The organism is Streptomyces sp. CA-106110 (assembly GCF_050936285.1).
GTDB lineage: Bacteria > Actinomycetota > Actinomycetes > Streptomycetales > Streptomycetaceae > Streptomyces.
Genome location: NZ_JBNJNB010000001.1, coordinates 8,435,038 through 8,490,838, shown reverse-complemented (window position 1 = coordinate 8,490,838; position 55,801 = coordinate 8,435,038). Strand labels below are relative to the sequence as shown.

53 protein-coding genes and 1 pseudogene (2 of these 54 running past the window's edge) are annotated in these 55,801 nt (G+C 69.8%); 34 read left to right on the top strand and 20 right to left on the bottom strand.

Annotation, left to right across the window (positions count from 1 at the left end; genetic code table 11):
• Positions 1-927 carry the 5' portion of an extracellular solute-binding protein gene (locus ACQEXA_RS39205; RefSeq protein WP_432926906.1) on the bottom strand. Its footprint begins 348 nt before the window's first position, so the window shows 927 of its 1,275 coding nt (coding positions 1-927); its start codon is at positions 925-927; its stop codon lies beyond the left edge, outside the window.
• A gap of 426 nt (positions 928-1,353) precedes the next feature.
• Here ACQEXA_RS39205 and ACQEXA_RS39200 point away from each other — a divergent pair, with 426 nt between their 5' ends.
• On the top strand, positions 1,354-2,388 hold the full coding sequence (locus ACQEXA_RS39200) for a LacI family DNA-binding transcriptional regulator (RefSeq protein ID WP_359406470.1): 1,035 nt from the start codon (positions 1,354-1,356) through the stop codon (positions 2,386-2,388).
• Positions 2,389-2,496: 108 nt separating this feature from the next.
• Positions 2,497-3,372: a phosphatase PAP2 family protein gene (locus ACQEXA_RS39195; RefSeq protein WP_432926909.1), complete on the top strand. Its 876-nt coding sequence runs from the start codon at positions 2,497-2,499 to the stop codon at positions 3,370-3,372.
• Here ACQEXA_RS39195 and ACQEXA_RS39190 read toward each other — a convergent pair.
• On the bottom strand, positions 3,360-6,359 hold the full coding sequence (locus tag ACQEXA_RS39190) for a bifunctional [glutamine synthetase] adenylyltransferase/[glutamine synthetase]-adenylyl-L-tyrosine phosphorylase (protein ID WP_432926911.1): 3,000 nt from the start codon (positions 6,357-6,359) through the stop codon (positions 3,360-3,362). The two genes, ACQEXA_RS39195 and ACQEXA_RS39190, sit on opposite strands and share 13 nt — an antisense overlap.
• A 399-nt stretch (positions 6,360-6,758) precedes the next feature.
• Here ACQEXA_RS39190 and ACQEXA_RS39185 point away from each other — a divergent pair, with 399 nt between their 5' ends.
• From ACQEXA_RS39185 to ACQEXA_RS39155, 7 genes are all read left to right on the top strand, one after another.
• Positions 6,759-7,649, top strand: coding sequence for an alkaline phosphatase family protein (locus tag ACQEXA_RS39185; RefSeq protein ID WP_432926913.1), 891 nt, complete (start codon positions 6,759-6,761; stop codon positions 7,647-7,649).
• Between the two features lies 1 nt (position 7,650).
• Positions 7,651-8,940, top strand: a complete 1,290-nt coding sequence (locus ACQEXA_RS39180) for an MFS transporter (protein ID WP_432926915.1) — start codon at positions 7,651-7,653, stop codon at positions 8,938-8,940.
• Positions 8,937-9,956: a TolB family protein gene (locus ACQEXA_RS39175; protein ID WP_433132387.1), complete on the top strand. Its 1,020-nt coding sequence runs from the start codon at positions 8,937-8,939 to the stop codon at positions 9,954-9,956. The genes ACQEXA_RS39180 and ACQEXA_RS39175 overlap by 4 nt, the downstream gene beginning before the upstream one ends.
• Positions 9,957-10,457: 501 nt before the next feature.
• A complete protein-coding gene (locus ACQEXA_RS39170; protein WP_433130486.1) occupies positions 10,458-11,462 on the top strand; it encodes a transposase in 1,005 nt (334 codons plus the stop codon).
• Positions 11,345-11,917 (top strand): transposase, encoded by a 573-nt coding sequence (locus ACQEXA_RS39165; RefSeq protein ID WP_433132385.1) that lies wholly within the window; start codon positions 11,345-11,347, stop codon positions 11,915-11,917. The genes ACQEXA_RS39170 and ACQEXA_RS39165 overlap by 118 nt, the downstream gene beginning before the upstream one ends.
• Positions 11,918-12,377: 460 nt before the next feature.
• Positions 12,378-13,055: an SGNH hydrolase domain-containing protein gene (locus tag ACQEXA_RS39160; RefSeq protein WP_432926919.1), complete on the top strand. Its 678-nt coding sequence runs from the start codon at positions 12,378-12,380 to the stop codon at positions 13,053-13,055.
• A gap of 24 nt (positions 13,056-13,079) precedes the next feature.
• Complete coding sequence (locus ACQEXA_RS39155; RefSeq protein WP_433132383.1) at positions 13,080-13,403, top strand: hypothetical protein; 324 nt, start codon at positions 13,080-13,082, stop codon at positions 13,401-13,403.
• Between the two features lie 89 nt (positions 13,404-13,492).
• On the opposite strand, the pseudogene ACQEXA_RS39150 reads toward ACQEXA_RS39155, so the two are convergent.
• Positions 13,493-13,579: pseudogene (locus ACQEXA_RS39150) on the bottom strand (glutamine synthetase); the annotation flags it as partial.
• A 513-nt stretch (positions 13,580-14,092) separates the two neighbouring features.
• Here ACQEXA_RS39150 and ACQEXA_RS39145 point away from each other — a divergent pair.
• The 3 genes from ACQEXA_RS39145 (at position 14,093) to ACQEXA_RS39135 (ending at position 15,401) form a co-directional block, all read left to right on the top strand.
• Positions 14,093-14,389 carry a GYD domain-containing protein gene (locus ACQEXA_RS39145; protein ID WP_432926923.1) on the top strand — a complete coding sequence of 99 codons (297 nt, stop codon included), beginning with the start codon at positions 14,093-14,095 and terminating at the stop codon, positions 14,387-14,389.
• Between the two features lie 420 nt (positions 14,390-14,809).
• A complete protein-coding gene (locus ACQEXA_RS39140) occupies positions 14,810-15,160 on the top strand; it encodes a hypothetical protein (protein WP_432926925.1) in 351 nt (116 codons plus the stop codon).
• 94 nt (positions 15,161-15,254) lie between these two features.
• On the top strand, positions 15,255-15,401 hold the full coding sequence (locus ACQEXA_RS39135; protein WP_432926927.1) for a hypothetical protein: 147 nt from the start codon (positions 15,255-15,257) through the stop codon (positions 15,399-15,401).
• Positions 15,402-15,587: 186 nt separating this feature from the next.
• On the opposite strand, the gene ACQEXA_RS39130 is transcribed toward ACQEXA_RS39135, so the two are convergent.
• The 4 genes from ACQEXA_RS39130 to ACQEXA_RS39115 are packed head-to-tail and all read right to left on the bottom strand — an operon-like array spanning position 15,588 to position 17,561.
• Entirely contained in the window at positions 15,588-15,854 is a 267-nt protein-coding gene (locus ACQEXA_RS39130) for a nucleotidyltransferase family protein (protein ID WP_432926929.1), read from the bottom strand.
• 59 nt (positions 15,855-15,913) lie between these two features.
• The gene (locus ACQEXA_RS39125; protein WP_432926931.1) at positions 15,914-16,888 is read right to left on the bottom strand and encodes an NAD(P)-dependent alcohol dehydrogenase; all 975 of its coding nucleotides are present in this window, start codon (positions 16,886-16,888) and stop codon (positions 15,914-15,916) included.
• Entirely contained in the window at positions 16,885-17,136 is a 252-nt protein-coding gene (locus ACQEXA_RS39120) for a helix-turn-helix transcriptional regulator (RefSeq protein WP_432926933.1), read from the bottom strand. The genes ACQEXA_RS39125 and ACQEXA_RS39120 overlap by 4 nt, the downstream gene beginning before the upstream one ends.
• Positions 17,130-17,561, bottom strand: a complete 432-nt coding sequence (locus ACQEXA_RS39115) for a hypothetical protein (RefSeq protein WP_433132381.1) — start codon at positions 17,559-17,561, stop codon at positions 17,130-17,132. Before ACQEXA_RS39115 ends, ACQEXA_RS39120 begins: the two co-directional genes overlap by 7 nt.
• Before the next feature lie 337 nt (positions 17,562-17,898).
• Between ACQEXA_RS39115 and ACQEXA_RS39110 the strand changes: the two genes are divergently transcribed.
• The 5 genes from ACQEXA_RS39110 (at position 17,899) to ACQEXA_RS39090 (ending at position 23,562) form a co-directional block, all read left to right on the top strand.
• Positions 17,899-18,759, top strand: a complete 861-nt coding sequence (locus tag ACQEXA_RS39110) for a transposase (protein WP_432926935.1) — start codon at positions 17,899-17,901, stop codon at positions 18,757-18,759.
• 302 nt (positions 18,760-19,061) lie between these two features.
• Positions 19,062-20,852: a recombinase family protein gene (locus ACQEXA_RS39105; protein ID WP_432926937.1), complete on the top strand. Its 1,791-nt coding sequence runs from the start codon at positions 19,062-19,064 to the stop codon at positions 20,850-20,852.
• 28 nt (positions 20,853-20,880) lie between these two features.
• Positions 20,881-21,453, top strand: a complete 573-nt coding sequence (locus ACQEXA_RS39100; protein WP_432939091.1) for a transposase — start codon at positions 20,881-20,883, stop codon at positions 21,451-21,453.
• 1,129 nt (positions 21,454-22,582) lie between these two features.
• Complete coding sequence (locus ACQEXA_RS39095; protein ID WP_432926939.1) at positions 22,583-22,891, top strand: hypothetical protein; 309 nt, start codon at positions 22,583-22,585, stop codon at positions 22,889-22,891.
• A gap of 293 nt (positions 22,892-23,184) precedes the next feature.
• Positions 23,185-23,562, top strand: a complete 378-nt coding sequence (locus ACQEXA_RS39090; protein WP_432926941.1) for a VOC family protein — start codon at positions 23,185-23,187, stop codon at positions 23,560-23,562.
• Positions 23,563-23,590: 28 nt separating this feature from the next.
• On the opposite strand, the gene ACQEXA_RS39085 is transcribed toward ACQEXA_RS39090, so the two are convergent.
• Together ACQEXA_RS39085 and ACQEXA_RS39080 are read right to left on the bottom strand one after the other, a co-directional pair.
• The gene (locus ACQEXA_RS39085; protein ID WP_433132379.1) at positions 23,591-24,823 is read right to left on the bottom strand and encodes an XRE family transcriptional regulator; all 1,233 of its coding nucleotides are present in this window, start codon (positions 24,821-24,823) and stop codon (positions 23,591-23,593) included.
• A 155-nt stretch (positions 24,824-24,978) separates the two neighbouring features.
• Positions 24,979-25,344, bottom strand: coding sequence for a GntR family transcriptional regulator (locus ACQEXA_RS39080; protein ID WP_432926945.1), 366 nt, complete (start codon positions 25,342-25,344; stop codon positions 24,979-24,981).
• A gap of 176 nt (positions 25,345-25,520) precedes the next feature.
• Here ACQEXA_RS39080 and ACQEXA_RS39075 point away from each other — a divergent pair, with 176 nt between their 5' ends.
• The 6 genes from ACQEXA_RS39075 to ACQEXA_RS39050 are packed head-to-tail and all read left to right on the top strand — an operon-like array spanning position 25,521 to position 29,265.
• Positions 25,521-25,796: a hypothetical protein gene (locus ACQEXA_RS39075; RefSeq protein WP_433132377.1), complete on the top strand. Its 276-nt coding sequence runs from the start codon at positions 25,521-25,523 to the stop codon at positions 25,794-25,796.
• Positions 25,797-25,804: 8 nt separating this feature from the next.
• The gene (locus tag ACQEXA_RS39070; protein WP_433132375.1) at positions 25,805-26,194 is read left to right on the top strand and encodes an XRE family transcriptional regulator; all 390 of its coding nucleotides are present in this window, start codon (positions 25,805-25,807) and stop codon (positions 26,192-26,194) included.
• Positions 26,191-26,400 (top strand): hypothetical protein, encoded by a 210-nt coding sequence (locus tag ACQEXA_RS39065; RefSeq protein ID WP_433132373.1) that lies wholly within the window; start codon positions 26,191-26,193, stop codon positions 26,398-26,400. Before ACQEXA_RS39070 ends, ACQEXA_RS39065 begins: the two co-directional genes overlap by 4 nt.
• Positions 26,401-26,426: 26 nt before the next feature.
• Entirely contained in the window at positions 26,427-27,827 is a 1,401-nt protein-coding gene (gene repSA / locus ACQEXA_RS39060; protein ID WP_433134723.1) for a replication initiator protein RepSA, read from the top strand.
• Positions 27,824-28,018, top strand: a complete 195-nt coding sequence (locus ACQEXA_RS39055) for a helix-turn-helix transcriptional regulator (RefSeq protein ID WP_432926953.1) — start codon at positions 27,824-27,826, stop codon at positions 28,016-28,018. The genes repSA and ACQEXA_RS39055 overlap by 4 nt, the downstream gene beginning before the upstream one ends.
• Positions 28,018-29,265: a tyrosine-type recombinase/integrase gene (locus ACQEXA_RS39050; protein WP_432926955.1), complete on the top strand. Its 1,248-nt coding sequence runs from the start codon at positions 28,018-28,020 to the stop codon at positions 29,263-29,265. The genes ACQEXA_RS39055 and ACQEXA_RS39050 overlap by 1 nt, the downstream gene beginning before the upstream one ends.
• A gap of 92 nt (positions 29,266-29,357) precedes the next feature.
• Here ACQEXA_RS39050 and ACQEXA_RS39045 read toward each other — a convergent pair whose 3' ends face one another.
• A complete protein-coding gene (locus tag ACQEXA_RS39045; protein ID WP_359393438.1) occupies positions 29,358-30,719 on the bottom strand; it encodes a glutamine synthetase family protein in 1,362 nt (453 codons plus the stop codon).
• Between the two features lie 312 nt (positions 30,720-31,031).
• Between ACQEXA_RS39045 and ACQEXA_RS39040 the strand changes: the two genes are divergently transcribed.
• On the top strand, positions 31,032-32,213 hold the full coding sequence (locus ACQEXA_RS39040; RefSeq protein WP_432926957.1) for a globin domain-containing protein: 1,182 nt from the start codon (positions 31,032-31,034) through the stop codon (positions 32,211-32,213).
• Positions 32,214-32,241: 28 nt separating this feature from the next.
• Here ACQEXA_RS39040 and ACQEXA_RS39035 read toward each other — a convergent pair whose 3' ends face one another.
• Entirely contained in the window at positions 32,242-32,682 is a 441-nt protein-coding gene (locus ACQEXA_RS39035) for an RrF2 family transcriptional regulator (protein WP_432926959.1), read from the bottom strand.
• A 150-nt stretch (positions 32,683-32,832) separates the two neighbouring features.
• On the opposite strand from ACQEXA_RS39035, the gene ACQEXA_RS39030 reads away from it, so the two are divergent.
• From ACQEXA_RS39030 to ACQEXA_RS39015, 4 genes are all read left to right on the top strand, one after another.
• Complete coding sequence (locus ACQEXA_RS39030; RefSeq protein WP_432926961.1) at positions 32,833-33,498, top strand: DUF3105 domain-containing protein; 666 nt, start codon at positions 32,833-32,835, stop codon at positions 33,496-33,498.
• Positions 33,495-34,118, top strand: a complete 624-nt coding sequence (locus ACQEXA_RS39025; RefSeq protein WP_432926963.1) for a DUF305 domain-containing protein — start codon at positions 33,495-33,497, stop codon at positions 34,116-34,118. Before ACQEXA_RS39030 ends, ACQEXA_RS39025 begins: the two co-directional genes overlap by 4 nt.
• Positions 34,119-34,442: 324 nt before the next feature.
• Positions 34,443-36,344, top strand: a complete 1,902-nt coding sequence (locus tag ACQEXA_RS39020) for a S53 family peptidase (protein WP_432926965.1) — start codon at positions 34,443-34,445, stop codon at positions 36,342-36,344.
• 251 nt (positions 36,345-36,595) lie between these two features.
• Positions 36,596-38,350, top strand: coding sequence for an NAD+ synthase (locus ACQEXA_RS39015; RefSeq protein WP_432926967.1), 1,755 nt, complete (start codon positions 36,596-36,598; stop codon positions 38,348-38,350).
• 212 nt (positions 38,351-38,562) lie between these two features.
• On the opposite strand, the gene ACQEXA_RS39010 is transcribed toward ACQEXA_RS39015, so the two are convergent.
• The 4 genes from ACQEXA_RS39010 to ACQEXA_RS38995 form a co-directional block, all read right to left on the bottom strand.
• Positions 38,563-39,783 carry an MFS transporter gene (locus ACQEXA_RS39010; protein ID WP_432926969.1) on the bottom strand — a complete coding sequence of 407 codons (1,221 nt, stop codon included), beginning with the start codon at positions 39,781-39,783 and terminating at the stop codon, positions 38,563-38,565.
• Positions 39,784-39,872: 89 nt separating this feature from the next.
• Complete coding sequence (locus tag ACQEXA_RS39005) at positions 39,873-40,895, bottom strand: endonuclease/exonuclease/phosphatase family protein (RefSeq protein WP_432926971.1); 1,023 nt, start codon at positions 40,893-40,895, stop codon at positions 39,873-39,875.
• A 176-nt stretch (positions 40,896-41,071) separates the two neighbouring features.
• Positions 41,072-41,698 (bottom strand): TetR/AcrR family transcriptional regulator, encoded by a 627-nt coding sequence (locus tag ACQEXA_RS39000; RefSeq protein WP_432926973.1) that lies wholly within the window; start codon positions 41,696-41,698, stop codon positions 41,072-41,074.
• Positions 41,699-41,792: 94 nt separating this feature from the next.
• A complete protein-coding gene (locus ACQEXA_RS38995) occupies positions 41,793-43,385 on the bottom strand; it encodes an MFS transporter (protein WP_432926975.1) in 1,593 nt (530 codons plus the stop codon).
• A gap of 220 nt (positions 43,386-43,605) precedes the next feature.
• Here ACQEXA_RS38995 and panB point away from each other — a divergent pair, with 220 nt between their 5' ends.
• The 3 genes from panB to ACQEXA_RS38980 all read left to right on the top strand — a co-directional run bounded on the left by panB (position 43,606) and on the right by ACQEXA_RS38980 (position 46,918).
• Positions 43,606-44,493: a 3-methyl-2-oxobutanoate hydroxymethyltransferase gene (gene panB / locus ACQEXA_RS38990; RefSeq protein ID WP_433132371.1), complete on the top strand. Its 888-nt coding sequence runs from the start codon at positions 43,606-43,608 to the stop codon at positions 44,491-44,493.
• A gap of 533 nt (positions 44,494-45,026) precedes the next feature.
• The gene (locus ACQEXA_RS38985; protein WP_432926979.1) at positions 45,027-46,052 is read left to right on the top strand and encodes an ATP-binding cassette domain-containing protein; all 1,026 of its coding nucleotides are present in this window, start codon (positions 45,027-45,029) and stop codon (positions 46,050-46,052) included.
• Positions 46,049-46,918, top strand: coding sequence for an ABC transporter permease (locus tag ACQEXA_RS38980; protein WP_432926981.1), 870 nt, complete (start codon positions 46,049-46,051; stop codon positions 46,916-46,918). Before ACQEXA_RS38985 ends, ACQEXA_RS38980 begins: the two co-directional genes overlap by 4 nt.
• Positions 46,919-46,956: 38 nt before the next feature.
• Here the strand turns inward: ACQEXA_RS38980 and ACQEXA_RS38975 are convergent, their stop codons facing one another.
• Positions 46,957-50,256: a BTAD domain-containing putative transcriptional regulator gene (locus ACQEXA_RS38975; protein ID WP_432939093.1), complete on the bottom strand. Its 3,300-nt coding sequence runs from the start codon at positions 50,254-50,256 to the stop codon at positions 46,957-46,959.
• Positions 50,257-50,553: 297 nt separating this feature from the next.
• Between ACQEXA_RS38975 and ACQEXA_RS38970 the strand changes: the two genes are divergently transcribed.
• The gene (locus ACQEXA_RS38970) at positions 50,554-51,354 is read left to right on the top strand and encodes a site-2 protease family protein (RefSeq protein ID WP_432926983.1); all 801 of its coding nucleotides are present in this window, start codon (positions 50,554-50,556) and stop codon (positions 51,352-51,354) included.
• Here ACQEXA_RS38970 and ACQEXA_RS38965 read toward each other — a convergent pair.
• The 3 genes from ACQEXA_RS38965 to ACQEXA_RS38955 all read right to left on the bottom strand — a co-directional run bounded on the left by ACQEXA_RS38965 (position 51,344) and on the right by ACQEXA_RS38955 (position 53,411).
• Positions 51,344-51,529, bottom strand: coding sequence for a hypothetical protein (locus ACQEXA_RS38965; protein ID WP_359393382.1), 186 nt, complete (start codon positions 51,527-51,529; stop codon positions 51,344-51,346). The two genes, ACQEXA_RS38970 and ACQEXA_RS38965, sit on opposite strands and share 11 nt — an antisense overlap.
• A 66-nt stretch (positions 51,530-51,595) precedes the next feature.
• Positions 51,596-52,300, bottom strand: coding sequence for an NADPH-dependent F420 reductase (gene npdG, locus ACQEXA_RS38960; protein ID WP_432926985.1), 705 nt, complete (start codon positions 52,298-52,300; stop codon positions 51,596-51,598).
• Positions 52,301-52,337: 37 nt separating this feature from the next.
• On the bottom strand, positions 52,338-53,411 hold the full coding sequence (locus ACQEXA_RS38955) for a sialidase family protein (RefSeq protein WP_432926987.1): 1,074 nt from the start codon (positions 53,409-53,411) through the stop codon (positions 52,338-52,340).
• Positions 53,412-53,545: 134 nt separating this feature from the next.
• On the opposite strand from ACQEXA_RS38955, the gene ACQEXA_RS38950 reads away from it, so the two are divergent.
• Together ACQEXA_RS38950 and ACQEXA_RS38945 are read left to right on the top strand one after the other, a co-directional pair.
• A complete protein-coding gene (locus ACQEXA_RS38950) occupies positions 53,546-54,148 on the top strand; it encodes a hypothetical protein (RefSeq protein ID WP_432926989.1) in 603 nt (200 codons plus the stop codon).
• Positions 54,149-54,201: 53 nt separating this feature from the next.
• Positions 54,202-55,578, top strand: coding sequence for an MFS transporter (locus tag ACQEXA_RS38945; protein ID WP_432926991.1), 1,377 nt, complete (start codon positions 54,202-54,204; stop codon positions 55,576-55,578).
• A gap of 51 nt (positions 55,579-55,629) precedes the next feature.
• On the opposite strand, the gene ACQEXA_RS38940 is transcribed toward ACQEXA_RS38945, so the two are convergent.
• Positions 55,630-55,801: the 3' portion of a hypothetical protein gene (locus ACQEXA_RS38940; RefSeq protein WP_432926993.1), read on the bottom strand. 59 nt of this gene lie beyond the right edge of the window; the window shows 172 of its 231 coding nt (coding positions 60-231); the start codon falls outside the window, past its right edge; it ends in the stop codon at positions 55,630-55,632.

Here is a 55,801-nt window from a genome sequence, read left to right as displayed (position 1 = left end):
GTTGTGGCCGCCGGTCGGGGCGCCCGCCTTGCCGGCCGAGCCGGCCGGGACGGTGGCGATGCCGAGGTTGGACTTGTCCGTGAAGGCCGAGCCCTTGTAGAAGTTCGTGATCTCCCAGGGGCCCTGGATGATCGCGGCGACCTTGCCGTTGACGAACGCGTCCTGGATGTGGGCGTAGGCGTCGGCGGTGGTGTCGGCCTTGTGCAGGCCCTTGCCGGAGAACAGGCTCAGCCAGGTGCCGTAGGCCTTCTTCGCGGCGTCCGAGTTGACGGTGATCTTCTTGGCGGAGGCGTCGACCGTGTCGGTGCCCTCGCCGTAGAGGAAGGACTGCGCGTAGTAGGCCTGGGTGGAGCCCCAGTAGCCGTCGACGCCGGCCTTGTCCTTGACCTTGGCGGCGTCGGACTTCAGCTCGTCCCAGGTCTTGGGGGCCTCGGTGATGCCGGCCTTCTGGAAGAGGGCCTTGTTGTAGACGAGCGCCAGGGTGTCGGTGACGATGGGCACACCGTAGGTCTTGCCCTCGTACTGGGCCTGCTGGATCAGGCTGGCCTGGAACTTGTCCTTGTCCGCGAGGGCCTCGGTGCCGTCCAGCGGCAGGAAGTAGCCCTTCTTCGCGAAGGCGGGGGTCCAGCCGACCTCGGAGCGCAGCACGTCGGGGGCGCCCTTGGAGCCGGCGGCGGTGTCGAACTTGTTCTGCGCCTGGTCGAAGGGGACGTCGACGTACTTGACCTTGATCTTCGGATTGGCCTTCTCGAAGTCCGCGACCAGTGCCTTGTACGTCGGCGCCTCATTGGTGGCGTTGGAGGTGTCCCACCACGTGATGGTCACCGGGCCGTCCGACTTGTCGCCGCCGCTGTCGCTCCCGCCGCACGCCGTCGCCGCGAGGGCGAGGGACGCCACCAGCGCGCTGGCCGCTATGCCACGCCGCATGAGTTCTCCTTGAGGGTGAAAGCCCGTGTGCTACAGGTGGCGGTCCCGTCCGCCGCCCCTGTCGACTTGCCGACTGCGCCGTTGCGGCCGCCGGGCGACGTGAACGTAACAGCGATGTAAGCCTTGCGAAAGGCCTTGCAGCAAAAAAGTGAAAGAGCCGACGATGGTTACCGGGCCGTGATCTGGTCGTGAGGGCCTGGTGTCTTGCCTTGTGCCTGATCGGCGGGGAAGCCGGCCACTTGTGCAAGACTCTGCAAGCTCTTGCCATACGTCACCGCCACGAGGGACGATCCTGTTGCGGACCGGACGCCGAGACGAACACGAGGGAGCGCGATGACGCAGCAGCCCGCAGCGGGCCGTTCTACCGCCCGGAGCCGGCGTCCCTTTGGTGGGCAACCGGACATACGGCCGGTACAGTCCCATCCCGTGACCACACGCCTTGCCGACATCGCGGCCCAGGCGGGCGTCAGCGAGGCGACGGTCAGCCGTGTCCTGAACGGCAAGCCGGGCGTCGCCGCGACCACCCGCCAATCCGTCCTCGCCGCCCTGGACGTACTCGGCTACGAGCGCCCCGTGCGGCTGCGGCAGCGCAGCGAGGGCCTGGTGGGCCTGATCACTCCGGAGCTGGAGAACCCGATATTCCCGGCCCTGGCGCAGGTCATCGGCCAGGCGCTGACCCGTCAGGGGTACACGCCGGTGCTGGCGACCCAGACGCCGGGCGGCTCCACGGAGGACGAGCTGACCGAGATGCTCGTGGACCGCGGGGTCGCGGGCATCATCTATGTCTCGGGGCTGCACGCCGACACCACCGCCGATGTCCAGCGCTATGAGCGGCTGCGCGCCCAGGGCGTGCCCTACGTGCTCGTGGACGGCTTCTCGCCCAAGGTCGAGGCGCCGTTCATCTCCCCCGATGACCGCGCCGCGATGTCCCTCGCGGTCACGCACCTGGTGTCGCTGGGGCACACGCGGATCGGGCTGGCCCTCGGGCCCAAGCGGTTCGTGCCGGTGCAGCGGAAGATAGAGGGCTTCGTCCGCACCGTGCAGGAACAGCTCGGGCTGTCCACCGACGACATCGAGTCACGGCTGATCCAGCACTCGCTGTACACGCTGGAGGGCGGACAGGCGGCGGCGTCCGCGCTGATCGACCGGGAGTGCACGGCGGTGGTGTGCGCGAGCGACATGATGGCGCTCGGCGCGATACGCGCGGCACGCCAGCGGGGGCTGGAAGTGCCCACGGACATCTCGGTGGTGGGTTTCGACGACTCCCCGCTGATCGCCTTCACGGACCCGCCGCTGACGACGATCCGCAAGCCGGTCCCGGCCATGGGTCAGGCGGCCGTGCGGACGTTGCTGGAGGAGATCGGTGGGACGCCCGCGCCGCACAGTGAATTCGTGTTCATGCCGGAGCTGGTGGTGCGAGGGTCGACGGCTTCTGCTCCTGGTGACCGAAGTCGTCCCTAGGCAGTAGTCCCCCGGGCCCCTTGGGGTCCGCGGGATGGAGAACATGCGGCCGGAACCCTTCCAGGGGATGATCGGTGGGGGAACGCTTATCTGGCAGACTCTGTGCCTATGGGTGACGAGACCGTGACTGCGGTGGACGGCCGGAGGCAGACCGCCGGCACTGTCACGGAGGAGACCGAGGATCGCGCGAGGCAGGGCCTGCTGCGACGGATCCGTACTCCCCGGCGCCCTCGATTCTGGTTCGAAATCCTCCTCATCGCGGTGAGTTACTGGACGTACTCGCTGATCCGCAACGCCGTGCCGGAGCAGAAGGCCGCGGCGCTGAACAACGCCGACTGGCTGTGGCGAGTCGAGCAGCACATGGGAATCGCCGTGGAGGACTCGGTCAACCACGCCGCCAATTCCGCGACATGGCTGATCGTGGGGATGAACTACTACTACGCCACACTGCACTTCGTGGTGACGCTGGGTGTCCTCGTATGGCTGTACCGCAGCCATCCGGGCCGGTACGCGGCGACGCGGCTCGCTCTGTTCGCCACCACGGCCGTGGCGTTGCTCGGATACTACTTCTTCCCGCTCGCCCCGCCGCGGCTGATGGACGGTGGCGACTTCGTGGACACGGTGATGGTCCACCACACCTGGGGCTCGATGGCGTCGGGCGACCTGAAACACATGTCGAACCAGTACGCGGCGATGCCGTCGATGCACATCGGCTGGTCGCTGTGGTGCGGCCTGACCATCTTCGCTCTGGCGACGGTGCCCTGGGTGCGGGTGCTGGGGCTGCTGTACCCGGCGGGGACCCTCCTGGTGATCGTTGCCACGGCGAACCATTTCTGGCTGGACGCCGTGGGCGGAACGGTCTGTCTGACGGTCGGTTTCGCGGTGGCGTCGTTGTGGTACGGAGCCATGCCCTACGCACTGCCGCGCACCTGGCACCGGAGCCTGACGCCTGTCACCGTCGGTGGCGGCGGCTACGTTCCGTAGAACAGCTCCTCCACGACCGTCCTGGCCCTGCGGGTCGTGCGCCGGTAGTCGTCGAGCATGTCGCCCACGTGCCCCGGCCCGTACCCCAGGTAGCGGCCCACCGCGGCGAGCTCCCGGCTCTGGGACGGGAAGGTGTCGCCCGCCCGGCCCCGCACCAGCATCACGGCGTTGCGCACCCGCGAGGCGAGGACCCAGGCCTCGTCCAGTATCGCCGCCTCCATGTCAGGGATCAGTCCCGCGGCGTGGGCCGCGGCGAGCGCGGCGCGGGTGCGGGTGGTGCGCAGGCCCGGTTCCTCCCGGCCGTGCCGTAGCTGCAGCAGCTGGACCGTCCATTCCACGTCCGACAGACCGCCCCGGCCCAGCTTGGTGTGGAGCGTCTTGTCGGCGCCCCTCGGCAGCCGTTCCGACTCCATGCGGGCCTTCAGGCGCCTGATCTCCCGTACGGCCTCGTCGCCGAGGCCCCCCGCCGGGTACCGCAGCGGGTCGACCAGCTCGATGAAGCGACGACCGAGGTCCTCGTCCCCCGCGACGGGCTCGGCCCGCAGCAGCGCGTGTGACTCCCAGGTGAGCGACCAGCGCCGGTAGTACGCCTCGTACGACGTAAGGGTGCGCACGAGCGGTCCGGACTTACCCTCGGGCCGCAGATCGGCGTCGACCAGCAGCGGCGGGTCGGTGCTGGGCAGCTGGAGCAACCGCCGCATCTCGGCGACCACCTTGTTCGCCGCCTCCCCCGCCTCCCGCTCGTCCACGCCCTCCCGTGGCTCGTGCACGAACAGCACGTCCGCGTCGGATCCGTAGCCCAGCTCGTGTCCGCCGAAGCGGCCCATGCCGATGACCGCGAACCGGGTGGGCAGGGTGTCTCCCCAGCCTCCGCGAACCACGGCGCGGAGCGTGCCTGCGAGGGTGGCCGCCGTCAGGTCCGAGACCGCGCCGCCGACCATGTCGATCAGCGCGCCCTGGTCGGACGGGGCCGGGGCCTCCTCGCTGCCGTACGAGCCGACGATGTCCGCGGCGGCCGTACGGAACAGCTCGCGCCGCCGTACTCCGCGCGCGAAGGCGACCGCCTGCTCGGCGTTCTCCGCGCGGCCGACCGCGGCGAGGATCTCCTGTTCCAGGTGGGCGCGCGGGCGGGGCTCGAGCCCGCCGCCCTCACCGTCGCCCAGGAGGGCCACCGCCTCGGGCGCGCGCATCAGCAGGTCGGGGGCGAGCCGGCCGGCGGACAGGACGCGGGCGAGGTTCTCGGCGGCCGCGCCCTCGTCCCGCAGCAGCCGCAGGTACCACGGCGTCTTGCCGAGCGCGTCCGACACCTTGCGAAAATTGAGCAGACCGGCGTCCGGGTCGGCGGAGTCGGCGAACCAGCCGAGCAGCACGGGCAGCAGGGTGCGCTGGATGGCGGACTTGCGGGTGACCCCGGACGCCAGCGCCTCCAGGTGGCGCAGCGCGGCCGCCGGGTCCGCGTAGCCGAGCGCCACGAGCCGTTCCCGGGCCGCGTCGGGGCTCAGCCGGGCCTCGCCGGGGGCCAGTTGGGCGACGGCGTCGAGCAGCGGCCGGTAGAAGAGCTTCTCGTGCAGCCGGCGTGCGACGCTGGTGTGCCGCTTCCACTCGCGCCGCAGTGCGTCGACGGGGTCGGTGCGCAGGCCGAGGGAGCGGCCGAGGCGCCGCAGATCTGCCACGTCCTCGGGGACGAGATGGGTACGGCGCAGCCGGTACAGCTGGATGCGGTGCTCGAGAGACCGCAGGAACCGGTACGCCTCGTCGAGTTGCACGGCGTCGGCGCGCCCGACGTAGCCCCCGGCCGCGAGTGCCTTCAGCGCGTCCAGGGTGCTTCCGCTGCGCAGCGAGGTGTCGGACCGGCCGTGCACCAACTGCAGCAGCTGGACGGCGAACTCGACGTCCCTGAGGCCTCCCGGACCGAGCTTGAGTTCGCGCTCGACCTCCCTGACGGGGATGTTGGCGACCACCCGGCGGCGCATCTTCTGCACATCGGCGACGAAGTTCTCGCGCTCGGCGGCCTGCCACACGAGCGGGGCGAGGGTGGCGACGTACTCCTCGCCCAGTCCGGTGTCGCCGGCCACCGGGCGCGCCTTGAGCAGGGCCTGGAACTCCCAGGTCTTGGCCCAGCGCTGGTAGTACGCGAGGTGGCTGCCGAGGGTGCGCACGAGTGGGCCGTTCCTGCCCTCGGGCCGCAGATTGGCGTCGACGGGCCAGATGCTGCCCTCCACGGTCGTCTCGGAGCAGATCCGCATCATGTGCGAGGCGAGCCGGGTCGCGGCCTGCAGTGCCTTGCGCTCGTCGGCGCCGTTGCCGGGCTCGCCGACGAAGATGACGTCCACGTCGGAGACGTAGTTCAGCTCGTGGCCGCCGCACTTGCCCATGGCGATCACCGCGAGCCGGCAGCTCGCCGCGTCGTCGGGGGCCGCCGCCCGGGCCATGGCGAGGGCGGCGCGCAGGGTGGCGGTGGCGAGGTCCGCCAGTTCGGCAGCGGTCTGGGCCACGTCCGTGGTGCCGCACACGTCGCGTGCCGCGACCGACAGCAGACAGCGGCGGTAGGCGACGCGCAGCAAGACCGGGTCGGCGACCCCGGCGAGCTGACGTTCGAACTCCGCCACACCGGGGTGGAGGTCCTGCGGCTCGTAGGTGACCAGCACGTGCCAGTCGCCGGGATGACGGGCGAGGTGGTCGGCGAGCGCGGCGGAGGCGCCGAGGACACCGAGCAGCCGGTCGCGCAGGGGCTTGGCCGAGATCAGGGTGTCGAGCAGTTCGCGCCGGGCGGTGGGGGCGGGCTGCGCCTCCAGCAGCCGGACGAGACCGTGCAGTGCCAGATCGGGGTCGGCGGTCGCGCCGAGCGCCTCCAGCAGGACGGGATCGGACCTTATGGGCGCCAGCTCGACGCTCTCCAGGAGCCGCTCGGCGGCGGATGGATCGGTGAAGCCGTGCCTCAGCAGCCGGGTGAAGGTACTGCTCCTGCGCCCCTGCGGCACGGTCATCCCTCGGCCTCCCGCCCTGGATCAAGGTCCTGAGACTTTGAGCGTAACCGCAGTGCGGGCCGGGGGCGCCGTGCGGTGCCGGACGATACGGGACCGGTGCCGCGCCCGGACCGCGGCGGCGCCTCCGGGGTGGCGCAGAGCGCAACCGTACATGCGCCCGAACCGGACGGGGCCGACGAAGCCGTAGGCGCGGGCGGAAGGCCCGACCGGTGTGCCCCAGCCCGGCGGAGGCCGCCGAAGGAGCCACGCCCGCCTCGGGACACCGACGGGGCCGGCCGCGAAATAGCAATTCACCCGCTCTTCACCCGCCGGGGCAGGCACCGTGGACCACGGGCATTTTGGCGTGTGCATGCTCTGTGCGCACCGCCGCCCCGTACCCTCCCCCCACCGGAGGTCCAAGTGTCCGGCAGTTCCCTGTACCGCCGCGGCCGTGCCGTCGTGGCGTCCGCGGCGGCGTTCGCCGCGGCGGCGATCGGGTTGTGGACCGGGCTCGGCGGCGAGTCCCCCGCGCACGCCGCGGGCGCCGTCCCCAGCCCGGACCACGTGGTCGTCGTGGTCTTCGAGAACCACGCGTACAGCCAGGTGATCGGCTCCTCCAGCGCCCCGTACATCAACTCGCTCAAGAGCGGCGGCGCCAACCTCACCCAGTCGTACGCCATCACCCACCCCAGCCAGCCCAACTACTTCGCGCTGTTCTCCGGTTCCACCCAGGGCATCACGGACGACAGCTGCTACACGCCCGGCTTCTCCTCCGCCCGGAACCTGGCCTCGGAGCTCATCGCCGCGGGCCGGAGCTGGGGGAGCTACAACGAGACGCTGCCCAGCCAGGGCTCGACCACGTGCAGCAGCGGCAACTACGCGCGCAAGCACAACCCCTGGTTCGGTTTCAGCAACGTGCCCACGTCGAGCGCGAAGACCTTCGCGCAGTTCCCCACCGACTACTCCACGCTGCCTCAGCTGTCCTTCGTGGTCCCCAACCTGTGCAGCGACATGCACGACTGCTCGGTGTCGACCGGTGACACCTGGCTGAAGAACAACCTGGGCGCATACACCACGTGGGCCAAGACCCACAACAGTCTGCTCGTCGTCACCTTCGACGAGGACAACCGGCTCAGCGGCAACCGCATCCCGACCGTCCTGTACGGCCAACAGGTGGCGGCGGGGTCCAGCAGCTCCACCACGTACAACTACTACGACCTGCTGCGCACCCTGGAGGACACGCAGGGCCTGACGACGCACGCGGGCAACGCGGCCTCCGCCAAGGACATCACCGGCATCTGGACGTCCTGAGATGTACGTCGCGGACAGCCGCGCCGGAAACCCGGCGCCGGTGTCCGCGGACGGCGCCGTCCGGTCCTCCACCGGGCGGCGCCTGTCCGCGGTCGCACCGACGGTGCTCGCGCTCGGCACGGTCAGCCTGATCACCGACGTCTCGTCCGAGATGGTCACGGCGGTGCTCCCGCTGTACCTGGTGGCGGGCCTCGGCCTCTCCCCGCTGGGCTTCGGGCTCCTGGACGGGATCTACAACGGCTTCTCCGCGCTCGTACGGCTGGCCGGAGGCCATCTCGCCGACCGGGGCAACGGCCGGCACAAGTGGGTGGCGGGGTTCGGCTACGGCATCTCGGCGCTGTGCAAACCGCTCCTGCTGCTGGCGCACTCCCTGACCCCCATCGGCCTGGTCCTGGCCGCCGACCGCACCGGCAAGGGCCTGCGCACGGCGCCCCGGGACGCGCTGATCTCCCTGTCCAGCACGCCGGAGACCCGTGGTCGTGCCTTCGGAGTGCACCGCGCGATGGACACGGCGGGCGCGCTGCTCGGCCCGCTCGTGGCCTTCCTGATCCTGCGGGCCACGGTGGACGGGTACGACACGGTGTTCACGGTGAGCTTCTGCGTGGCCGTCGTGGGCGTGCTGGTGCTGGTGCTGTTCGTACCGGGTGGCGGCCGCGGCACGGAACCCGGCGACGGAATCCGGCCGACCCTCCGCGCCGCCCTGGCCCTCCTGCGCCGCCGCGATCTGCGCCGGATCACGGTCTGCGCGCTGTTGCTGGGCCTCGCGACGGTCAGCGACTCCTTCGTCTATCTGCTGCTGCAACGGCGCCTCGGCGTGCCCGACCGCTGGTTCGCTCTGCTGCCGCTGGGCACGGCGGCGGCCTTCCTGCTGCTGGCGGTGCCGCTGGGACGACTCGCCGACCGGGTCGGCCGCTGGCGGATCTTCCTCGCGGGCCACGGCGCGCTGCTTCTGGCGTACGCCCTGCTGCTCACCTCCTGGCACTCGACCGCGCTGCCCTATCTCGTGCTCGCCCTGCACGGAGGCTTCTACGCGGCGACCGACGGTGTGCTGATGGCGGCGGCGTCCGACAGCGTCCCGGAAGCCCTTCGCTCGTCCGGTCTCGCTCTTGTGCAGACGGGCCAGGCGCTGGCCCGTTTCTCCTGCTCGCTGGCGTTCGGAGCGGCCTGGACGCTGTGGGGCGACCGTACGGCACTCATGACGTCGACGGCGGCGCTGGCCGTCTGCGCGGCGTTCGCTCTGTCCCTGCGCCCCCACGGCAGGGCTCCTGTGCGCACGGAAGGCACGGTATGACGGCACACACCCGCATCCTGGTCCTGCTCACGGCTCTGGTGCTGCTGGCGGGGGTCGCCACGGCCTCGGTGCTGCACGCCTCGGCGCGGGCCGAGCGCAGAAACCAGCCCCAGGCGGGCGGCCCCCGGGTCGCCTCCGGCACGGTCACCCTGACGGAGCCCGGCCGCCTGGTGTTCCGCAACTTGGCGTGGGGCCCGCACCGCGACGAGCTCGCGTCGGTCCCGGCCACCGACCCCGCCGGCCCGCGCACGGCGTCGGGCGTCAAGTGCCTGCGCTTCTACGCCGCTTCGGGCACCGGAGTGTGCCTCCAGGCCGTCCACGGCGCGGTCTCGGACACCTACCGCGCGCTGATCCTCGACACGGCCCTGCGCGAAAGGGCGCACTACGACGTCCCCGGCATCCCCTCCCGCGCCCGGGTCTCCCCCAGCGGCCATTACGCGGCCTGGACCGTCTTCGTGGGCGGGGACTCGTACGCCGGTACGAACTTCTCGACCCGCACGGCGATCGTGGACACCCGTACCGGCGTGCTGACCCCCTCGCTTGAGGCGTACCGCGTCATCAAGGACGGCAGGACCTACCGGGCGGCGGACGTGAACTTCTGGGAGGTGACCTTCGCGGCCGACGACCGCACGTTCTACGCGACACTGGCGACGAAGGGCACGACCTACCTGGTCCGCAGCAACCTGCGGGCCCGCACGGTCACCACGCTCCACAGCAACGTGGAGTGCCCCTCCCTGTCCCCCGACGGCACCCGCATCGCCTTCAAGAAACGGGTGAAGGGCCTCCCCAAGGACGCGCCCTGGCACCTGTACGTCCTCGACCTGCGCACACTGCGCGAGACCCCGCTCGCGGAGCCGCGCAGCGTGGACGACCAGGCGGTCTGGCGGGACGGGCACACGATCGTGTACACCCTGCCCGGCGACTACGGGGCGGACCTCTACGAGCTACCGGCCGACGGCACAGGCAAGCCGCGGCGCATGGACAGCGCGGCGGTCTCGCCCGCGTACATCTCCTGACGGGCGCTCAGGCCCCGCCTTTGAGACATGGGCACCGAGCCGGAGACGCCAGGCCGATCAGGGTGAGCTGGATCCATCCCCCGCACGCCCACATCTGCGCCGGCGGAGCGACGATGAGAGCGGCGCCGAGTTGGCGAATTCTTCCTCGCACCGCGATGGTCCCCTGGATTCTCGGGAGTCCGTCACCGTCGGACGGCATTTTGTGGAGTCCGTGTGTGCAAGCGCTGCAATCAGACGGAACGACACCCCGCGTCGACTCGGAAGCAATCGGATTGCCGATCAGAAAGTCAGTCGTCCGGCCGCCGGCGTGAAGTTCCGGCACGCCCGTTGTCGATACATCGTCCGGTGGCAGTCTTCCGGCCACCTGGGGCCGATCAGGTGTAACCTCATGTATTCAGCTATGAAGTGGAACTGACGCCCTGACAGCAGAAGGGTGCCTCTCACCTGCGATGATCTGGATTGCCTAGATCAAGAGCGTCGCGAGGAAGAGGCACCCGGAAGGTGAAGAGTACCCGCTGGGACCACCGGCTCGGCGTGCGGGCCGACGACCGCAACCTCGTGGGGCACGCCGGCGTCGTGCTCCTGCGCAGGATCGCTGACAAGACCGGACTGACCACGGCCCTGGCCCGAGCCCTGCCCCAGGGAACCGGGCCGGGCTGGCGTGACCGCGGCGAGGCCCTGGTCATGCTCGCCTGCGCGATCATGCTCGGCGCCACCAACGTCCTGGAGGCCGAACAACTCCAGCACCACTGGCGGCGATTGTTCCCGCGCCCGATCTCAGACAGCACCCTGCGCCGCGCCCTGGAGGCGATCGACGGCCCGGCGGCGGCGCGGGTTGAGCGCGTCCGCGCTGCGATACGACGCGTGGTGTGGACGATGCTCGCCCTGCGCCCCGGGGGCTTTCCCTGGATCTCGGTGTGCGGGCGGGAGCTGGCCGGCTGGTACGTCCTGGATCTCGACGCGACCATCGTGACCTGCAGCAGCCGAAAGGAGGGGGCGGCCGGCACGTTCAAAGGCAGCTATGGGCATCATCCGCTGGGGGCGTGGGTGGCCAATACCCGCGAGTGCGCGGCGATGCTACTGCGGTGTGGCAACGCCGCCGCCAACGACGTCGCCGACCACAAGAGCGTCCTGGCCGCAGCTCTGCGCCAGCTACCGCTGCCCATATGGTCGAAGCTGCTGATCCGGATCGACGGTGCGGCCTTCAGCCACGCCCTCCTCGAGCACCTGCAGGCGCTGACCACCAGCCGGCGCCGCGTGCGCTGGGTGACCGGCTGGGCGATCAACACCGCGGACGAGCGGGCGATCGCGCTGCTGCCCGAGCAGGTGTGGACTTGCGCGCTGCGGCAGGACGGCCAGGTGCACGAGATCAAGGGCCCCGACGGCGAGTGGCTGTCTTACCAGGTCGCCGAGCTGACCGGGGTGCGCGACCTGACCGGCTGGCCCGAGGGGATGCGGCTGATCGTGCGCCGGGTAAACCCTCGCGCCGGGATGCGAAGAAGCTGACCGCCTTCGAGAAGCGCACCGGCTGGCGCTACCAGATCATCGCCACCAACATCCCCGCCCACCACGGGCTTTCCGGGGTGCCAGCCTCCGGGCAGATGTGGTTCGTCGATGCCTTGTATCGCGATCACGCTGAGGTGGAGGACCGCGTGAAAGCAATCAAGCGGGTCGGGCTCGCCCTGCTGCCCTCGAAGTCCTGGCAGCTCAACGCCGCCTGGATCCTGGCCGCCGCCCTCGCGGCAGACCTCGACGCCTGGATGCGACTCCTCCTCCTGCATGACGAGCCGGAGCTGGCCGGTGCCGAGCCGGAGACGATCCGGATGAAGCTGTACCACCTGCCCGCCCGCCTCACCGCCCATGCCCGCCGACGCACCCTCCACCTCGACCGCACCTGGCCCTGGGCGGCCGCGTTCGCCACCGCCTGGCAGCGCACCACCGAACTCCCGGTCGCCCCCTGACGGCTGGTCACCACCCCGACGAGGACCAGGAAGGAGAAGACCCGCACCACCCTCGGGTCCGTGGAACCCGACGCCCCCGCAGCGTCATGCGACGGCCCACCCCGACACGGCACGGGACATAACGGGCAGACAGCCGCCCATGGCGAGGCCGTCACGCCGCAGAACAATCGAGGGTAATGCCCTCTGACCTCGCCGTGTTGGGCAGTCGCCCAGCCGCTTCTCCCCAGTACGTTCTGATCCGCTGAGTTCTCGAAATCTTCTGGTGAACGGTGTACTTACTTCCCTGGAGGGGCCGGCAAAAATGCCCGCGTTTCACGTACTGAAAGGCATCTCCCTGTGCCTGGCGACCAGTGTTTTCGGGTGCCTGAGTGGTGGCACCCCCGGGATCACTCAAGAGACGACGCGCTCGGACATTCCGTGCTACTCCACTCCATGCTTGCTCCGTGACACACCCCCGGCCTTGCGTAACACCGGCCTCCCCCCGTGGGGCGACTCCACCCTCCTGCCGGGCGCGGAAGGGAAGAAAGTGCTGGTGGTCGGGGATTCCTGGGGGATGGCCACGGCCTACGGGATTGCCGCGGTCCTTGCCGGAAAGGGGCACGTCACGGATGCCGCGAAAGGCGGCTGCGGGATCCGCGTTCAGCACAAGACGGGTGTCACAAGTTGTCCGAACTGGGAGATCGAGTGGCCTTCCCTGATGGACAAGGTGCGACCGGACGTGGTTCTGCTGAGTGTTCAGATGGACACGATGGCACAGCCGATCGACCCGGGCGGGAAGCCGGTGACGATTCTCGACGACAAGGCGAGAAGGAAGTTCGTCACCAGTCTCGACAAGGCCATCCGGATCCTCTCCCGAAGGCGGACCCCGGTGTACCTTCTCGGATGGCCTGGCCCGTATTACCCGGGCTCGGTGACGGTCGCATACTCGGGGATTCTTCTGGAATTCAGTAAGAAGTATCCCCGGGTGCACTACCTGGATACCCACCACCAACTCTGCAACGATCTGAATCAATGCCCGAAAGAGATCTCCGGGGTGCCCGTCTACGGCCCCAGTCATCTCAGCAAGCAATCCGAAGCGCGCTTTGGGAATTGGATTCTCAATTCCATGTTCCACGTCGGCGCATCGCATGAGAAATAATCGAGAAGACTGGAGTCTGTGGAAATGAATGGCGTGAAGGTCATGCGAGCGGCAGGCCCGGGGCTGCTGGCGGCCGCTTTGCTGGCGCTGCTGCCGGCGCCCGCGCAGGCAGCGGACGGGGACTTCTCCTGGAGCACCTCCGGAGTGGGTGCGATGGACGGACTGCTGTCCTCCCCGCAGTCGGGCCGCTGTTACTCCCTGGTCGGGAGCAACGCTCCGTTCTACGCGGCGAACAACACGAACCGTACGGTTCGTTCGTACCAGTCCAGCGGCTGTGCGGGCGCAGTCCAGAGCACCATCGGTCCCGGTGAGTTCGGGCACGTCTTCAAGTACGTGAAGTTCGATTAGGGCCCAGCAGGAGTGAGACGCATTGGGGCCGACGGTCCATGACCGTCGGCCCCAATGCGTCTCACCGGGAAACCCGCCCTGACCTGCGCTTACAGCACCGGCAGGTTCTTGCGCAGCTCGAAGGCCGTGACCTCGCTGCGGTACTCGTGCCACTCGTGCTGCTTGTTGCGCAGGAAGTGGGATACGGCTACGTCGACGTGGGGCTCTGGGGCTCGATGCAGCTTCGACCTGCGAAGATGCCGTGGCCACCTATCAACGTCTGTCAGCGCTGGTCGGCCTCGGACGGCCCAGGGACGGCCCGGCCGCGGTCGTGGCGGGGGCCGCGCGTCTGCTCAACTCCCGTATCGCGGCTCGTCGTCCGCCGTGGTCCAAAGGGCGAAGCAGAAAATCCTATGGGTCGCGTGCACGGGGTCCTCTGGGCAGGATTCGGACCTGCGACACCCGCTTAGGAGTTCGATCCCGCGACAGCCACGGCCCTGGATCGCCACGTCTGCATGACTGCGCCTACTCCGCCGAGAACCGCGGCCATCCGGTGGTGTCCGCTGTCGTTGATGTCAGCCATAGATGTCAGCCTGCTCTTGATGCCGTGGTCGCTCGTATTGCCCGTTCGGGTGTGTACCTCGTGCCGGCGCCCGCGCAGATGTCCAGGCTTGACCTCACGATATGTCTCCTCGTGAAGGTGAAAGAACATGCCCACGTACATCGCCTTGCTGAGCTGGACCGATCAGGGGGTTCGAAACTACAAGGACACCACGAAGCGCGCCGAGACCTTCGGCTCAGCGGTACAGAAGCTCGGGGCGAAGCTCCTGAGTATCTACTGGACCATCGGTCCATACGATCTCGTGGCCATCGTCGAGGCGCCCGACGACGAAACTGCCACGGCAGCACTCCTGCAGCTCGATGGGGTAGGCAACGTTCGTTCCACGACTCTGCGGGCCTTCAGCCGAGGGGAGATAGAGCGCATCATCGCCAAGGCGGCCGGCTGACGACCCTCCAGATCTCGGCGAGCGATGGCGTCCGGCGAGTCGGCTCAGCGGCCGGGACTGACCCCTGATCGGGCACGTCTGCGGCACGCGACTCTTCGTCCCGAACGAACTTCGCTGGGCGCTGGACCTCGGGCTGGTACGTCTCTCACTTGTTGTGACGGTCCGGAGACGTCTGCGGTTGTTCGCCGCTGTGCGTCGGCGTTGTCACGCAGTTAGACACTCACCCGCCCAACCCGACCAGGCGCTTAGAAGATGCGGGCATGCCCTTGGGAGCGGGCTTGGCCGGCTCCTAACTCGACACATACCATCAAAAAAGGTGTCTTTAACTTGAATTCTGACTCAACGTGACATTTCGGCTGTAGATATTGATGTGTCCGACCAGGCGGGCGCATCAGGCACCTGCCGTGAAAGGAGCACGGAATGCGGGTTTCCCGTCTTGCCGCCGCACTGGGCGTCGCAGCCGCCGTCCTGTTGGGCGGCGCCACTGGCGCCAGCGCCGCAACCTATGCGCCCTCGGTGGTATCTCATGTCACGTACGACCGTGGTCACGACCATGGTGACTACGGGCGCGGCGACCGTGACGACCGCTGGGGCAACCACGACCGTGACGACCATGGTGACTACGGGCGCGGCGACCGTGACGACCGCTGGGGCAACCACGACCGTGACGACCGGTGCAACCACGGCTGGGGCCACGACCGCTGGGGCAACCACGACCGTGACGACCGGTGCAACCACGGCTGGGGCCACGACCGCTACGGTCACCGCTGACCGCCCTTGGGGTGCCCTTCCGCTGTTGGGGGAGGGCACCCCTTCCGTGTGCCCCGTGTGCCTTCTACTGCATGACTGACGAGATCTTCCGCGGGTGGATGCGATCTGCGATCCGCTCGATTCCGACCGTAGCGATCTGGATTCGTATATCGGTGTCGTGCGCGCGTTCAACGCGCGTTGGGTGCTGGACATCGGCTGCGGGGCGGTGTGCGACACCCGCTTTAGGAGCGAGGTGAGGTGAGTGCGGCTCTGACCTGCGAAATGCCCACGTAGGCGGACAGGGGACCAGTCCCCCGCCGGCCACCGCTTTTCCCGTGGTTCCCCTCTGGATCTGGCACGGATGTGGCACGAGGAACTTCCGATCCGTCGCTCTATGTGGATCGGTTGCTGACGGTCATACCGGTCGCACCAAGCGCCTTCGAGGTCGCTACCGGACGGGATCGGTTCTTGTGGTTGCGGTATTTCGCTGCTGTACGCCTTCGGCGGCGACCGTGGCGCTGCTTGTGGCCGGCCAGTCCATCACTCTCAGCTCGGGCCACTGCTCGCGCCATCGCGCTGCCTTCGTCTCATAGACCGACCGAGGGGCAAGTGCCGGGTTTGGGCGGAGGACGAGGTTGAACATGTCCGACCACTGCTGCACGCATGCGACGATCGTGCCGTGGTCGGAGACGCGGGCCTGTCGCAACACTGGCATGTCGTTCCCTCTCGGAGTCATGGCGTTGGCCGGGCACCCACTTTGAGCGAAACTCACCGTCAGACGCTGACGGCTATTTTCCCGCGTGCGCGGCCGCTCCTCAGGTAGCCGATGGCCTCGGGGACGTCGGCCAGCGGGTAGGTCCGGTCGATGACGGGGGTCATCGCGCCCGCCTCGATGAGCTCCGCGAGGAGCCGCAGGTCGTCGTGGCTCTGCGTGGAGAAGAAGCCGCGGAGGCGCTGGCCGGTGAACGGAGACAGCAGCAGCGCTCGCAGGAGCCGGCCCATGCCGCCGAACCACTTCCCGCCGTCCTCACCGCCGACCAGGACCAGCGTCCCGCCGGGGCTGAGGACGCGGCGCAGCCGGGCCAGGGGGCGGTTGCCGGCGATGTCGAGAACGAGATCGTAGCGGCGGGTGCCGTCGCTGGGGTCCTGACGCGAGTAGTCGATCACCTCGTCGGCGCCGAGGGAGCGGACCAGCTCCGCTGTGGCGTCGCTGCAGACACCGGTGACATGGCCGGCCCCGAGGGCCTTGGCCAGTTGCACCGCGAAGGTCCCCACGCCGCCCCCGGCGCCGATGACGAGGACACTCTGCCCGGACCGCAGTCGCCCGACATCGCGCAGCGCCTGGAGGGCTGTGCAGCCGGAAACCGGGACGACGGCCGCCTGCTCGAAGCCGGCGTTGCCGGGCTTGCGGGCGAGCCTGTCCTGCTTGGCGCAGGCGTACTCGGCGAACGATCCGTCGCAGGTGCCGTACACCTCGTCGCCCGGCTGGAAGCGGGTGACGTCCGGGCCGACGGCCTTGACCCGTCCGGCGACATCCATGCCCCGGACGCGTGCCTTGGGCGCCCGCAGCCCGAAACCGAGGGCGCGCAGCAGATACGGCTGGCCCGTGGTGAGGTGCCAGACGCCCGGGTCTACCGATGCCGCCCGGACCTGGATGAGCACCTCGCCGCTACCGGGCTCCGGCTGTGCGATCTCTTCGACACGCAGGTCCTCGGGCGGTCCGTAAGCGTCTTGGACGATGGCCTTCACTTGCTCTCTCCCTCGATTTCGCCGGTTTCATCTGTTCCGGGGTACTGGAAAGCCTCTTCGAGCGGGACGCCGAACACTCGGGCGATCTGGAAGGCCATCTCCAGGGTGGGCGAGTAGCGGCCCTGTTCGATGGCGATGACGGTCTGGCGGGTCACGCCGATGCGGCGGGCGAGTTCGGCCTGGGTCATCTCGCCGTGGGCGAAGCGCAGCGCCCGGATCGTGTTGGTGACCCTGGTCGGCCTCACCACGGGTGGAAGCCCAGCCGGTAGGCGACGATCTTCGCCGTGGATGACAGGATCGCCGACAGGACGAACGCCAGGTAGATGGCGTTGGCGATCCAGAACTGATCGGCGCGGACCATCGCGAGGACGAGTCCGGCCACGCCGCCGATCACGATGAACGACTGCCCGATGTACATGCCGAAGCGGTGGATCTCCCGGTCGCGCTGGTCCTTGGTGTTCGCGCCCTCGGGAGACGCGATCGCCACCGTGATGTTCAGCGCGATCTGCGTGACGATCGCCGCACCGACGGTCCACAGCAGCGGGGACGCATAGGACGTCTGCGCCAGCGGCGCCGCTCCTTCATGCCGCCCGAGGACGACGCCCAGGTACGCCGCGTATGACGCGACCGTGACCAGGACCATGATCCAGGCACGTTTCTCTTCGAATGTCACTGCCGCTCCCGATGTAAAGAAAGCTTGACACGGGCAGTGTCAAACAGTAGCGACATGATGTCAAGTTTTCTGTACATCGCAGGGGGGCGGAAGCGGTTGGGCCGGCAAGCGCTGACCAACCCGGCCTCCACCCATCGCCACTGAGGATGCCTTCGAGCCGGGCTGGAGGCGGGATCGTCATTGAGGGACTCTGTCGGGGATCTTGAGATTCCCAGGCGGAAGGGCATGGTCGTCGGGCAGGCTCGGCTTGGTTTCGAAGGTCGACTGCCGTACATGAGGTGAGCCAGTGTCTCTCCGCCCCCGTTCTGGTGAGCAAGTCCCGCCCGCGACTGCGCAGGTGGCACGGGCGAGCAACCCCCGTGGTACGACTGCGATATGGGTACGGGACCGGCTGGACGGCCTATGGCGCGACGAGGACTTCGACGCTTGGTATCCACGGGATGGGCGGCCTGGCCTGTCGCCGGCCCAGCTCGCCACGGTGAGCGTGCTGCAGTTCCTGCTGAACCTCTCCGACCGGCAGGCTGCGGAGGCGGTCCGCTGCCGCATCGACTTCAAGTACGCTCTCGCGCTTGAGCTGGACGATCCCGGCTTCCATCACAGCGTGTTGTCCGACTTCCGCGACCGGCTGGCCCAGGACAACCGTGCTGACGCTCTCCTCGATCTGGCACTGGCCCGGCTGAAGGAAGCGGGGCTGGTCAAGGCGCGCGGACGGCAGCGTACCGACTCCACCTACCTTCGGGCCGCCGTGCGCGAACTGACCCGGCTGGAGCTGGTGTTGGAGACCGTCCGCGCCGCGCTGGAGGAGTGCGCCCGCACCGCCCCGGAGATCCTCGACGGCCTGGTGACCGAGGAGTGGGCGCTGCGCTACGGACGGCAGGTCCGTCTGGCCAGCAAGCCCAGTCATCCGGCCGCCCGGCTCAAGCAGGCGGGCGCCGACGCCGCCGAGCTTCTCGAACGCGTCCGCAGACACCGCCCGGGCACAGCACCGGGACCCGCGATGGAGGCACTGCGGCAGATCATGGTCCAGCACTTCCTCGTCGATGCCCGGGGCCGGCTGCGTCCGCGAGCCGAGAAGGACGGTCTGCCGCCCACCGGCCGGCGCCTCGAGTCGCCTACGACCTCGAGGCCCGCTACACGCGCCGCGGACACCGGACCTGGACCGGCTATCTCGCGCAGACGCCTACAACGTAAAAGGTAACTTCGAGTTCCAGATCATCACGGGCGTGACCGCCGGGCTGCGAACCCGATCGCCGAGAGCCGCAGACGGCTGACCTGTGCGGCGCTACGGTCGCAGGGCGGGTGGTGGCCTCGACGATGTCCCACCGGCATCGGGCCGTGTGCGGTGAGTTCACCACCGGCTGGGGGCATCGATGGACCACCCACAGGTCACGGTCGAGTTCGTCTTCGACCGGCTGGGCGCGGTGGAGCTCGCCGCCGCCTACCAGATCCTGGTCCCCGTGCGGGGCCGCGCTATTCGCCCAGGCCAACGGAGTGATGGCCATGATCCACGCAGCGCTGTATGCCCGCGTGTCCTCGGCACGTCAAAAACAGCACGAGACGATCGACAGCCAGGTCGCCTGCCTGCGCGAGCACGCGCGGATGCAGGGCTGGGAGATCCCCCAGGAGTGGGTGTTCACCGACGACGGCTGGTCGGGATCGACCCTGGTGCGGCCGGCGCTGGAGCGCCTGCGGGACCTGAGCGCCCAGCGGCTGGTTGAGCGGGTGGTCTGCCTGGCCCCGGACCGGCTCGCCCGCAGCTACGCCCACCAGGTGCTGCTCGTCGAGGAGTTCACCAAGAACGGCACCGAACTGGTGTTCATCCGCAATCCCGAGGCCGACACCCCGGAGCAGGCCCTGATGGTGCAGGTCCAGGGCGTGATCGCCGAGTATGAGCGGGCCCAGATCGCCGAACGCACCCGCCGGGGCAAGCTGCACCGGGCCCGCTCCGGGCAGGCCAGCGTCCTGGGCAGGGCCCCCTACGGCTACCGGTACCTGTCCCGGGCGGAGCACGGAGCGGCCGCCTACGTGGTCGACCAGGCCGAGGCCGCGGTGGTGGCGCGGATCTTCCACCGGTACGCGGCCGGCGGGATCTCGATGCGGGCCCTGGCCCGGGAGCTGTCGGCCGAGGGGATCCCCTCGCCGCAGGGCAGGTCCGAGTGGGACGCCGGCACGCTGGGCCGCATGCTGCGCAACCCCGCCTACGCGGGGCGGGCCTGCTTCGGCAAGACCCAGACCGCGCCCGATCCGCCGCGCCTCAACCGGACCTCGCGGCAGGCCGGACGCGTCGTGTCGGCACAGGCCGGGGTGATTGCCCGGCCGCGGGAGGAGTGGATCGAGATCCCGGTGCCCGCGCTGGTCAGCGAGGAGGTCTTTGCGCTGGTGGAACGGCGGCTGGCACAGAACGCGAAGTTCTCCCCGCGCAACACCAAGGAGCCGGCCCTCCTGCAGGGGCTGCTGGTGTGTGACCTGTGCGGATACGCCTACACCCGGACCTCGCAGGGCCCCGGCCCGAAGAAGTACCACTACTACCGCTGCCCGGGCACCAACGGCTGGGAGCTGCCCGGCGGCCGCCGCGTCTGCTCCAGCCGCCCCCTGCGCGCCGACGGCCTCGACGACCTGGTGTGGGAGCACGTGATCGCCCTGCTCGCCAACCCGGCACTGGTCCGCGCCGAGCTGGACCGCCGACTGGAGCGGATGCGCGACGCCGACCCGGTCCGAGCCCACCAGGAGCGGCTACACCGGCAGATCGCTACCGTCGACGCGGCCATCAGTCGCCTGATCAGTGCCTATCAGGAGGACCTGATCACGCGGGACGAACTGCGCGCGCGGATTCCCGCGCTGCGCGCGCAGCGACAGAACCTGCACGGCCAGCTGGAGGCCCTGGCCGCCCAGCTCGTCGACCAGCAGGCCTACCTCAGGCTCGCCGAGAACCTGGAGGGCTTCCTGGCCCGGCTGCGTGAGAGCGCCCGGACCACCTCGGTCCTCGAACGTCAGCGCGTCCTGCGCGCGGTGGTCAAGGAAGTCCGCATCGGCGCCGACAAGATCACCATCAGGCACTCGATCCCGTCCACCAGTTCCGACCCGACCCCGGGTTACCTATTGCGATGCGGTCGTGCATGCCACCGAGACCTGCGACGAAGGCAGTGTCAACGTCATCACGGATGTGGCCACCACCGTCCCCACCGGCGACAGTGTGGCCCTGCCCGGCATCCACACCCGGCTGGGGCGACGCCGCCTGCTGCCCGCCGAGCACCTCGTCGACAGCGGCTACACCTCCGTCGTACTCCATGACACCGCCGCCCGCACCCACCGCGTCACCATGGTCGGCCCCGTCAAGACTGACAACTCCCGGCAGCACAAAACCGGCGACGGTTTCGCCCGGGAGAACTTCATCATCGACTTCGACCAACGCGAGGTCACCTGCCCCAACGGCCAGGTCAGCGGCAACTGGAACGAGCTTCCGGCGATGGCCCCTTACACGGTGGTCCGGTTCGACAAGCGGCAGTGCGGGCCATGCCCCGAGAAGTCTTCGTGCACCTCTGGGGCGGCACGGACCGTGAACTTCCTCCCCCGACACCTGCATGAGCTCCAGGCCCGCAACCGCGCCGATCAACAGGACGCGCAGTGGCAGCGGCTCTACGCCTCACGCTCCGGCATCGAGGGCACCATGAACGAGCTCGTCAACGGCCACCAGATGCGCCGCTGTCGCTACCGCGGCGTGTCCAAGACCCACGTCCAGCACGTCCTGACCGCGATCGCCGTCAACATCGAGCGCCTCAGCACCCAGGAACCGACCGACACCACCTACCGGCCCCGCTCACCGACGGCGTTCCAGCAGTACCTCGACGAACACGAACTGCCCCGGCCCCGCTGGTGGCGCCAAGGGAAATGATCAAGAAATCTCAAGATCCCCGACAGAGTCCCTCATTGGTGGATGCCCGCCACCTGCGCCTTGTGCGCATCCCCACCCAAAGCAAGGCACCAGTCAGCAAGACACCAGGGATGACCACGACCAGAAGTACCCAAACGGCGTTCGCTTTCTCGTCCTCTTGGCCCGTGTAGGGCGCTGGCGCACCGTAGCTCTCAGCGAACTCAAGAGCATCGAACAGCATCGCGATGATCACGACTACGCACAGAAGCACTTCGCCGAGCACCCAGAGCGCTCGCACCGTCATACCTAGCCCACGCAATCCCGACCCCCTGCGCCGCCCCTCCGAGAACCGAGCGCTCGGCACGGTACCCGACGCGAACCAAGGGGTACGTGGCATGCACGAGGTCGGCGTAGCGACTTTGGCCTGGAGCTGCTTTGGCGCGAGTGATCATGGCCCCGTAAGCTTCCGGCGCGTCGGGCAGTCTGTGGACCTGCCCGGTAAAGCACAACGTTGGGGCCATGATCTTCGAGGCTCGCGCCAAAGTGGCTGGCTAAAGTCGTGGAGCCGACCGTCCCAGCCACGACGTGTTCTGACCTCATGCCCTGTTGTGCCTGCCTCTTGGGCGGGCGCGGGCGGCCGGCGGTGCCGAGCGGGGCGGAGACATGAGCGCGGGCGCCGCCGGCCGCCCGCGCCCGCCCGGAGGAGCGAAGCGACGACGGGCGCTTGATGAGGTAGAGAAACCTGTAACGCCCTGGGTGGTGTCTCTCTGTCCTACTTCGCTTGATGCTTAACGCGTTGACGTCACTTGATGCTTGACGGTTCCGTCCTCGGCTTTGCTGTCTGCGACTGCTGTCGTGGAGGCGGGGCGAGGCCGGTGTTAGTGGAGCTGAGCGTGGTCGAGACGGCCCCGTTCGGCGGCCTGTTCGTCTCGCTGGTCTTTGACCACGATGCAAAGGACTGGCTACGGGCAGGTGATCGACGCGTCCGAATCACCTGCAATCTCCGCTAATTCCCATAAAGGCCTCCAAGTCGGTCATACACTCCTGCCCGGCCGGCCTGATCGTTCCGTGACGTCGGCTGCTCGCGAGCCCGGGCATGCGCATTGGCGCGGGCTTAGCTCCGGACTGTTCACAACACGAGGAGAAGGACATGCGAACCCTTGCGCGTAGCGCCGTGCTCTGTGCCAGCGGTGCCGTACTCACGGTCACGCTCGTAGCGATCGGCGGTGCAGTGTCCGCCGCACCCAACCCGTCAGGTACGGGCCAGCCATCACAGACGTGCGGCAAGGAAAACGCCACGATGACGCCAGGTCAGGCGACCGGGGCTACCGGTTCCCCGTTCAACCCGGACGGCCACGCCGGAACGGTCTATGCAGGAGAACAGCCGCAAAACTCGAACAACCCCAAGTCCGTATCGCAGTATGACGTGGCCTGCTTCCAGGTGACGTCCAACCACTGAACCCGCATTCGTCCCCCAGACGCCGCAACGGTCGGCCCGTGGGATCGCGCGGGCCGGCCGACAATTGCTCCCAGCGAGGCTCTTCTCGACGCACTGCGTCGCTACCCAGGCACCGTCGCCGCAGGCGAGCGAGCCGGTAGCTTGCAGTGCCGCGAGGCCAACTACAGTAGCTAGGGCAGACGTCAAGCATCACCGGACGCCAACCCGTCAGCCATCAACTGAGACTCGACATGGGTGGTGTCTCTGATCTTTGCTGCTGTGAGTCGGCAGTGAGGCCCGCCTAGGATCGGCCCGTGATCGCGGACATGCAGTGTGTGGTGCTGGACTGCCCCGAGCCGATGGAGTTGGCGGCGTTCTACCAGTCGATCCTTGGTGGCACCGTCAACCGGCCAGATCGGCGGTGGGCGTTGAGTGACGACTGGGCGACGTTGCACACGGTGTCCGGTGTCGTCCTGGCCTTCCAGCGGGCAGTGGGCTACCAGCCGCCGCTGTGGCCGGACCCAACCCGTCCACAGCAGTTTCACCTGGACTTGGGCGTTACGGACCTGGACCAGGCTGAAGAGCAGGTACTGGCCCAGGGCGCGAGGGTGTTGGACGGTGGTGCGGGCGGGCGGAGTTGGCGTATCTATGCCGACCCGGCGGGGCATCCGTTCTGCTTGGTCCGCCGCTGAGGAACGGACCGGATCGGAGAGACACCGCCTAGCTGGGACGGCTCAGCGTTGTCAGGTGATCGAGGTAGTCACGGCCTGTGGGCTCGGTGGAGAAGTCTCGGTTGATGATGGCTGCCAGCTCGCGGCTGACCATGAGCAGGGACGGCAGAGACTGCCGGTCGCCCTTCAAGGCCCACTCGCCGTAGTTCACCGCCTGGTCCACGTCTCCCTGCCGTGCAGCGACCACGCCGAGGGTGATCCTTGCCTCCGCCATGCGCATCGGCGATCGCTCGGACCCGTCGAAGTCGGTGCCCGCTCGGATCACCTCGTGGGCGAGGTTCTCGGCGAACCGGTCCTCCCCAAGGAGCCGGTAGCAGTCCATGGCGTAGAAGTCGAACTTCGCCGGGTCCACCACGAAGTGGTGATCGAGGTTCTCGGGATACCGCATCCCTTCGAGGAGCTTGCGGCCCCGGTCCAGCGCCACCTCAGTCTGTCGGCGGTCGCCCAGCCGCGCCCACCCTTTCGCCTCCTGGGCGGCGAGCTGCACGGCTACGCCATGACCCTGCGCGGCTTCCGCCCCGGCCTGCGAGGCAGCGAGGATTCCGCGGTAGTCGCCCGTCGTCAGTGCGAACCAGGCACGCATCTCGTGAGCCCAACCGGCGATCTCTGCGTTACCGGACTCATCCGCTAAAGACAGGGCTGCCTTCCGCGTGCTCTCGGCCGCGCCCCGGTCGCCCATGTCGTACTCGACGCATCCGATCAGGAGCGCGAGCCACCCGGACAGGGTGAGGACTTCGCGGTGCTGCGCGAGCGTGAGCCGCTGCGACTGGAGTCCGGCAACTCGCTTGAGCCACTGCCTACCCTCGGCAGCCAGCTGAGCACCTGGCAGATAGGCGTACTCGGAGCACAGCCGATCGGCCGTGATGCGGAGCGCGTCCAGCATGGCGTTGTCGACGTCGGACGCCTGCAACCTGCTGATGATGTCGAGCGTTTCCATGCCGCTGACGGCAACGATCTCGGCATTTCCGTCTCGCTGCCCGGCTACGGGGAAGATCGCGTGGGTGACGGTGCCGAAGGTGGCGGCGATGATCGGTTTGTAGAAGTCGCTCGGCATGACCTCACCGGACTCCCAGCGCTTCCACTGTCGGACCATGCTGGAGCCTTCGGGCAGGGGCTTCGGTGCGTGCGCCCGCAGCGCGGCCACCACTTCGGCCTGTGACCACTGCCGGGCCTCGCGCTCCGAGGAAAGCCGTCGTGCCCATGCTGGCCGTTCGTCACTCATGTGCTGCCCTCCCGTCGGGTGCCTGCCTTCGAGTCTGGCATTCAGAGAGCTGGTGACACGGGGGGTGACAGGGGGGTGGCACCAAGGCTGTCCCCCGGTGACACCAGGCCTGTCCCTAGTGCCTCCACGGCTCGCCACGCATGGTGGATCAACAGTCAGGCACTGCTCGGGAACTGGGCGCGCTTCTCCAACTCAGCCACTCGGGCAGCAAGTTGCTGAATCTCGGAGTGGATGGCGTTGATCTCATCTCGGTTAACCGGCTCGCCGGCAGTCTGTCCGGCTTCGCCAGCGCTCGGCGGGGACTGCACGAAGTACCCCCGGGTTGGGACCGAGACGATCACGCCCTCATCCGCGAGCACCTTGAGCGCGTTGCCCGCCGTCACCGTGGTGACTTTGAACCGGTCGGCCAGCTCGCGCAGCGACGCGAGCCGGTGCCCCGCCGGCAGTGCTGCGATCTCTTCGCGCAAGGCGTCGGCGATCTGCACCTTCTTGGGCCTGGGGTCGTGGGCTTCAACCGTCATGCGCCGAGAGTACCGAGCGCAGCGACATAGCACAGCGTATGCCGCACTATCTCTTGTGATCTAGTCTGCCATATAGCAAGCTAAGTCATGCGGCCACAGGCCGTACTCCGGAGGGCGGCGCACCTACCGCCAAGCAAGCCGCCGCCCTCCTTCGTCCCACGAAGGGAGTCTCCATCATGCCCGCAACGCTGACCGCACCGCACATGGCGCCGGTATTGCCGTTACCGGCCCTGCGTCCCGAGCCCATCCGCCGTTCCACGTCGGGTCGTTGCTGCCCGGTGTGCGCGGAGCCGCGCTGCGCCGACACGGAGTTCTGCCGCGCCTACTTCGCGGACCGGAACTGGATCAACTGCCTGGACTGCGGCGGCACTGGCTACGACACCAGCGAGTTCCAGATCTGGTGCCCCACCTGCGGCGGCGCCAAGGTCGTGGAAGCGGGGGTGGAGGCATGAGCCCCGCCGTGATCACACCTCTGACCGACGTGACCGCGCCGCCAGTACAGCCCTCGCGTAGCGCGCTTCGGGCTTCGGACACTCCGCTGTGCCGCGCTCGGGTGGCTCGTGGCTGGTCGCAGCAGAAGGTCGTGCGGGCCTTACGCCTGCTGGCCGAGAGCTGGGGCTGGGAGGTGGCTGCCGAGAGCTCCCTCAAGGTGCAGATGTCCCGTTGGGAGAACGGCGTCAACCGGCCCAGCCAGACCTACCAGGTTCTCCTCTGTGCCCTGTTCCGGGCCACGCCGCAGGACCTCGGCTTCACCGCTACCGGCAACGCGACGCTCGCCGACCGCATCGACGCCTTGGAACACCTGGTGTCGAACCTGACGGCCCAGCTCGAAGCGGCGGTGGCGGCATGAGCCTCTTCCCCTCCTGCCTCGATCTCCTGGACCGTCCGACCGCGTGTCCCGGTTGCCGTGTGCACGCGTCCGGCTGGGTCCGGGTCCCGGTGGACGGGCTGAGCGTCCTGACCCATGACGGTGACCTCATCTGCCCGGCCGATCCCACCTTCGGCGCGTCGGCGTCGCCTGCCTCGCCCGTGGTCCTGGTGGAGGTGGCTGCGTGACGGTCTTCCCCGTCGCCCCGGAGGCCGTGGCCAGCGCTGCGGCCTCCCTGGGCACCGACCCCCTCACCCTCGCCGACCTGCTGCGGGTGGCCAACGCGCCCGGCTTCGACCGCTGGCAAGAACAGGTCCGCCGCACCGGCGGCTGCTCCAACCCGATCCACCTGGTGGGCCAGACGGTGACCCGTGACGCCAAGACCGGCGACGTCCTGTACTCCTACAGCACCCAGCGTGAGCCGGGCGGACGGCTCCGCGTCGCCTGCGGCAACCGGCGCGCCTCCCGCTGCCCCTCGTGCGCCTGGACCTACGCGGGCGACACCTACCACCTGATCCGTGCCGGAATCACCGGCGACGAACGCAAGGACATCCCCGCCACCGTTCGAGAACACCCCCGCGTCTTCGCCACCCTCACCGCGCCCTCGTTCGGCCCCGTCCACAACCGCACCGACACCGGCCGCTGCCGGTGCGGCACCCAGCACGCCGACGATGACCCCGCCCTGGGCACAGCACTCGACCCGGAGCGGTACGACTACGCCGGAGCCGTGCTGTGGAACAACCGCGCCGGGGACCTGTGGCGGCGCTTCACCATCTACCTCCGCCGGGAGATCGCCACCCGCGCGGGCCTCACGCAGTCCGCCCTGCAAGGGGTGTGCCGGGTCTCCTTCGGCAAGGTCGCCGAATTCCAAAAGCGCGGCGCTGTGCACTTCCACGCCGTGGTGCGCCTGGACGGACCCGACGGGCCCGACAGCTCCCCGCCGGCCTGGGCCACGATCGCGCTCCTGGACGACGCGATCCGCGCCGCCGCCGCTCGGGTCTCCGTACCGGTGCCCGCGGCCGGGGACTTCCCCGCGCGGACGCTGCGGTGGGGGACGCAGGTCGACGTGCAGCCCATCGGCGCCCTGGGGCATGAGGAGCTGACGGAACAGGCCGTGGCCTCGTACGTCGCCAAGTACGCCACCAAGGCGGCCGAGACCACCGGCACGGTAGACCGGCGCATCGGGGAGCTCTCGGAGCTGGACAAGCTGCCCGGCCTGCCCGCGCACACCCGACGGCTCATCGAGGCCTGCTGGAACCTGGACGACGCCTACCCGGACCGGCTGCTCGCCCGCTGGGCTCACATGCTCGGCTTCCGCGGCCACTTCTCCACCAAATCCCGCCGCTACTCGACCACCCTGACCGCGCTGCGCCAGGTGCGCGCCGACTACCGCGCCCGACAGGAACGCAGTGAACGCGGGCTCTCGGAAGATCTCAACGACACGGAGGGCTCCACCCTGATCCTCGCTCACTGGACCTACGCGGGACAGGGGCACACCCCGGGTGAGTCCTGGCTGGCGGCCTCGATCGCAAAGGACATCCGACTGAACCGAGAGATCGCACGCGAAGCGATCGCCGAACTCGACCACCAGGACGACGAGGAGGAGTGGGCATGAGGCGCACGCTGCCTAATCGCTACCTGACGCCTGTGGACCTCGCCGATCTCCTGGGTGTCCCCGTCGAGACCATCTACCAGTGGCGCCGCAAGGGCACCGGTCCCCGCGGCTTCCGCGTCGGCCGCCATCTTCGCTACGACCCCGAAGACGTACGCGCCTGGGTCAACGACCTGATGGAGGAGGCTGCCTGATGGCCGGGCACATTCAAGACCGCTGGTACAAGGTCGAGACCGGCTCCGACGGCAAACTTGTGAGGGTCAAGACCGACCGCCACGGAATCGGCCTCCGCTACCGCGCCCGCTACATCGGGCCAGACGGTACCGAGAAGTCCAAGAGCTTCCCTGACCGACAGAAGCGCCAGGCTGAGCAGTGGCTCGCGCAGACCGAAGCGGACATGTCGCGCGGGCAATATGTCGACCCAGCCGCCAGCCGGACCACCTTCCGGCAGTACGCGGAGAAGTGGCTCGACAGCCAGAGCACGGACATGACCACGCAGTCATCCGTCGTGGTCCAGATCCGCAAGCATGCGATTCCGTATCTTGGCTCCCGCCCGCTTGGGTCCTTCCAACCCAGCCACATCCGGGACTGGCTGAGCGAGCTGCAGAGGGCCGTGCCGTCGTCGCCGTACCGGCGGGTGATCTACAACAGCGTCTCCAGCATTCTGAACGCGGCCGTGGACGATGGTCACCTCCCGAAGAACCCGTGTCATGCCCGTTCGGTGCGCGCACCTGAGCCGTCAAAGCGCCGCGTCGTGCCCTGGACCGTGGAGCGCACGTTCGCGGTCCGCTTCGCTCTCCCTGCCTGCTACCGAGCGATCGTGGACCTTGGCGGCGGGTGCGGGCTCCGGCAGGGAGAAATCTTCGGCCTGCCCGAAGACGAGATCAGTTTCGACGATGGATGGATGCACGTCGCCTATCAGGTCAAGGTTGCCAATGGGCGCTTGGTGTTCAGCCCGCCGAAGCGGAACAAGGAACGCGACGTCCCGTTGCCCGGTCGCGTCGCTCGAGCGTTGAAGCGGCACATGGAGGAGTTCCCACCCGTCCCCGTGACCCTGCCGTGGCTCCGCCCTGACGGCCCGCTCGTCACCAAGCGGCTCCTGTTCACTCGGTCCGATGGCGTCGGCGCCGTGCGGCGGACCGACTTCAATGCGCGGGTCTGGAAGCCCGCGCTTGTCACGGCTGGCGTGATCCCCGCCCGAACGCCCGGACAGCGTCACGTAGCAGCGCGTGAACACGGTATGCACGCGCTGCGTCACTTCTACGCGTCCGTGCTCCTGGACGCCGGCGAGAACATCAAGGCGCTGAGCACGTACCTCGGGCACAGTGACCCAGGGTTCACGCTGAGGGTCTACACGCACCTCATGCCGAGCAGCGAGGGACGGACCCGGAAAGCCGTGGACGGCATGTATGACGCCGCCTCCGCGCCAGACGGCCCGTAGACGGCCCAGAGCCGGAAGAGAGCCCGTGGGGCCTACGACGACTGGTCGTAGGCCCCACGGCTTTTTGTTGGCCTATGTCCTTTGACCTGCGCTTACAGCACCGGAAGGTTCTTCCGCAGCTCGAAGGCCGTGACCTCGCTGCGGTACTCGTGCCACTCGTGCTGCTTGTTGCGCAGGAAGAAGTCGAAGACGTGTTCGCCGAGGGTCTCGGCGACCAGATCGCTGCGCTGCATCAGGGCGAGCGCTTCGCCGAGGTTCTGCGGCAGCGGCTCGATGCCCATCGCGCGGCGCTCGGCGTCCGTCAGGGCCCACACGTCGTCCTCGGCGCCCGGCGGGAGTTCGTAGCCCTCCTCGATCCCCTTGAGGCCGGCGGCCAGCAGGACGGCGTAGGCCAGGTAGGGGTTGGCGCCGGAGTCGAGCGAGCGGACCTCGACCCGCGCCGAACCGGTCTTGCCCGGCTTGTACATCGGGACGCGGACGAGGGCCGAGCGGTTGTTGTGGCCCCAGCAGATGTACGACGGCGCCTCGCCGCCCGCCCCCGCGGTGCGCTCGGAGCCGCCCCAGATGCGCTTGTAGGAGTTCACCCACTGGTTGGTGACCGCCGAGGCCTCCGCCGCGTGCCGGAGCAGGCCCGCGATGAAGGAGCGGCCGACCTTGGAGAGTTGGTACTCGGCGCCCGACTCGTAGAAGGCGTTGCGGTCGCCCTCGAACAGGGACAGGTGCGTGTGCATGCCGGAGCCCGGGTGCTCCGAGAAGGGCTTCGGCATGAAGGTGGCCTGCACGCCCTGCTCCAGCGCCACCTGCTTCATGATCAGGCGGAAGGTCATGACGTTGTCGGCGGTGGACAGCGCGTCCGCGTAGCGCAGGTCGATCTCCTGCTGGCCCGGCGCGCCCTCGTGGTGGGAGAACTCGACCGAGATGCCCATGGACTCCAGCATGGTGATCGCCTGGCGGCGGAAGTCCATGCCCACGTTCTGCGGGGTGTGGTCGAAGTAACCGGAGTTGTCGGCCGGGGTCGGGCGGGTGCCGTCGAGGGGCCGGTCCTTCAGCAGGAAGAACTCGATCTCCGGGTGGGTGTAGAAGGTGAAGCCCAGGTCGGAGGCGCGGGCGAGGGCGCGCTTGAGCACGTACCTCGGGTCGGCGAAGGACGGGGATCCGTCGGGCATGAGGATGTCGCAGAACATCCGTGCGGTGCCCGGGGCCTCGGCGCGCCACGGCAGGACCTGGAAGGTCGACGGGTCCGGCTTGGCGATCATGTCGGACTCGTACACCCGGGCGAAGCCCTCGATGGCGGAGCCGTCGAAGCCGATGCCCTCGTCGAAGGCCTGCTCGAGTTCGGCGGGCGCCACGGCCACGGACTTGAGGAAGCCCAGCACGTCCGTGAACCACAGGCGTACGAACCGGATGTCGCGCTCCTCCAGCGTGCGGAGCACGAACTCCTGCTGCTTGTCCATCTTCAGCTTCCCCATCCTTGCTGGTCAGGCCGCCTGTCGCCGGTTCCGCGGGAGGCGGTCGGGCACCTGAGCATCCCACCACAGCACCATTTCGTGCGCGTTGCGGACCTTGATCGACCGTCCGGCCTCGGACTGAACGCCTCGCATGAGCGGATGCCTCGCTCTGCCGCCCATCTTGCCTGCTCGTCGGCCCCTGCGTAATGGCGTGCCCCGTGCGCTCGACCTCGTTCTTAATTTGCATCTCAGATGCAACTTTTATTACCGTGCTGGAGAGGCCAAGGGGCCGCAACCACCCTTCGCAAAGGAGTCCCGATGCTGTCCGAGCAGTCCGCCGCCACCGTCCAAGCCACCCTCCCCGCGGTCGGCGCCGCACTCCCGGAGATCACCGAGCGCTTCTACGACGGGCTGTTCACCGCCCACCCGGATCTGCTGCGGAACCTCTTCAACCGCGGCAACCAGGCGGCCGGCACCCAGCGGCAGGCCCTGGCGGGCTCGATCGCCGCCTTCGCCGCGTATCTGGTGGACCACCCCGACGAGCGGCCCGACGTGATGCTGAGCCGCATCGCCCACAAGCACGCCTCGCTGGGGGTGGCGCCCGAGCAGTACAAGGTCGTCCACCAGCACCTCTTCGCGGCCATCGTGGAGGTGCTCGGCGACGCGGTCACCCCCGAGGTGGCGGCCGCCTGGGACGAGGTCTACTGGCTGATGGCGAACGCACTGATCGCGATCGAGAAGCGGCTGTACGAGGCGAGCGGGCAGACCGGCTGGCGGACCTGGCGGGTCATGGGGCGCGTCGAGGAGACCGCGGACGTCGCCACCTTCCAGCTGCGCCCGGCCGATGACGGCCCCGTCCCGGACTTCCGCCCCGGCCAGTACGTCTCCGTCCGCGTCGAACTGCCGGACGGCGCCCGGCAGATCCGCCAGTACAGCCTCTCCGCCGCGCCCGGCTCACCGCTGCGGCAGATCAGCGTCAAGCGCGTACAGGGCGACGCGGGCCCCGACGGGGAGGTCTCCAGCCACCTGCACGCACGCGTGGAGGAGGGCGACACCGTGGAGCTGTCCGCTCCGTACGGCGACCTCGCCCTGGACGCGGACGAGGCACCCCTGCTGCTCGCCTCCGCCGGCATCGGCGTGACCCCGATGATCGCCATGCTGGAGGAGCTGGCCCGCACCGGCCACGGCTCCCCGGTCACGGTCGTGCACGCGGACCGCTCCCCCGCCGTGCACGCCCTGCGCGCCGACCACGAAGGCTTCGCGGACAAACTGGAGGACGCCGCCGTGCACTTCTGGTACGAGCAGGACGCGCCGCAGTCCGCGCAGACCGGCCGTGTCGACCTCTCCCGGGTTGCGGTCGCCTCGGGCACGCGCGCGTACCTGTGCGGTCCGCTGCCCTTCATGCGGGCCGTCCGGACCCAGCTTCTCGAGAAGGGCGTGGCACCCGCCGACATCCACTACGAGGTGTTCGGACCCGACCTCTGGCTGGCCCAGGGCTGACGGAACCTCCGGCCGGTCCGCGAACCGGTCAGGAGGAGGGCATCCGGGAGATGCCCAGCAGCAGCGGTCCCGTCGGTGCCGCGACCATGTCCTCTATCGTCAGCGGGTCCAGCGAGGCGAAGAACGCCTCCTGGGCCCGCCGGAGCGCGCCGCGCAGCCGGCACCCGGTGTGCAGCGGGCAGGGCGTGGCACCCTCGCACTCGACGACGTCGTCGTCCCCCTCGAAGGCGCGCACGATACCGCCGACCGATGCCTTGCGCCCGGCTTCGGTGAGCGTGAGCCCGCCGCCCCGGCCGCGCCGCGCCTCGAGCAGCCCCATGTGCTGGAGTTCGGCGACGACCTTCGCGGCGTGCGTGTAGGGCACGTCCATGGCCGCCGCGACCTCTCGGGTCGTGGGGTGGGTCTCGCCTGCGACGGCGAGTCTCATCAGGACGCGCAACGCCAGGTCGGTGGAGCGCAACAGCCGCATGCCGCCAGCGTAAATAATGTGCATCCAAGGTTCAAATTACTGGCAGGAAAATCACTTGTTCTGCCATTCCCGTGACCTCCCTACATGCGGGCGGCCCCGTTCCCACTACGATCAGCGGTCCCGCCCGTCTCTTTCCCCAAAGGACTCGCCATGGGTTCCGCCAACAAGACCGGCTCCAACGAGCGCAAGGCGCGAATAGAGGAGATGCGTCGCGCCGAGCGCGCCCGTGAGCGCCGCAATCGGATCCTCACCATCGCCGCGAGCGTGGTCGTCGTCGCCGGTCTCGTCGTCGGCGGTGTCGTCCTCATCCAGTCGCAGTCCGGTGACAAGGCCTCCGCGGCCGACGACTCCAAGGGGTCGGGCCACTTCGTCGCCGGCGCCGACGGGGTGAACACCTGGAAGGGCACGCTGGGCCGCACCCACACCACCAAGACCGTGAACTACCCGATGGAGCCCCCGGTCGGCGGTGACCACAACCCGGTCTGGCAGAACTGCAACGGCGACGTCTACACCAAGCCCGTCAACAACATGAACGCCGTGCACTCGCTGGAGCACGGGGCGGTCTGGGTGACGTACAACTCCAAGGCGTCCAAGGCCGATGTCGACGCGCTCGCGGCCAAGGTGCAGAAGACGCCGTACACGCTGATGAGCCCGGTCGAGGACCAGAAGGACCCGATCATGCTCAGCGCCTGGGCGCACCAGCGCACGGTGAAGAGCGCGAGCGACCCGGACGTCGACAAGTTCTTCGCCCAGTTCGTCCAGGGCTCCCAGACGCCCGAGCCGGGCGCCGCCTGCACCGGCGGGCTGGGCCAATGAGGCACATCGGCTGGATCGCGGGATCGGCCGCGGCGGTGCTCGTCGCGGCCGGAGCGGTCACCTACGCGGTCGCCGAGGATGCCGGGGCCACGGCCAAGGTGCCCACCGCCGAGTCGGCGGACGCGGGTTTCGCCCGGGACATGGCGGTCCACCACCAGCAGGCCGTCGAGATGTCGTACATCGTGCGCGACCGCACGCAGAACGAGGAAGTGCGCCGGCTCGCCTTCGACATCGCACAGACGCAGGCCAACCAGCGCGGCATGCTGCTGGGCTGGCTCGACCTGTGGGGGCTGCCGAAGGTGTCCGCCGATCCGCCGATGACATGGATGGGCATGGGTGACATGCCCCCCGGCCAGGACGGCGCGCTGATGCCGGGCATGGCGACCAACACCGACCTGAAGAAGCTGGACACGCTTGAGGGCAAGCAGGCCGAGATCCTCTATCTGCGGCTGATGACCGAACACCACAAGGGCGGCATCCACATGGCCGAGGGCTGTGTCGCCAAGTGCACGGTGGGCGTGGAGAAGAAGCTCGCGCAGGGCATGGTCGACGCGCAGCAGTCGGAGATCGAACTGATGGCGACCATGCTCAAGGAACGCGGCGCCAAGCCACAGGACTGACCCCTCGCACGCCCAGGCACCCCCCGCCGCGCGCTCCGGCCGCCGCAAGGATCTCCGGGCGATCGCAATCAACCCGCAACAGACGGAGGTTCGCCGAAACCGCCTCAAATGACCCATACCCACGGCCACTTGAGCTCTTCTTGGCCATTTCATTCCCCTGGCATGAACTGTTCATCGAAAGAGTGGCCCCCATCGTGTGATCCATTCGCCGCGCTTCGGCGCGGCGGTTCTACGCGGATCGCCGACTAACCACCACATGCGACGAACCGCATTGCAGGGGGCTATATGAGATCCAACCGCGCCACGGCGCGCGCCGGAGTGAGCATGGCAGCGACACTGCCGCTGCTCGCCGGTGCACTGGCGCTCGGCATACCGGCGGCGCACGCCGCGAACAACCCCGGCCGGGATGCGCTCGCGGGCACCAAGCCCGCGTGGGCGACGGCCAAGGCGGACAGGGGCGCCACCTCGAACAGCGCCCAGGTCTCGGCCCGCGTCTACCTGGCCGGCCGCAACGCCGCTGGCCTGGCGGCCTACGCCAAGGCCGTCTCCGACCCGGCTTCGCCCTTGTACGGCAAGTACCTCAGCGCCAAGCAGACGCAGCAGCGCTTCGGTGCGACGAAGGCCCAGGTGGCCGCCGTGACGTCGTGGCTGAAGGCCGCGGGTCTGCAGGTCACCACCGTCACGCAGCACTACGTCGCCGTCACCGGTGACGTGGCCGCCGCCGAGCGGGCGTTCGGGACCCAGCTGCACAACTACGCCAAGGGCTCGAAAACCTACCGCGCGCCGTCCAAGGCGGCCACCGCGCCGGAGAGCCTGAACGGTGCCGTCCTGACCGTGACCGGTCTGGACAACGCGCCGCACGTGGCGCGCCACGACGACCAACTGCCGCCGCCGAGCGCCGTGTTCAAGAACTCCGGGCCGTTCTCCTCCTACTACGGCTCGAACATCGCGACCACGCTGCCGGACGCGTACGGCACGAAGATCCCGTACGCCGTCAAGGGCTACACCGGCAAGCAGCTGCGGGCCGCGTACGGCGCCGGCACGCGCACGGGCAAGGGCGTCCGCGTCGCCATCACCGACGCCTACGCCTCGCCGACCATCGCCTTCGACGCGGCCACCTACGCGAACAAGCACGGTGACGCGGCCTGGTCGACGGGTCAGCTGAACCAGGTGCTCCCGAAGAGCTACAAGAAGACCAAGGACTGTGACGCGGCCGGCTGGTACGGCGAGGAGTCCCTCGACGTCGAGGCCGTGCACGCGGTCGCGCCGAACGCCAATGTCACGTACGTGGGCGCCGCGTCCTGCTTCGACGACGATCTGCTCGACTCGCTCGGCAAGATCGTCGACAACCACCTGGCCGACATCGTCTCCAACTCCTGGGGCGACATCGAGGCGAACCAGACGCCGGACCTCGCGGCGGCCTATGACCAGGTCTTCCAGCTGGGCGCGGTCGAGGGCATCGGCTTCTACTTCTCCTCCGGCGACGACGGCGACCAGGTCGCCAACACCGGGACGAAGCAGGTCGACACCCCGGCCAACTCGGCGTGGGTGACGGCGGTCGGCGGCACCTCGCTGGCCGTGGGCAAGGGCAACACGTACCAGTGGGAGACCGGCTGGGGCACCGAGAAGGCGACCCTGTCGGCCGACGGCAAGAGCTGGACGAACTTCCCCGGCGCGTTCACCTCGGGCGCGGGCGGCGGCACCAGCAAGACCGTGGCCGAGCCCTTCTACCAGAAGGGTGTCGTCCCGGACGCGCTCGCCAAGGCCAACAGCGCCGACGGCAACCGCGTCGTCCCGGACATCGCGGCGATCGCCGACCCGAACACCGGTTTCAAGGTCGGCCAGACGCAGACCTTCCCCGACGGGTCGCAGCAGTACAGCGAGTACCGCATCGGCGGCACCTCGCTGGCCGCGCCGGTCATCGCGGCCGTCCAGGCCCTGGCCCAGGAGGCGCGGGGTGGCAAGGCGATCGGCTTCGCCAACCCGACGATCTACGCCAAGTACGGCTCGAAGCTGTACCACGACGTGGTGGACAAGCCGACCGGCAAGGACCTCGCGGTCGCGCGTGTCGACTTCGTCAACGGGTTCGACGCGGCGGACGGTCTGGCCGTCTCCGTGCGCAGCCTCGGCAAGGACAGCTCGCTGTCGGCCGTGAAGGGCTACGACGACGTGACCGGTGTGGGCTCGCCCGCTCCCGGCTACGTCGAGTCCTACCGTCGCCACTGACACGACTCGGCGGTTCGACGACCGTGCGCCCGCTCCTCGTCCTGAAGGGGGAGCGGGCCCACCCGTGTGCCGGGCCGGTCGCCGCGCCGGCATCTCGTCCGTGATGCCCCGGTGCCTCCCCGGCATCACACGCTGATCGCAGGGCCCCCGCCCGCCGCCGCGGCCCGCTGCCGCAGGAGGCACGCCGGGCGTGGGGCGGCCCACAGCCCCATTGTGTCGCTCTGACGATTACTGGCGTCTAGACTGGGGCCGTGCCTCAACTACGCCTCGCCCTGAATCAGATCGACTCGACCGTCGGTGATCTCGCCGGAAACGCCGAGGCGATCCTCCGCTGGACCCGTCACTCCGCCGAGCAGGGAGCGCACCTGGTGGCGTTCCCGGAGATGGCGCTGACCGGGTACCCCGTCGAGGACCTGGCCCTGCGGTCGTCCTTCGTCGAGGCCTCTCGCGCGGCCCTGCGGAACCTCGCCGCGCGCCTCGCCGGTGAGGGCCTCGGGGAGCTGCCGGTGATCGTCGGCTATCTGGACCGCTGCGAGACCGCCCAGCCGAAGTACGGCCAGCCGGCCGGCGCCCCGCAGGACGCCGCGGCGGTGCTACACCGTGGCGAGGTCGTCCTCACCTTCGCCAAGCACCACCTGCCCAACTACGGCGTCTTCGACGAGTTCCGCTACTTCGTGCCGGGCGACACCATGCCGGTCGTGCGTCTGCACGGGATCGACGTGGCGCTCGCCATCTGCGAGGACCTGTGGCAGGAGGGCGGGCGGGTGCCGGCCGCGCGGACCGCGAAGGCCGGGCTGCTGGTCTCGATCAACGCCTCCCCGTACGAGCGCGAGAAGGACGACACGCGCCTGGAGCTGGTGCGCAAGCGGGCGCAGGAGGCCGGCTGCACCACCGCCTACGTCGCCATGATGGGCGGCCAGGACGAGCTGGTCTACGACGGGGACTCGATCGTCGTCGGCCCGGACGGCGAAGTGATCGCGCGGGCACCGCAGTTCACCGAGGGCTGTGTGGTCCTGGACCTCGACCTGCCCGCGGCGCAGCCCGACGCGCCGGAGGGCGTCGTCGACGACGGACTGCGCATCGACCGGCTGGTGCTGTCCGAGGAGCCGCTCCCGGAATACGAGCCCGAGCTGACGGGCGGCTACGCGGAGCGCCTGGAGGACGACGAGGAGGTCTACTCGGCGCTGGTCGTGGGCCTGCGGGCGTATGTGAAGAAGAACGGCTTCAGGTCGGTGCTCATCGGCCTCTCGGGCGGAATCGACTCCGCGCTGGTCGCGTCGATCGCGTGCGACGCGCTGGGCGCGGAGAACGTCTACGGGGTCTCCATGCCGTCCAAGTACTCCTCCGATCACTCCAGGGGAGACGCGGCGGAGCTGGCGCGGCGCACCGGTCTGAACTTCCGCACCGTCTCCATCGAGACGATGTTCACCGCCTACATGGACGCCCTCGGGCTGACCGGTCTGGCGGAGGAGAACCTCCAGTCCCGGCTCCGCGGCACGCTGCTGATGGCGATCTCCAACCAGGAGGGCCACATCGTGCTGGCGCCCGGCAACAAGTCGGAGCTGGCGGTGGGCTACTCGACGCTGTACGGCGACTCGGTGGGCGCGTACGGCCCGATCAAGGACGTGTACAAGACATCGGTCTTCCAGCTGGCGCGGTGGCGCAACCGGGCAGCTGAGGAGCGGGGCCAGACGCCGCCCATCCCGGAGAACTCGATCACGAAGCCGCCGAGCGCGGAGCTGCGTCCCGGGCAGGTCGACACGGACTCGCTGCCCGACTACCCGGTCCTGGACGCGATCCTCGACCTGTACGTCGACCGGGACCAGGGCGCGGACGCCATCGTGGCCGCGGGCTTCGACCGTGACCTGGTGGTGAGGACCCTGCGGATGGTCGACACGGCCGAGTACAAGCGCCGGCAGTACCCGCCGGGCACGAAGATCTCGGCGAAGGGCTTCGGCAAGGACCGCCGGCTGCCGATCACGAACCGCTGGCGCGAGCACGCGTAGGGCTCCGCGGGGGGGCGCCGTCCGGACGGCGCTCCCGTTCGGGCCCGTGTCCCTGGGGGCCGCCCCGGTCGCCCGCTTCGGCCTGAACGGCCTCGGTCCCGCACCTTCCGGACTCTCGGCCCCACGGGGGCACCCAGCTACGGGCCGGCAGCGCTCGGCCCAATCGTGCGAGAAGGGGCCGAGCCACCGGCCCCGGCCCCTCGACACCCTTGTCAGCCGCGCACGCTCTCCGCGTGGTCCGGCAGATGCGACGCCACCACACGCTCCCGCCCGCTCATCGGAGTGCCCTGCCGGCGGTCCACCGCGTACGCGACACCCGCCACCGCGAGGCCCAGCACGGCGAGAGCCGCGCCCGCGACCGCCGGGGAGGTGGCGCCGAAGCCCGCGGCCAGGGCGAGGCCCCCGATCCAGGCGCCGCCCGCGTTCGCCAGGTTGAAGGCCGCCTGGTTGGCCGAGGAGGCGAGGGAGGGGGCCGCGGAGGCCTTCTCCATCACCATCAACTGGAGCGGGGAACCGGTGATGAACGCGGCCGTGCCCAGCAGGGCCACCGCCAGGGCCGCGCTCCACTGCGCGCTCATGAGCAGCGGGAACAGCGCCAGCACCGCCGCCAGTGCGGTCAGGCCGCCGAACAGCGTGCCCCGCAGCGAGTGGTCCGCCAGACGGCCGCCCACCAGGTTGCCGATCGTCGCGCCCACGCCGAACAGGGCCAGGAGCAGGGTCACGCTGGCGTCCGCGTAGCCCGCAGCGTCCGTCAGCATCGGCGTGATGTAGCTGTAGGCCGAGAACAGGGCGCCGAAGCCCGCCACCGTGGTGCCCAGCGCCAGCCAGACCGGCAGCGAGCGCAGGGCCACGAGTTCGCCCCGCAGTCCGCCGGCCGGGGCGTGGGTGTGGTCGTGCGGGATCAGGAGGAAGAGCGACACGATCGCCGCCACCCCGATCACGCTGACACCGAGGAACGTCGCCCGCCATCCCAGGTGCTGGCCCGTCAAGGTGGCGACGGGCACACCGGCGATGTTGGCGACCGTGAGACCCAGGAACATCAGTGAGACCGAACGCGCCTTGCGCTCGGGGGCGACCAGACCGGTCGCGACGACGGCGCCGACGCCGAAGAAGGCACCGTGCGGCAGTCCGCTCAGGAAGCGGGCGGCCAGCAGCCAGCGGTAGCCAGGCGCGAGGCCCGAGAGCGCGTTGCCCACCACGAACAGTCCCATCAGGCCGATGAGGACCTTGCGGCGGGACAGCCGGGCGGTGACCGCGGCGAGCAGCGGCGCTCCGATCACCACGCCCAGTGCGTACGCCGAGACCAGATGCCCGGCGGCGGGGATGGATATGTGCAGATCGTCCGCGACCTCGGGCAGCAGGCCCATCATCACGAACTCGGTGGTGCCGATACCGAAGGCGCCTACGGCGAGGGCGAGCAGGGCCAGGGGCATGAGGGGCCTTTCAGAGCGGAGTTCCGTACGGGAGCGATCAATATGTTCACGTACGGAACAAAGCCTCTCACGCCGACTATTCCAGCGGGTTACGAGCCCGTGTCCACCTTCACACGCGCCGCGATCGGCAGATGGTCGCTCCCCGTCCGCGGGAGGGTCCACGAACTCACCGGCTGGACGCCCTTGACCATGATCTGGTCGATCCGTGCCATCGGGAACGACGCCGGCCAGCTGAACCCGAAGCCGCTGCCCGCCGCACCCTGGGTGGAGCGCATCTGGGAGGTGACGGCCCTGAGCGCGCGGTCGTTCATCGTGCCGTTGAGGTCGCCCAGCAGGATCACCTGGCTCAACCTCTCGCCCGCGATGGCCTCGCCGAGCGCGTCCGCGCTGGTGTCGCGCTGCCGCGCGGTGAACCCGGCCGCCAGCTTCACCCGCACCGAGGGCATATGGGCGACGTAGACGGCGACCTGCCCCTCAGGCGCGTCGACGGTGGCCCGCATCGCCCGCGTCCAGCCCAGCTTGATGTCCACCGCCTTCACCCCGCGCAGCGGGTACTTGCTCCACAGCCCGACCGTGCCCTGCACCGAGTGGTACTTGTACGTCGACGCCAGCGCCCGCTCGTACACCGGGACCGCGGACGCCTTCAGCTCCTCCAGGGCCAGCACGTCCGCGCCGGAGTTCGCCACGTCGCGGGCGGTGCCGGACGGGTCGGGGTTGTCGGCGTTGACATTGTGCGTGGCCACCGTCAGATCGCCGCCGCTCCCGGTCTTGTCGCCGAGCAGACCGCCGAACAGGTTCAGCCACACGACCAGCGGCGCCAGCAGAGCGATCAGCGCGGTGGCCGACCTGCGCACCAGCGCGAGGATCAGCAGCAGCGGGATGAACACCACTCCGAGCCACGGCAGAAACGTCTCGGAGAGGCTGCCGAGATTGCCTATGGTGTTGGGGATCTTCGCGTGCAGCACCATCACCAGGGCGAGCACGACCGCGAGAGCGGCCAGCACGATCCCGCGGCGCCAGATGCCGCCGCCGCGCAGGTGCCGGAGCCGGGCTCCTCTGCGGTACGGACCCGTGCCGCCGCCGCCCGCCTCCGTCTTGTACGCCTGCGCCATACCGTCGCCTCACCGCTTGCCGTGCACACCGTCGCCCCCGCCGTTACGACCCTAGGGGATGATCGGCTCCGTCTCTGCCGCCCCATGGCGGCCGTACGAACACGAGGACGGCGAACGCGGAGCCCGGAGTTCCGAACAACGGCACGAGAGGTGCCGTCTGTGACGAAACCAGCACATTACTCCGGCGAGCTGACGGGCCGTAGTCCTTCGAGGACCGTGTCGACGATCTCCTCGGCGAGTCCCTTCTCGAGCCGGGCGTCGGGGCGCAGCAAGGAGCGTACGAGCATGGGGCCGACGAGGAGATCGTTCATCAGGTCGACGTCCACGTCCTTGCGCAGTTCGCCGTTCTCCTGGCCGCGGCGCAGGACTTCCAGCCCGAGCCGGCGCCTCGGGGCGACGACGGTCGCGTGGTAGGCGGCCCAGATCTTGGGGCTGCTCTTCATCTGGGCGTGCACATTGCGCAGGATGGCCGAGGAGCGGTTGGCCAGTCCGCGCTGCCGCAGCGACTCCAGGAGCACGACCAGGTCGTCGCGCATCGAGGTTCCCGGCAGTTCGGGGTCCTCCGGCTCGCCCGCCCGCAGGACGTCGACGAAGAGGTCCTCCTTGTTGCTCCACCGGCGGTAGATGGTGGCCTTGCCGACACCGGCCGTACGGGCGATCCGCTCTATCGACAGGTCCGCGAGGGGGACGCCTTCCTCGATGAGCTTCATCACCCCTTCCAGGATGGCCCGTTCCACGGCCTCGCTACGGGGGCGTCCCCGTACGGGGCAGTCCTGCTGTGGCCGGCTCTGCGCGAGGCTCACGTTCGACTCCGTCCTTGCTGCGCTGGGATGATTCTCCCCCCGTGTACGCCTGAACGGGCACCCGGCGCCCCGAGTGCCCGGCCATGACGTGCCGTCAGTGATCGGCCCCCACCAACTCCTGCTCTTCCTTGCCCTTCTGCGTGGCCGGCGCCTTCCCGGGCAGGAACAGCGCCACGACGACCGCGCCGATCACCGCGACGCCCGCGCCCCACAGCGCCGTGGTGTGCATCGCGTGCAGGAAAGCGTCGTTGGCCGGGGAGACGAGGGCCTTGCCGTTCGGGCCGAGTTTCGCGGCCACGCCGAGCGTCGCCTCGATCGACTCGCCCGCCGTGTGGCGGACGCCCGGCGGGAGCAGGGACAGCTTGTCCTGGATGCCGTTGCGGTAGGACGTCGACAGGACCGAGCCGAGGACCGCGATGCCGAGGGCACCGCCGACCTGGCGGAAGGTGTTGCTGAGCGCGGACGCCGAGCCCGCCTTCTCCCGGGGCAGCGCCTGCATGATGACGACGCTGGTCGGGGTCATGATGTGCGCCATTCCGGTACCCATCAGGAAGAAGATGACCTCGAGGATCCAGATCGGCGTGTCGGCCTGCAGGGCGGCGAACGCTGCGAGCATCGCCGCGATGACCACCATGCCGGCGGTGGTCGTGGCCTTGTTGCCGAACCGGTCGACCAGCAGCCTGGCGCGCGGCGCGAAGATCATCTGCGCGACGGCCAGCGGCAGCATCAGCAGACCGGTCTGCAGCGGCGAGTAGCCCCGCACGCTCTGGGTGTAGAAGACGGAGAAGAAGGTCACGCCCATCAGTGCGAAGAAGACCAGTGCGATCGCGGCGATGGCGGCGGAGAAGACCTTGTTCTTGAAGTACGTGACGTCGATGGACGGGTGGTCGCTGCGCTTCTCGAACACGACGAACAGCACGAGCACGGCGAGACCCGCGGCGATGGTCGCGAGGACCGTGGCGTCGGTGAAGTCCGCGAGCTGGCCGCCCTTGATGATGCCGTAGACGAGCAGGACCAGGCCGACGACTGACAGGACCACGCCGATGGGGTCGATGCGGCCGGGGTTCGGGTCGCGGGAGTCGGGGACCAGCCAGATCATCAGGGCCAGGGCGACGACCACGATCGGCACGTTGATCAGGAAGACGGAGCCCCACCAGAAGTGGTCGAGCAGCACACCGCCGGTTATCGGGCCGATGGCGATGGCGAGGCCCACACCGCCGGCCCAGATGCCGATGGCCTTGGGCTGCTCGTCACGCTCGAAGACGTTCATGAGGACGGCGAGCGTCGCGGGCATCACGAAGGCCGCACCGAGGCCCATGAGCGCGCGGAAGGCGATGAGCTGCCCCGGAGAACCGGACTCGGCGGCGAGCGCCGACCCGGCGCCGAACACCACGAGGCCGGCCAGCAGCATTTTCTTGCGGCCCAGGCGGTCACCCAGCAGACCCGCGGTGAACAGCAGTCCGGCGAAGACGAGCGTGTAGGCGTTGATGGCCCACTCCAGCTCGCTCTGGGTGGCGCCCAGGCCGATCGGCGCCGGCGTGGAGATCGTCTTGATCGCGACGTTCAGGATGGAGTTGTCGAGCACCACGATCAGCAGGCTGAGCATGAGCACGCCGAGGATGGCCCAGCGGCGCTTGTGCACCGCCTCGGGCACCCGCCGCTCGACGGGGACAGCTTGGGTAGTCATGGCAACGAGCCTAGGCAATTTTCGATACGGAACGGTCTCGTATCGGAATACTTTACGGAGACCTTAAGGAAAGACCTAGGTCGCCGCGAAAACCGGCCTAGGTCCTGGGACGCAGGCCCCCTTCTCACCCCGCACTAGCCGCGCGTGGCACGAAGTGCCACCATGGGGGTGGTCCGGGGACGCCGTCAGGGCGCCTCGAGATGACAGAAGGAGCGTTGCGATGACGCAGCTTCCCGCTGCCCAGGGACAGTCCGCTCAGAGTGTGCTCAAGTCGTCCGACAGCAGCAAGGCGCTGTACGGGGGAACGAGCACCCGCCGCATCACGATTCGGGACATCACCGCCGCCAAGGAACGCGGCGAGAAGTGGCCCATGCTCACCGCCTATGACGCGATGACCGCCTCGGTGTTCGACGAGGCCGGTATCCCGGTCATGCTCGTCGGCGACTCCGCGGGCAACTGCCACCTCGGGTACGAGACGACGGTACCCGTCACCCTCGACGAGATGACGATGCTCTCGGCGGCGGTCGTCCGGGGCACACAGCGCGCCCTGATCGTCGGCGACCTGCCCTTCGGGTCCTACCAGGAAGGCCCGGTGCAGGCCCTGCGCTCGGCCACCCGCCTGGTCAAGGAGGCCGGGGTCGGCGCGGTGAAGCTGGAGGGCGGCGAACGCTCTCACGGCCAGATCGAACTGCTGGTGGAGTCCGGTATCCCGGTCATGGCGCACATCGGGCTCACCCCGCAGTCCGTCAACGCGATGGGCTACCGGGTGCAGGGCCGCGGTGAGGAGGCCGCCGCGCAGCTGATGCGGGACGCCAAGGCGGTGCAGGACGCGGGCGCGTTCGCGGTCGTGCTCGAACTGGTCCCGGCGGAGCTGGCCGCGGAGGTCACCCGCGCGCTGCACATCCCGACGGTCGGCATCGGCGCGGGCCCGGACACGGATGCGCAGGTCCTCGTGTGGACCGACATGATGGGGCTGACCGGCGGCCGGGTGCCTAAGTTCGTGAAGAAGTACGCGGACCTGCGCCAGGTGATGGGCGATGCGGTGAAGGCCTTCGCCGAGGACGTCATGGGCGGGACGTTCCCGCTCGAAGAGCACTCGGTGCACTGAGCCCGGGTGCGGTAACCGGCACGCTGCGGACCGTGCCTGGCCAGTCGCGCAGTTCCCCGCGCCCCCATGGAGGGCGCAGCGGCAGCCCGCCGATCTTCCCCCGTCGGCGGGCTGCCGGCTGTTGCGGCGGGGGCACGTCTGCCGGCGGTCCGTCGGCAGCGGTGTCCCTCGCGGGCCGTAGGCGATCCGCCGGGCTGGTGCTGGTCCGCCGCTGCCGCTGGACGTGTGGGGTCCGTCGGGACGGCGGGCGGTCCCTCGGCGTCCGTAGACGCCCCCCGTCAAGGCTGTCACTGCCCCCAGCCGATCCATCCAGGCTGTCACCGGCCCCTGCCGATCGCAGGCACTCCGTGTCAGGACCGCCACCATCCCTTCGGCCGGTGTAGATGACCCATCCCCAGCCGTAGGCGTCCCCTCCCGACCGTCACCAGCGCGTCCCCAGCTGTAGGCGATCCGTCGGCAGGTGTCGGCGGTCGGTCGGCAGGTGTAGGCGGGCTGTCGGTGGTTTGTCGGTGGGGGCTGGCACCTTGGTCGGCATGACGCGAATCGACAACGACCCCATCGACGCCGCCCCGGACGCGGCCGTCACCGTACGGGGGCTGGTCAAGCACTACGGCGAGACCAGGGCACTGGACGGTGTCGACCTCGATGTGCGCGAGGGCACCGTCCTCGGCGTGCTCGGCCCGAACGGCGCCGGCAAGACCACCCTGGTCCGCTGCCTGTCCACCCTCATCACCCCGGACGCCGGTCACGCGACCGTCGCCGGCTACGACGTCGTCCGGCAGCCGCGCCAGACGCGGCGCGTGATCGGCCTCACCGGTCAGTACGCCTCGGTAGACGAGAAGCTCTCCGGATTCGAGAACCTGTACATGATCGGCCGGCTCCTCGACCTGCCCCGCAAGGAGGCCCGGGCCCGGGCCGAGGGACTTCTGGAGCGGTTCTCGCTCACGGAGGCCGCACGGCGCCCGGCGTCCACGTACTCCGGCGGTATGCGGCGCCGACTGGACCTCGCCGCCTCGATGATCGGCCACCCCGCCGTCCTCTACCTCGACGAGCCCACCACCGGGCTCGACCCGCGCACCCGCAACGAGGTGTGGACCGAGGTCAAGCGGATGGTCGCCGAGGGGGCGACCGTGCTGCTCACCACCCAGTACATGGAGGAGGCCGAGCAGCTGGCCTCCGAGCTCACCGTCATCGACCGCGGCAAGGTCATCGCGGGCGGCCGCATCGACGAACTGAAGGCGAAGGTCGGCGGCCGTACGCTGCGCATCCGCCCGGCCGACCCGCGGGAGCTCCACCCGACCGCCGCCGCGCTCGACGAGTTCGGTCTCACCGGCCTCGGCAACGCGACCGTGGACGCCGAGACCGGCACCGTGCTCGTGCCGATCCTCAGCGACGAACAGCTGACCGCCGTCGTCGGCGCGGTCACCGCCCGCGGCATCACGCTCGCCGGCATCGCCACCGAACTGCCCAGCCTGGACGAGGTGTTCCTGTCCCTCACCGGCCACAAGGCCGGTACCCCGCAGGACGCGTCCGCCGCCCGTGAAGAGGTCGCCGTATGAGCTCCCGCCCGTCGCCCACCGCCACCCTGGACGAGGCGCTCCGCCCCGCCCCTTCGAAGACTCCCACCGCTCCCCTCGCCGACGGTGAAGGCCGCCTCGGCCCCAGGGCCCAGCTGCGCCACATCGGCGCCCTGGTCCGCCGCAACCTCCTGTGGATCCGCCAGGACCCGGAGTCCATGTTCGACGCGATCCTCTTCCCGATCGTGTTCTGCCTGCTGTTCGTGTTCGTCTTCGGCGGTGCGATCGCGGGCAAGGGTCACCAGGACCAGTACGTCAACTACTTGGTGCCCGGCCTGATGGCGATGATGGGCATGAACATCGCCATGGGCGTGGGCACCGGCTTCAACCAGGACTTCCAGACGGGTGTGATGGACCGCTTCCGGTCCCTGCCTATCGCCCGCTCCTCGGTGCTGATCGCCAAGATCACGGTGGAGATCGGGCGGATGCTCGTCGCCACCGCGATCCTGCTCGCCGTCGGTTTCATGCTGGGTCTGTCCGTCACCAGCGTGCCGGGGCTGTTCGCGGCCATCGGTCTGTCGATGGTCTTCGGCTCCGCCATCATGTGGATCTTCCTGACCATGGGTGTGGTGATGAAGAGCGCCCAGGCCATCCAGGGAATGGGGTTCCTCGTGCTGATGCCCCTGCAGTTCGGATCGTCGATCTTCTCTCCGCCGTCCACCATGCCGGGCTGGCTCCAGGCCTTCACCGACTACAACCCGCTGTCGACGCTCGCGGACGCCGCGCGCGGACTGATCAACGGCGGCCAGCCGATCGCCCACGACGTGACGATCACCCTGGTCTGGTCGGTCGCGATCACGGCGATCATGGCACCGGTCGCCATCCGCAAGTTCACGACCAAGACCTGACCGGACGAGGGCGGCCCGGCTCGACGACCCGGTCCGCGTCACACGAGGGCGACGGCCTCCTCAAAGGAGAGCCCGTCGCCCTCGGCGTACGCGGCTTCGTAGGCCGCGTCGTCCAGTACGGCCCGGGCTCCGGACTCCGCCATGGTGCGGGCCTCGCGCTCCGCCGGAGTCCGGATGTGGCCGGGCGGCAGCACGCGGTCGGCGGCACCGAGGCACACGGCGGCGTCCCGGGCGCGGCGTCCACCGTCCACGCGGGCAAGGGCGTTCGCGGCGGTGACCAGATGCACGGAGGGCATCTGCGGCGCCATCACCCGAGTCATCTGGTCCGCGGCCCGCTCGAGTGCCTTGCGCACCTTGGCCAGAGCCTCCCCATAACGCTGTTCGGCCACGTCCAGCCAGGCCTCCAGGCCGAGCATAAGGCCGTCGAAGACCACAAAGCCGATCGCCCCGAACTCCTCACGCAACTGCCGTAGGTGCTCGCGCGCCTCAGCCACGCGGTCTGTGCGGCTCAGCCACATCGTCAGGAAGATCCGGGCCGCCGGCAGCGCCTCGTTCACCGAGCCATGGGTCTCCTCGAGGACCTGGCGCAGCAGCCGCTCGCCCCGCTCGGCCTCCCCCGCGTCCAGCAGGACGCTGCCGAGGCGGGCGTCGAGCACCGTCATCTGCGAGCGGGCGCCGAGTCGTTCGGCGTACTGCCGCGCCTCCTCGTAGTCAGCGGCGGCGAGCAGGTAGTCACCCGCGCGTTCGCGGGCCTCGCCGCGTGCGGAGAGAGCCTCTGCGGCGCCCCAGGTGTCCCCGATCCGGCGGAAGATCTCCAGCGCCTCGTCCGCGTCCCGGGTCGCGTCCGGCGTCCAGTCGCTGCGGTTGGCGAGAATGTTGGCGCGCATCTGCAAGGCCTGGGCCAGCTCCCAGGTGTGACCGAGCTCGCGGCAGGTGCGGACCGACGCGTCGATGGCGACCCGGATGCGCTCGAGGTCGGCGGTGAGCAGGACGGCGAAGAACCACAGGCAGCCGGGGACGCGGCAGGTCTGCGGCTGGCCGGGGCGGTAGGTGTCGGCGATGACCCGCAGCTTCTCCTTGGCCTGCGGTGTCTCCCACTCCTGGAGTTCCATATCCATGCAGGCGAGGTGGATGAGATGGGCGCCCCGGCGGGCCTCGTCCAGCATGTCCGCGGACATCGGCGGCGGGTTGTCGGTGCATCTGTCGGGGATGTCCGGCACTGGCCGGGCGGGCGCCTCGAACGGATCGGGGCCGAGGGCCATGACCGCGGAGGACCAGGTGCGGGCGTCGGTCCGCAGGCCGCGCATCTGCCAGAACCAGCACAGCGAGAGCAGCAGGCAGAGCGCTTCCTGCTCGTCGCGGGCGGCGACGGCACGGCGCAGCGCACCACGCAGGTTCTCGTACTCGACCTGGAGCCGCTCGATGGCGGCTCGCTGCCCGCCGGAGCGCAGCAACGGGTCCGTGGTGCGGGCCACTTCGCGGTAGTACGTGAGGTGGGCGCGCTCAGCCCGGGGCCGCTCGCCGGATTCGTCGAGCCGTTCGGACGCGTACTCGGCGACGGTCTCGAGCAGCCGGTAGCGCATCTCCCCGTCGCCCGAAGGGGCGGCCACCACCAGGGACTTGTCGACCAGCGAGCCGACCGCCTCCAGCGCGGCGGGACCGCACACGGCCTCGGCGGCGTGGAGGTCGCAGCCGCCGGAGAAGACGGACAGCCGGCGCAGCACCGCGCGTTCGTCCGCGTCCAGCAGGTCCCAGGACCAGTCGACGACGGCCCGCAGGGTCTGCTGGCGGGGCAGTACGGTGCGGCTGCCGGAGGTGAGCAGCCGGAAACGGTCGTCGAGCCGGTCGGCGATCTGCCGCGGCGACAGCATCCGCAGCCGTGCGGCCGCGAGTTCGATGGCGAGCGGCAGCCCGTCGAGGCGGCGGCAGATCTCGGCGGCGGCCCCGGGATCGTCCTCGACGCGGAAGCCGGGCCGTGCGGCGGCCCCTCGGTCGGCGAGCAGCTTCAGCGCGTACGGCTGCGGCAGCGGCTCGACCGGGCGCAGCAACTCCCCCGGCACACCGAGGGGTTCGCGGCTGGTGGCGAGGACCGTCAGCCCAGGGCAGTGCTGGAGGAGATGCTCGACGAGGTGGGCGGCGGCGTCCACGAGGTGCTCGCAGTTGTCGAGGATGAGCACCATGCGCCGCCGCGCGCAGTGCTCGGCGAGCCGGACGAGCGGGTCGTCGTGCCGTTCTGCGACGGCGCGCATCTCCTCGGCTCCGGCACCGCGCAGCACGGTCTCGCGGCCGCCCACGGCGGTCAGCACGGCCTCCGGCACCGCATCGGGCTCGTCGACCGGCGCCAGCTCGGCCAGCCACACCCCGTCCGGCGCCAGGTGGGCCACGGACTCGGCGGCCTCCTGCGACAGCCGGGTCTTCCCGGCGCCCCCGGGCCCGAGCAGGGTGACGAGCCGGGCGCCGGCGAGGTCGGCGCGCAGGGTGTCGATGTCGGCGCCCCGTCCCACGAAGGAGGTGAGGCGGGCGCGGAGGTTCCCGGGGTGTGCGGGCGCGGCGGCGCCCCCGTCGGCGGGTGGCCGGGGGCGGCCCGGGGCGTGGAACGCAACCGCTTCGGGGGCTTGGAGCAGTTCCCCGTGCAGTGACCGCAGCTCCGGTCCGGGGTCCGAGCCGAGACGGTCCGCCAGCATCTGCCGTACGTCCTCGTAGGCGGCCAGCGCCTCGGCGGGGCGGCCCGCGTCGCGCAGGGCGCGCAGGCGCAGCGCCTGGAGGGGCTCGTCCAGCGGGTGCAGATCGCACAGGGCGGTCAGCTCGGGCAGGTGCTGCTCGCTGTGGCCGAGGGCGACGGCCGCGGTCAGTCGGGCCCGGCGCGCGTCGAGGCGGCGGGTCTCCCAGCGGGCGGCCTCGGCGGTGCGGTCCGGCAGGTCGGCCAGGGCGGGGCCGTGCCACAGGGCGAGGGCGTCGTCGAGGACGACCGCCGCCTTCGCGGGGTCGCCGTCGGCCAGTGCGCGTATGCCCTCTCCGGCGAGCCGCTCGAAGCGGTGCAGGTCGACCTCGTCCGGTGCGGCGGCGAGCCGGTAGCCGCCGTCCACCGACTCGACGGCGGTTGCGCCGAGCGCCCGGCGCAACCGCCCGACCAGCGCCTGGAGGGCACCGGTGGCGTCGGCGGGCGGGTCCCCGTCCCACACCTCGTCCACGAGGAAGGCGGCCGGAACGATCCGTCCGGCCCGCACGGCGAGTACGGTCAGCAGGGCACGCAGCCGGGCCCCGCCGACCGGGACGGGAGTGCCGTCGGCGCGGAGTGCCTGGGTGGTGCCGAGAATCCGGTAGCGCACGGGGCCCATTGTCCCCGGCCGAACCCCGGCACCGCTCCCGGGTTTCGGACCCGTACGGTGCCTGCCCTCCGGCGAGACCGCCTCGACCACGAAGGGCAGCGGTTCTTCGCCGGCCTCACCCATGTCCGAACGGACGTGCCCCAGCGCAGGGATGACCGGTGCCAAGGCGAGCCCGTTCCTTGTCAGGAACCTGGGACTGGCCGCAGGACGTTCTTCCCATGTCACCGATACTCGTCACCTCACCGATACTCATCCCCGATACGGTCGACCCAGCACCGCACCCGTCCCTCAGCACTCAGGAGTCCCATGGCCACCGCCGCCGCCCGCCGTAACGACCGGCGGATCAGTCCCGTCTTCGTCGGGATCCTGGCCGTGACGGCGGTCACGGGATGGGCCACCTGGAGCGGCTTCGCCGAGCAGCCCGGCGTGGCCGTGTTCCTGTTCGTGACCGCCGCGTGGGTCGTGTCGCTGTGTCTGCACGAGTACGCGCACGCGCGCACCGCCCTGCACAGCGGCGACATCACGGTCGGCGCCAAGGGCTATCTCACGCTCAACCCGCTGAAGTACACGCACGCGCTGCTGAGCATCGTCCTGCCGGTGATCTTCGTGATCATGGGCGGGATCGGCCTGCCGGGCGGCGCGGTGTTCATCGAGCGGAGCCGCATCCGGGGGCGCTGGCGGCACAGCCTGATCTCCGCGGCCGGCCCGCTGACGAACGTCCTGTTCGCGGCCGTGTGCACGGCCCCGTTCTGGCTGCACGCGCTGGACGGGGTGCCCCGGGACTTCCGGTTCGCCCTCGCCTTCCTCGCGCTGCTGCAGGTGACGGCCGCGATCCTGAACTTCCTGCCGGTGCCCGGCCTGGACGGATACGGCGTGATCGAGCCCTGGCTCTCCTACAACATCAAGCGCCAGGTGGAGCCGTTCGCGCCGTTCGGCCTGCTCTTCGTGTTCGCGCTGCTGTGGGTGCCGTCGGTCAACACCGCCTTCTTCGACGTGATCGACACGATCCTGCGCGCTCTGGGCATCGGCGAGTTCGACCGGTACTGCGGCCAGGAGCTCTACCGCTTCTGGCAGGGCACCAACGAGTTCTGCCAGATCAGCCAGTGACCGACCGGCCCCGGTCGGCCCTGCTGCGCCGCACGTAGTACCAGGTCATGTTGGACGTCAGGCCCGCCAGCAGCACCCAGACAATCCCGAGCCAGCTGCCCTCGGCGAAGGAGACGACGGCCGCCACGACGGCGAGGATGCACACGATGAGGGCGTAGAGGGCTAGGCGGGGCATGGGGGTCGGCTCCTGACGGACGGTGTGGTCGTACGGCGTCCAGTGTCCCCCATGCCCGCAGGCCCGCTACACGTCGGTCACCCGGAGGCCCGCGTGCGCCTTGTACCGCCGGTTGACGGAGATCAGATTGGCCACCAGGGCCTCGACCTGGTGGGCGTTGCGCAGCCGTCCCGCGAAGATGCCGCGCATGCCCGGGACACGTCCGGCCAGCGCCTGCACGATCTCCACATCGGCACGTTCCTCCCCGAGCACCATGACGTCGGTGTCGACCAGTTCCACCTGCGGGTCCTGGAGGAGCACCGCGGACAGGTGGTGGAAGGCGGCCGTGACCCGTGAGTCGGGGAGCAGAGCCGCGGCCTGCTCAGCGGCGCTGCCCTCCTCCGGCTTGATCGCGTACGCGCCCTTCTTGTCGAAGCCGAGCGGGTTGACGCAGTCGACGACGAGCTTGCCGGCCAGCACCTCGCGCAGCGACTCCAGCGTCTTCCCGTGGCCCTCCCACGGCACGGCGACGATCACGATGTCGCTGCGCCGGGAGGCCTCGGCATTGTCGGCGCCCTCGACGCCGTGGCCGATCTCCTCGGCGGCGGCCTGTGCGCGTTCCTCGGCACGCGAGCCGATGATCACCTTCTGGCCGGCCCGGGCGAGCCGGTAGGCGAGGCCCTTGCCCTGCGGTCCGGTGCCGCCGAGCACGCCGACGACGAGTCCGGAGACGTCGGGGAGGTCCCAGGGGTCCTTGGCGGGGGCCTTGGCTGCACTGTCGGTAGAGGTCATGGGCCGACTCTACGTGCGCACGGGCCCCGCTCGCCGCTCAGAGCAGAGCCGTCACAGGGATACGGCGGAAGGTGATCGTCTCGTAGGCGCCGAAGTCCCCCGTCTCGTAGAGCAGGCCGACCGTGCCGGCGTCGACGCGGACGAGGTCGGAGTAGGCGGCGGGCAGCCCGTCGGCGGTGTACGCGGACCGCCAGGTGGCGCCGGCGTCGGTGGAGACGCGCACGGCCATCATGGCGCGGGCGCCCGGGGCCGCGGGGCCGGCGAAGAGCAGCAGGTCGGAGTCGCGTAGCTGGAGGACACTGCCCTGGCAGACGGGCGCGACGAGCCCGGCCTGCGGGCGGAAGGGCTTCACGAGGCTGCGGCCGCCGTCCTCCGAGTGGGCGTCGGCCCGGGTGCCGGGTGAGCGGGAGTCGGTGCGGGTGTTGAAGTAGACGCGTCCGTCGGGGAGTTCGGCCGCCGTCGTCTCGTTGGCGTTGATGTAGTTGTCGCTGGTCTCCTCGACGTAGCCGAGGTACCAGTTCTCGCCGCGGTCGTCGCTGAGCAGGCAGTGGCCGTCGTAGTACTTCGCCTCGGCGCCGGTGTCGGTGCCGGTGGGCGGGCGGCTGTGGTTGCCGGGGACCAGGACCCGGGCGTCGCTCAGCTGGAGGGCGTGGCCGGGTGTGGTGGCGTACCAGCGCCAGTCCTCCTTCTTCACCTGCGGGGTGATCTCGCGCGGCCCGGACCAGGTCAGTCCGTCGTCGTCGCTGTGCTGCACCCAGACGCGGCGCCCGTCCTCGGGCTTCACCTCTCCGCGCAGGATGGCGTGCTCGGTCGCGTCAGCCGCGGCGCGGACGTGGACGAGCAGGACCCGGCCGGTGTCCAGGACCACCGGGGCCGGGTTGCCGGCGAGGGAGGAGCCGTTGCGGGCGACGGTCTGGAGCGGGCCCCAGGTGCGACCGCCGTCCGTGGACCGCTTGAGCACGATGTCGATGTGCCCGTGGTCGGCGGCGGAGGTCAACCGCCCCTCGCAGAAGGCGAGCATGGTGCCGGCGCCGGTGGCGACGATCGCGGGGATCCAGTGACTGGCGTAGCCCTCGCGGCCCGCGCGGAAGGGGACGGTGGCTTCGGTCATGGGGGCTCCTGGGACGATCGGCCGTGGTACGTCAACCAACACCAGTGCCCCATGGTTCGGCTCAGGCACCGGGTCGGGCGAATTCGGGTTGAACTCCCGGTCAAGAGTGTCCGGTTGCGGCAGGATGTTGCCGCATGGACGCCGTACGGGTCGCGTTGTTGCGGGAAGTGCTCGCCGGGACCGAGTGGCTGGGGGCCACACGGCGGTTCGCGGGGACGCTGCGGGGGTCCGTAGTGTCGTACGGCGGCGGGCTGCTGCTCGTGGGCACCCAGGAGTACGAGCCGTGGCACCTGGCGGCGCATCTGGTCGACGAGGCAGCCTGGTCGGGGACGCCGGAACTGGCGCCGACGCTGGTGCGGCACGGGGCACGGGCCTCGGATCCGGCGCATCTGGCGGTGGGGCTCGGACGGTTGTCGGCGGCACGTCGGGGCGAGACGCTGCTGGTGGTGTCGCCCGCCGATCCGGGGTCCGGGCTTCTCGAACGGGTCCATGACGCGCGGCGGGCGGGGGCGACGGTGCTGGCGCTGGACGCCGGGGACCGGGACCTGGCCGCCATGGCGCATGAGTCGCTGACGGTCCCGCAGGCCACGGATCTGGATCTGGACACCATCCAGCACCTGGTGAGCGCGGCCGCCGGGGAGAACGCGCTGCCGGCCCCCCGTGGGCGGCGGCGCCTGCGGGACCGGCTGGCACGCCTGGCCGACCATCTGACGTCACCTCCTCCGCCGCGGTGGTGAACGCCGGGAAAACCAGTTGCCAGGGGTTCCGGACCGGCTGAGCATGGCCCGTCGTGACCGACGACGCCCCCGCCCGCCCCGTAGCAGCACCGGGAGCGGCTCCCGACCCCGCGGACGCGCCCGCATCCGAGGCCGCGGGCCCCTCCGCCGCTCACGGCAAGGGACTGCGCGCCCTGCTCCCCGACCTCGCGCCCTGGCACGCCTCGGCGGACTTCCGCAGGCTCTGGCTGGCCGGGCTGATCAGCAACTTCGGCACTTTCCTCAGCTTCGTCGCGGTGCCGGTCCAGCTGAAGGAGCTGACCGGCTCGGCGGCGGCAGTGGGTGCGATCGGGGCCGTCGAACTCGTACCGCTGATCGTCTTCGGTCTGTACGGCGGCGCGCTCGCCGACGCGTACGACAAGCGGAAGCTGATCCTCGCCACCGAGGCCGGGCAGGGTCTGCTGTCCGCCGTGCTCCTGCTGAACGCGCTGCTGCCGGAGCCGGCCGTCTGGCCCCTGTACGTCGTCGCGGCTCTGTCCTCGGCCTTCGGCGCCCTTCAGCGTCCCGCCCTCGACTCCCTCGTGCCGCGCATCGTCGCGCACGACGACCTTCCCGCCGCCGCGTCGCTCAACTCGCTGCGCTGGACGGTGGGCGGCGTGGCGGGCCCGGCGCTGGCGGGTGTGGTGGTCGCGTACGCCGGGCTGGGCGCCGCGTACGGCGCAGACCTGGTGACCTTCGTGGTGTCGGTGCTGCTGGGCCTGGGGCTCGCGGCGTCGCCTGCCTCCCACGAGGCGGCCAAGCCGTCGCTGCGGTCGATCGCGGAGGGCGCGCGCTACGCCTGGAACCGCAAGGAACTCCTCGGCACCTACGTCGTCGACATCGCCGCGATGCTGTTCGCGATGCCGCTGGCGGTGCTGCCCTTCCTCGCCGACGAACTGCGCGCCGAGTGGTCGCTGGGCCTGATGTACGCGGCGTTCCCGGCTGGGGCGCTGCTGGTGTCACTGACCGGCGGCTGGACGTCACGGATCCACCGGCACGGGCGGATGGTGGTCCTGGCGGCGGCGGGCTGGGGGCTGGCCGTCGCGGCGGCGGGTGTCGTGGGGAACGTCTGGCTGGTGCTGCTCTTCCTGACCCTGGGCGGCGGCTTGGACATGGTCAGCGGGATCTTCCGGGCGGCGATGTGGAACCAGACGATCCCCGACGAGCTGCGCGGCCGCCTGGCCGGCATCGAGTTGCTGTCGTACTCCGTCGGCCCGCAGCTGGGCCAGGTCCGCTCGGGCGGCATGGCGGCCTGGCGGGGAGTCCGTACGTCGGTCTGGTCGGGCGGAGTGCTGTGCACGGGTGCGGTGGCCCTGCTCGCCCTGTACCTGCCTGGTCTGATGCGCTACGACGCGCGGACGAACGAGCACGCGGTACGGCTGAGGGCACAGCGGGTGGGGACGGCGGGCTGAGGGCCGGACGGGCGGGACGGCACCCGGCCGGCCCCACCCGCCCCGGGCCGCTCAGTCGTCCTCACGCTCTCCTGCCGGCGCGTCGTGCCACCGGGGATCCGTCTCCCACTCCTCGTTCCGCTCGCGCGCGATCTCCATCGCGTGCTGCGCCTCCTCGGGCGAGGCGTACGGCCCGAGGCGGTCCTTCGCGGGGCACTCGGGCCCCTCCTCGACCTTCTGGTGC

What these genes read in the sequence shown, in the direction of transcription:
- ACQEXA_RS39075 (WP_433132377.1), top strand. Translation starts at nt 25,521, where the DNA reads ATGCCCGCAACGCTGACCGCACCGCACATGGCGCCGGTATTGCCGTTA.
- ACQEXA_RS39085 (WP_433132379.1), bottom strand. Translation starts at nt 24,823, where the DNA reads ATGAGTGACGAACGGCCAGCATGGGCACGACGGCTTTCCTCGGAGCGC.
- ACQEXA_RS39055 (WP_432926953.1), top strand. Translation starts at nt 27,824, where the DNA reads ATGAGGCGCACGCTGCCTAATCGCTACCTGACGCCTGTGGACCTCGCC.
- ACQEXA_RS38950 (WP_432926989.1), top strand. Translation starts at nt 53,546, where the DNA reads ATGGACGCCGTACGGGTCGCGTTGTTGCGGGAAGTGCTCGCCGGGACC.
- ACQEXA_RS39010 (WP_432926969.1), bottom strand. Translation starts at nt 39,783, where the DNA reads ATGCCCCTGGCCCTGCTCGCCCTCGCCGTAGGCGCCTTCGGTATCGGC.
- ACQEXA_RS39080 (WP_432926945.1), bottom strand. Translation starts at nt 25,344, where the DNA reads ATGACGGTTGAAGCCCACGACCCCAGGCCCAAGAAGGTGCAGATCGCC.
- ACQEXA_RS39095 (WP_432926939.1), top strand. Translation starts at nt 22,583, where the DNA reads ATGCGAACCCTTGCGCGTAGCGCCGTGCTCTGTGCCAGCGGTGCCGTA.
- ACQEXA_RS39035 (WP_432926959.1), bottom strand. Translation starts at nt 32,682, where the DNA reads ATGCGGCTGTTGCGCTCCACCGACCTGGCGTTGCGCGTCCTGATGAGA.
- npdG (WP_432926985.1), bottom strand. Translation starts at nt 52,300, where the DNA reads ATGACCTCTACCGACAGTGCAGCCAAGGCCCCCGCCAAGGACCCCTGG.
- ACQEXA_RS38985 (WP_432926979.1), top strand. Translation starts at nt 45,027, where the DNA reads ATGACGCGAATCGACAACGACCCCATCGACGCCGCCCCGGACGCGGCC.
- ACQEXA_RS39065 (WP_433132373.1), top strand. Translation starts at nt 26,191, where the DNA reads ATGAGCCTCTTCCCCTCCTGCCTCGATCTCCTGGACCGTCCGACCGCG.
- ACQEXA_RS39020 (WP_432926965.1), top strand. Translation starts at nt 34,443, where the DNA reads ATGGCAGCGACACTGCCGCTGCTCGCCGGTGCACTGGCGCTCGGCATA.
- ACQEXA_RS39145 (WP_432926923.1), top strand. Translation starts at nt 14,093, where the DNA reads ATGCCCACGTACATCGCCTTGCTGAGCTGGACCGATCAGGGGGTTCGA.
- ACQEXA_RS38995 (WP_432926975.1), bottom strand. Translation starts at nt 43,385, where the DNA reads ATGACTACCCAAGCTGTCCCCGTCGAGCGGCGGGTGCCCGAGGCGGTG.
- ACQEXA_RS38980 (WP_432926981.1), top strand. Translation starts at nt 46,049, where the DNA reads ATGAGCTCCCGCCCGTCGCCCACCGCCACCCTGGACGAGGCGCTCCGC.
- ACQEXA_RS39040 (WP_432926957.1), top strand. Translation starts at nt 31,032, where the DNA reads ATGCTGTCCGAGCAGTCCGCCGCCACCGTCCAAGCCACCCTCCCCGCG.
- ACQEXA_RS39045 (WP_359393438.1), bottom strand. Translation starts at nt 30,719, where the DNA reads ATGGACAAGCAGCAGGAGTTCGTGCTCCGCACGCTGGAGGAGCGCGAC.
- ACQEXA_RS39155 (WP_433132383.1), top strand. Translation starts at nt 13,080, where the DNA reads ATGAATGGCGTGAAGGTCATGCGAGCGGCAGGCCCGGGGCTGCTGGCG.
- ACQEXA_RS38975 (WP_432939093.1), bottom strand. Translation starts at nt 50,256, where the DNA reads ATGGGCCCCGTGCGCTACCGGATTCTCGGCACCACCCAGGCACTCCGC.
- ACQEXA_RS39190 (WP_432926911.1), bottom strand. Translation starts at nt 6,359, where the DNA reads ATGACCGTGCCGCAGGGGCGCAGGAGCAGTACCTTCACCCGGCTGCTG.
- ACQEXA_RS39030 (WP_432926961.1), top strand. Translation starts at nt 32,833, where the DNA reads ATGGGTTCCGCCAACAAGACCGGCTCCAACGAGCGCAAGGCGCGAATA.
- ACQEXA_RS39025 (WP_432926963.1), top strand. Translation starts at nt 33,495, where the DNA reads ATGAGGCACATCGGCTGGATCGCGGGATCGGCCGCGGCGGTGCTCGTC.
- ACQEXA_RS38965 (WP_359393382.1), bottom strand. Translation starts at nt 51,529, where the DNA reads ATGCCCCGCCTAGCCCTCTACGCCCTCATCGTGTGCATCCTCGCCGTC.
- ACQEXA_RS39140 (WP_432926925.1), top strand. Translation starts at nt 14,810, where the DNA reads ATGCGGGTTTCCCGTCTTGCCGCCGCACTGGGCGTCGCAGCCGCCGTC.
- ACQEXA_RS39050 (WP_432926955.1), top strand. Translation starts at nt 28,018, where the DNA reads ATGGCCGGGCACATTCAAGACCGCTGGTACAAGGTCGAGACCGGCTCC.
- ACQEXA_RS38970 (WP_432926983.1), top strand. Translation starts at nt 50,554, where the DNA reads ATGGCCACCGCCGCCGCCCGCCGTAACGACCGGCGGATCAGTCCCGTC.
- ACQEXA_RS39105 (WP_432926937.1), top strand. Translation starts at nt 19,062, where the DNA reads ATGATCCACGCAGCGCTGTATGCCCGCGTGTCCTCGGCACGTCAAAAA.
- panB (WP_433132371.1), top strand. Translation starts at nt 43,606, where the DNA reads ATGACGCAGCTTCCCGCTGCCCAGGGACAGTCCGCTCAGAGTGTGCTC.
- ACQEXA_RS39195 (WP_432926909.1), top strand. Translation starts at nt 2,497, where the DNA reads ATGGGTGACGAGACCGTGACTGCGGTGGACGGCCGGAGGCAGACCGCC.
- ACQEXA_RS38955 (WP_432926987.1), bottom strand. Translation starts at nt 53,411, where the DNA reads ATGACCGAAGCCACCGTCCCCTTCCGCGCGGGCCGCGAGGGCTACGCC.
- ACQEXA_RS39175 (WP_433132387.1), top strand. Translation starts at nt 8,937, where the DNA reads ATGACGGCACACACCCGCATCCTGGTCCTGCTCACGGCTCTGGTGCTG.
- ACQEXA_RS39130 (WP_432926929.1), bottom strand. Translation starts at nt 15,854, where the DNA reads ATGCCAGTGTTGCGACAGGCCCGCGTCTCCGACCACGGCACGATCGTC.
- ACQEXA_RS39005 (WP_432926971.1), bottom strand. Translation starts at nt 40,895, where the DNA reads ATGGCGCAGGCGTACAAGACGGAGGCGGGCGGCGGCGGCACGGGTCCG.
- ACQEXA_RS39180 (WP_432926915.1), top strand. Translation starts at nt 7,651, where the DNA reads ATGTACGTCGCGGACAGCCGCGCCGGAAACCCGGCGCCGGTGTCCGCG.
- ACQEXA_RS39100 (WP_432939091.1), top strand. Translation starts at nt 20,881, where the DNA reads ATGGTCGGCCCCGTCAAGACTGACAACTCCCGGCAGCACAAAACCGGC.